The sequence below is a fragment of the Flammeovirga aprica JL-4 genome (assembly GCF_012844305.1).
Lineage (GTDB): Bacteria > Bacteroidota > Bacteroidia > Cytophagales > Flammeovirgaceae > Flammeovirga > Flammeovirga aprica.
Genome location: NZ_JABANE010000032.1, coordinates 1 through 57671, shown reverse-complemented (window position 1 = coordinate 57671; position 57671 = coordinate 1). Strand labels below are relative to the sequence as shown.

Annotated in this window: 40 protein-coding genes (1 of these 40 running past the window's edge); 26 read left to right on the top strand and 14 right to left on the bottom strand. The window is 35.4% G+C overall.

What is annotated here, in order from left to right; translation table 11 throughout:
* The 3 genes from HHU12_RS13390 to HHU12_RS13380 all read right to left on the bottom strand — a co-directional run.
* On the bottom strand, positions 1 to 552 hold the 5' portion of the coding sequence (locus HHU12_RS13390; RefSeq protein WP_169657253.1) for a GGGtGRT protein. 456 nt of this gene lie to the left of the window's left edge; the window shows 552 of its 1008 coding nt (coding positions 1-552); it begins with the start codon at positions 550 to 552; its stop codon lies beyond the left edge, outside the window.
* 43 nt (positions 553 to 595) lie between these two features.
* Complete coding sequence (locus tag HHU12_RS13385; RefSeq protein ID WP_169657252.1) at positions 596 to 1294, bottom strand: iron-sulfur cluster assembly scaffold protein; 699 nt, start codon at positions 1292 to 1294, stop codon at positions 596 to 598.
* A 116-nt stretch (positions 1295 to 1410) separates the two neighbouring features.
* A complete protein-coding gene (locus HHU12_RS13380) occupies positions 1411 to 1788 on the bottom strand; it encodes a VOC family protein (RefSeq protein ID WP_169657251.1) in 378 nt (125 codons plus the stop codon).
* 78 nt (positions 1789 to 1866) lie between these two features.
* Between HHU12_RS13380 and HHU12_RS13375 the strand changes: the two genes are divergently transcribed.
* Entirely contained in the window at positions 1867 to 2106 is a 240-nt protein-coding gene (locus tag HHU12_RS13375; protein ID WP_169657250.1) for a VF530 family protein, read from the top strand.
* 13 nt (positions 2107 to 2119) lie between these two features.
* On the opposite strand, the gene HHU12_RS13370 is transcribed toward HHU12_RS13375, so the two are convergent.
* On the bottom strand, positions 2120 to 3313 hold the full coding sequence (locus HHU12_RS13370; protein WP_169657249.1) for an exo-beta-N-acetylmuramidase NamZ family protein: 1194 nt from the start codon (positions 3311 to 3313) through the stop codon (positions 2120 to 2122).
* Positions 3306 to 5114: a glycoside hydrolase family 3 protein gene (locus tag HHU12_RS13365; protein ID WP_169657248.1), complete on the bottom strand. Its 1809-nt coding sequence runs from the start codon at positions 5112 to 5114 to the stop codon at positions 3306 to 3308. The genes HHU12_RS13370 and HHU12_RS13365 overlap by 8 nt, the downstream gene beginning before the upstream one ends.
* A gap of 132 nt (positions 5115 to 5246) precedes the next feature.
* On the opposite strand from HHU12_RS13365, the gene HHU12_RS13360 reads away from it, so the two are divergent.
* The 3 genes from HHU12_RS13360 to HHU12_RS13350 all read left to right on the top strand — a co-directional run bounded on the left by HHU12_RS13360 (position 5247) and on the right by HHU12_RS13350 (position 9673).
* Positions 5247 to 6188, top strand: a complete 942-nt coding sequence (locus tag HHU12_RS13360; RefSeq protein WP_169657247.1) for a hypothetical protein — start codon at positions 5247 to 5249, stop codon at positions 6186 to 6188.
* 4 nt (positions 6189 to 6192) lie between these two features.
* A complete protein-coding gene (locus HHU12_RS13355) occupies positions 6193 to 8880 on the top strand; it encodes a CHAT domain-containing protein (protein WP_169657246.1) in 2688 nt (895 codons plus the stop codon).
* A gap of 73 nt (positions 8881 to 8953) precedes the next feature.
* Positions 8954 to 9673, top strand: coding sequence for a response regulator transcription factor (locus tag HHU12_RS13350; protein ID WP_169657245.1), 720 nt, complete (start codon positions 8954 to 8956; stop codon positions 9671 to 9673).
* A gap of 103 nt (positions 9674 to 9776) precedes the next feature.
* Here HHU12_RS13350 and HHU12_RS13345 read toward each other — a convergent pair whose 3' ends face one another.
* Together HHU12_RS13345 and HHU12_RS13340 are read right to left on the bottom strand one after the other, a co-directional pair.
* Positions 9777 to 10295 carry an acyl-CoA thioesterase gene (locus HHU12_RS13345; protein ID WP_169657244.1) on the bottom strand — a complete coding sequence of 173 codons (519 nt, stop codon included), beginning with the start codon at positions 10293 to 10295 and terminating at the stop codon, positions 9777 to 9779.
* Positions 10296 to 10308: 13 nt separating this feature from the next.
* The gene (locus HHU12_RS13340) at positions 10309 to 13356 is read right to left on the bottom strand and encodes a putative LPS assembly protein LptD (RefSeq protein ID WP_169657243.1); all 3048 of its coding nucleotides are present in this window, start codon (positions 13354 to 13356) and stop codon (positions 10309 to 10311) included.
* A gap of 220 nt (positions 13357 to 13576) precedes the next feature.
* Here HHU12_RS13340 and HHU12_RS13335 point away from each other — a divergent pair, with 220 nt between their 5' ends.
* The 21 genes from HHU12_RS13335 to HHU12_RS13235 all read left to right on the top strand — a co-directional run bounded on the left by HHU12_RS13335 (position 13577) and on the right by HHU12_RS13235 (position 38912).
* Entirely contained in the window at positions 13577 to 14524 is a 948-nt protein-coding gene (locus HHU12_RS13335; RefSeq protein WP_169657242.1) for an MlaD family protein, read from the top strand.
* Positions 14525 to 14671: 147 nt separating this feature from the next.
* On the top strand, positions 14672 to 15304 hold the full coding sequence (locus HHU12_RS13330; protein ID WP_169657241.1) for a hypothetical protein: 633 nt from the start codon (positions 14672 to 14674) through the stop codon (positions 15302 to 15304).
* 154 nt (positions 15305 to 15458) lie between these two features.
* On the top strand, positions 15459 to 15878 hold the full coding sequence (locus tag HHU12_RS13325; protein WP_169657240.1) for a Fur family transcriptional regulator: 420 nt from the start codon (positions 15459 to 15461) through the stop codon (positions 15876 to 15878).
* A 74-nt stretch (positions 15879 to 15952) separates the two neighbouring features.
* Positions 15953 to 16480, top strand: a complete 528-nt coding sequence (locus tag HHU12_RS13320) for an RNA polymerase sigma factor (protein ID WP_169657239.1) — start codon at positions 15953 to 15955, stop codon at positions 16478 to 16480.
* Positions 16481 to 16492: 12 nt separating this feature from the next.
* On the top strand, positions 16493 to 17278 hold the full coding sequence (locus HHU12_RS13315; protein WP_169657238.1) for a hypothetical protein: 786 nt from the start codon (positions 16493 to 16495) through the stop codon (positions 17276 to 17278).
* Entirely contained in the window at positions 17250 to 18263 is a 1014-nt protein-coding gene (locus HHU12_RS13310; RefSeq protein ID WP_169657237.1) for a DUF4097 family beta strand repeat-containing protein, read from the top strand. The genes HHU12_RS13315 and HHU12_RS13310 overlap by 29 nt, the downstream gene beginning before the upstream one ends.
* Before the next feature lie 316 nt (positions 18264 to 18579).
* On the top strand, positions 18580 to 19560 hold the full coding sequence (locus HHU12_RS13305) for an outer membrane protein assembly factor BamD (protein WP_169657236.1): 981 nt from the start codon (positions 18580 to 18582) through the stop codon (positions 19558 to 19560).
* A 264-nt stretch (positions 19561 to 19824) separates the two neighbouring features.
* Positions 19825 to 22122 (top strand): peptidylprolyl isomerase, encoded by a 2298-nt coding sequence (locus HHU12_RS13300; protein WP_169657235.1) that lies wholly within the window; start codon positions 19825 to 19827, stop codon positions 22120 to 22122.
* 147 nt (positions 22123 to 22269) lie between these two features.
* Entirely contained in the window at positions 22270 to 22959 is a 690-nt protein-coding gene (locus HHU12_RS13295) for a response regulator transcription factor (RefSeq protein WP_169657234.1), read from the top strand.
* Between the two features lie 101 nt (positions 22960 to 23060).
* Entirely contained in the window at positions 23061 to 24128 is a 1068-nt protein-coding gene (locus HHU12_RS13290; RefSeq protein WP_169657233.1) for a sensor histidine kinase, read from the top strand.
* Positions 24109 to 24825 carry an RluA family pseudouridine synthase gene (locus HHU12_RS13285; protein WP_169657232.1) on the top strand — a complete coding sequence of 239 codons (717 nt, stop codon included), beginning with the start codon at positions 24109 to 24111 and terminating at the stop codon, positions 24823 to 24825. The genes HHU12_RS13290 and HHU12_RS13285 overlap by 20 nt, the downstream gene beginning before the upstream one ends.
* Position 24826: 1 nt before the next feature.
* Positions 24827 to 25312, top strand: a complete 486-nt coding sequence (locus tag HHU12_RS13280; protein WP_169657231.1) for a PaaI family thioesterase — start codon at positions 24827 to 24829, stop codon at positions 25310 to 25312.
* Positions 25313 to 25329: 17 nt separating this feature from the next.
* Complete coding sequence (locus HHU12_RS13275; protein WP_169657230.1) at positions 25330 to 25971, top strand: O-methyltransferase; 642 nt, start codon at positions 25330 to 25332, stop codon at positions 25969 to 25971.
* A gap of 246 nt (positions 25972 to 26217) precedes the next feature.
* Positions 26218 to 28209, top strand: a complete 1992-nt coding sequence (locus HHU12_RS13270) for a LysM peptidoglycan-binding domain-containing protein (protein WP_169657229.1) — start codon at positions 26218 to 26220, stop codon at positions 28207 to 28209.
* A gap of 279 nt (positions 28210 to 28488) precedes the next feature.
* Complete coding sequence (locus HHU12_RS13265; protein WP_205959879.1) at positions 28489 to 30453, top strand: hypothetical protein; 1965 nt, start codon at positions 28489 to 28491, stop codon at positions 30451 to 30453.
* A gap of 238 nt (positions 30454 to 30691) precedes the next feature.
* Positions 30692 to 31534, top strand: coding sequence for a hypothetical protein (locus HHU12_RS13260; protein WP_169657227.1), 843 nt, complete (start codon positions 30692 to 30694; stop codon positions 31532 to 31534).
* 240 nt (positions 31535 to 31774) lie between these two features.
* Complete coding sequence (locus tag HHU12_RS13255; RefSeq protein WP_169657226.1) at positions 31775 to 32839, top strand: hypothetical protein; 1065 nt, start codon at positions 31775 to 31777, stop codon at positions 32837 to 32839.
* Between the two features lie 278 nt (positions 32840 to 33117).
* Positions 33118 to 34302 carry a DegT/DnrJ/EryC1/StrS family aminotransferase gene (locus HHU12_RS13250; RefSeq protein WP_169657225.1) on the top strand — a complete coding sequence of 395 codons (1185 nt, stop codon included), beginning with the start codon at positions 33118 to 33120 and terminating at the stop codon, positions 34300 to 34302.
* Between the two features lie 6 nt (positions 34303 to 34308).
* Entirely contained in the window at positions 34309 to 35388 is a 1080-nt protein-coding gene (locus HHU12_RS13245; RefSeq protein ID WP_062618039.1) for an iron-containing alcohol dehydrogenase family protein, read from the top strand.
* A 321-nt stretch (positions 35389 to 35709) separates the two neighbouring features.
* A complete protein-coding gene (locus tag HHU12_RS13240; protein ID WP_169657224.1) occupies positions 35710 to 37746 on the top strand; it encodes a 7TM diverse intracellular signaling domain-containing protein in 2037 nt (678 codons plus the stop codon).
* Between the two features lie 107 nt (positions 37747 to 37853).
* Positions 37854 to 38912, top strand: coding sequence for a DUF3667 domain-containing protein (locus HHU12_RS13235; protein WP_169657223.1), 1059 nt, complete (start codon positions 37854 to 37856; stop codon positions 38910 to 38912).
* Positions 38913 to 38984: 72 nt separating this feature from the next.
* Here the strand turns inward: HHU12_RS13235 and HHU12_RS13230 are convergent, their stop codons facing one another.
* From HHU12_RS13230 to HHU12_RS13205, 6 genes are all read right to left on the bottom strand, one after another.
* Positions 38985 to 40424, bottom strand: a complete 1440-nt coding sequence (locus HHU12_RS13230; RefSeq protein WP_169657222.1) for an RICIN domain-containing protein — start codon at positions 40422 to 40424, stop codon at positions 38985 to 38987.
* 217 nt (positions 40425 to 40641) lie between these two features.
* Entirely contained in the window at positions 40642 to 41466 is an 825-nt protein-coding gene (locus HHU12_RS13225; protein WP_169657221.1) for an alpha/beta hydrolase, read from the bottom strand.
* Between the two features lie 2 nt (positions 41467 to 41468).
* Positions 41469 to 42416, bottom strand: coding sequence for a hypothetical protein (locus tag HHU12_RS13220; protein ID WP_169657220.1), 948 nt, complete (start codon positions 42414 to 42416; stop codon positions 41469 to 41471).
* A 64-nt stretch (positions 42417 to 42480) separates the two neighbouring features.
* Positions 42481 to 46410 carry an Ig-like domain-containing protein gene (locus HHU12_RS13215; protein WP_169657219.1) on the bottom strand — a complete coding sequence of 1310 codons (3930 nt, stop codon included), beginning with the start codon at positions 46408 to 46410 and terminating at the stop codon, positions 42481 to 42483.
* Between the two features lie 252 nt (positions 46411 to 46662).
* Positions 46663 to 50073 carry an NPCBM/NEW2 domain-containing protein gene (locus HHU12_RS13210; RefSeq protein ID WP_169657218.1) on the bottom strand — a complete coding sequence of 1137 codons (3411 nt, stop codon included), beginning with the start codon at positions 50071 to 50073 and terminating at the stop codon, positions 46663 to 46665.
* Between the two features lie 266 nt (positions 50074 to 50339).
* Positions 50340 to 53531, bottom strand: coding sequence for a glycoside hydrolase family 2 TIM barrel-domain containing protein (locus HHU12_RS13205; RefSeq protein WP_169657217.1), 3192 nt, complete (start codon positions 53529 to 53531; stop codon positions 50340 to 50342).
* A gap of 367 nt (positions 53532 to 53898) precedes the next feature.
* Between HHU12_RS13205 and HHU12_RS13200 the strand changes: the two genes are divergently transcribed.
* Entirely contained in the window at positions 53899 to 57063 is a 3165-nt protein-coding gene (locus HHU12_RS13200; protein WP_169657216.1) for a WG repeat-containing protein, read from the top strand.
* A 186-nt stretch (positions 57064 to 57249) separates the two neighbouring features.
* Here the strand turns inward: HHU12_RS13200 and HHU12_RS13195 are convergent, their stop codons facing one another.
* Positions 57250 to 57471 (bottom strand): hypothetical protein, encoded by a 222-nt coding sequence (locus HHU12_RS13195; RefSeq protein WP_169657215.1) that lies wholly within the window; start codon positions 57469 to 57471, stop codon positions 57250 to 57252.
* Positions 57472 to 57671 lie beyond the last annotated feature (200 nt).

Below are 57671 nucleotides of genomic sequence, written 5' to 3'. Positions count from 1 at the left end.
AAGTTCTCCAGTCTGATAATCAAATTGTGTTTTTACATAAGTAAAACCATTGATTCTGGAAATAAGGTAAGCGGCATCTTTTCCGAGTCCATTCAAAATGACTCTCAGAGGATTCTTTCTTACTTTATTAGCTGACAAAGCAATTTTAATGGCTCCTTCTGCCGCTGCAAAAGATTCATGACCGGCTAAAAATGCGAAACAGTTGGTGTTCTCATTTAATAACCTAGCTGCCAAGTTACCATGTCCTAAGCCCACTTTTCTTTGATCTGCTACTGAACCTGGAATACAAAAAGCTTGGATACCTTCACCTAACACGGCGGCAATATCACTAGCCTGCGTTAATCCTTTCTTCAAAGCAATTGCAGCTCCTAGAATATAAGCCCATTTTGCATTTTCAAAGGCAATTGGCTGTGTCTCTGTTACAATTTGATAAACATCAACACCGTGCTCTTCTACATATTTTCTTGCTGCTTCTAAAGATTCAAAATCGTATTCTTTTAAAACTTTCTCGATTTGATTTACTCTTCTTTCGTATCCTTCAAATAAAGCCATGATTGTAATTTTTTAATGTGGTAAAATAATTTTGATAATTGAATTATTGATGACGAGGGTCGATGTATTTCTCAGCTTCATCAAAACGTCCATAATTGCCCTTTGCTTTTTCCATGGCATCATTGGCATCCATCCCTTTCTGAATCATTTCCATCATTTTACCTAAGTGAACGAATTCATAACCGATCACTTCTTCATTTTCATCAATGGCCAAACGAGTAACATATCCTTCTGCTACTTCTAAATATCTTACGCCTTTATCTTTTGTGCCATAGGTTGTACCTACTTGGCTTCTTAATCCTTTTCCTAAATCCTCTAATCCTGCACCAATTGGAAGTCCTCCTTCTGAAAATGCTGATTGAGTTCTGCCATAAACGAACTGTGAGAAGATTTCACGCATCGCTACATTTATTGCATCACAAACTAAATCAGTATTTAATGCTTCTAAGATTGTTTTACCTGGCAAAATTTCTGAAGCCATAGCCGCTGAGTGCGTCATTCCTGAACAACCCACAGTTTCTATTAAAGCCTCTTCAATAATTCCATTTTTTACATTGATTGTTAACTTAGATGCTCCTTGCTGTGGAGCACAAGTCCCTACACCATGAGATAATCCAGAAATGTCATAAACATCTTTTGCATGAACCATTCTACCTTCAACTGGAATTGGTGCATTTTGATGTGCATTTCCCCCCATTTGTGCCAGTGGACACATACCTTGAATTTCTGCTGTGTAATTCATATCGTAGTAAATCTTAATGTTATTTTTTCGTGTACCTTATCTTATACGATGTTAAAATTGACTAAGATTAGATACCACGGTTAATAACTTTTAAGATTTAAAAAATAATTGAATTACTATTCATTTATTTTCCAAGGTGGGTTCAAACGGTTCTCTCCAGCAAAAAATAATATGATCTGATTCCCGTCTAAATCTTTTAATCTAGCTTCTCTCCAAAGCCATCGTTGATCAACAGGCATTTCTTCCATTTGAATTCCCTGAGCAATCAATTCATTGACTTTCTCATCTAAATTTTCGCATTCAAAATATACATAAATACCTCCTCCCTGCGGAAGCTGCTCCACTAAGTGCAAAGAGAACGTTGCACCATTTTCACATTCAAAACGAGCATAGTGATCATCAGAATGAACAATCAATTTCAGTCCAAGCTTTTTATAGAATCGTATTGCTTTTGGGACGTTTAATGTGGGAACTGTAATTTGGTTTAAATTCATTGTTTAGGATTTATTTTTATTATCAAGTAGAAGAGATTAAAGCATAGTTACTCCATTTTTATTGTTTACTTTTGCAAAATGGAAAATACAAAACAAGAACAGCCTAATAACCCTTTGCACGGTGTCAAACTTTCTGATATTGTAGAATATTTAGTGGACTATTATGGATGGGAGCAATTGCATAGTAGAATTCAAATCAATTGTTTTTATAGTAACCCGTCCGTAAAATCAAGTTTAAAGTTTTTAAGAAGAACACCTTGGGCAAGAGAGAAAGTAGAGCAACTTTACCTTGAAAAGATGAAAAAGCAATCCAAGTAGTGCTCTACATCCATTAATCATTATAGAGTAAATACTTCTTTCTCATCAACTTGTATTTATCTAGATCTTCTTTCCAAGCGTTTTTTATTTCTGCTTCTGTTTTTCCTTTATCTAAAGCTAAACGGACCTGATCAGTACCACAAAGAAGATCCATCCATTTGTTTTTTGAGATGATAGATTTACTTTCTTCAGCATTGAATTTTTTATTCCATTCAATGATATAAGAAAGTTGCAACCCACCTCTTTTTTCATTCCTTAAATCTTCACCGAAGCACAATTGATCTTTGAGTACAGGATTTGTTGCTGCTCCAGGCGTAGATTTTGGTGTAAATTCAAAGTCACCCAATTTTTGATTAGGATAACCGATCACTTGAAAAGGAAAACTCGTCCCTCTTCCTATACTAACAGGAGTTGCCTCAAAGAAACAGAGTGAAGGATAAAGTAAAATTGACTGATCATTCGGTAAATTGGGAGATGGTTTTACCGGCAATCTGAAAGGCATTTGATGATCATAATTTTTCACTGGAATCACGGTCAGATCACACTTGTTTTTATTTCTCAGCCACTGTTCTCCGTTAATCATCTGTGCCAACTCACCCACTGTCAAGCCATGCAGAATAGGAATTTGGTGCATACCCACAAAAGACTTGAATTTCAAATCTAAAACAGGTCCATCAATATACATCCCATTAGGATTAGGACGATCCAATACCAGCATTTGCTTTCCTGCTTCCGCACAAGCTTCCATCATATAGTGCATGGAACTGATATAAGTATAAAAACGGCAACCCACATCCTGTATGTCAAAAATGACTAGATCAACTTGTTCCAATAATTCAGGTGAAGGCCTTTTATTTTTACCATAGATAGAGTAAATCTTAATACCCGTTGAAGGGTCAATAGCATCATCAACATGCGCCCCTGCATCTTCTTTTCCTCTGAAACCATGTTCGGGAGCAAAAATCATCTGAATATCCACTCCCAATGCTACCAATGAATCCACCAAATGTACATCGCCAATAGTAGAAGTTTGATTTACCAACACGCCCACTTTCTTTCCTTCTAAGAGTGGCAAGTAGCTTTGAGTTTGTGCTGCACCTACAATTATTTCTGGAGTTGCCTCTTCTTGTTCTTTAATTGTTTTTGTTTCAGCAGTGCATGCCAAGTTGACTAAAATCAAGAAAGGGAAAAGTAGTAGTCTAAACATCTGATTTATTTAATTTAGGAATGGATAATGTAGAAATACTTACTCTTTCTACCTTTTTTGTATTAGGATTTTCTAGTGACTTATAGGAAGTCCCTTCTTTATATCTTCTATCAATTGTTACAGGAAGTGATCCTTTAGGTGGAATCTCCCCTATCATTATTTTTCCTACTGCGTTTCTGAGTGCTTTTGAATTTTGATAAGCGAGAAGTATTCCATTTTGTTTTTCAATGCCTTGAAATGAACGTAATACATAAGCATTACCTAATACCACTGTAAAATGATGAGGCAATTGATTTGCTTGCTCCATATACTTTATCTGTGCATAGGTGATTTTATATGGGTATTTTAATGTAGGGGATGCTTTTCCGTTTTCTAATTCAACAGCAATATCTTTCGCACCTTGGGTCATATAAAACCCTGAAAGTTGGCTGATGACAGTATCAAAGTTTTTTAATTTTTTGATTAATGCCGTTACTTCTTGTTGAGAAGCTCTTTTTGATAAGAAAAAGGATGTCACCTCCATTCCCTTACTTTGCATCATGGAAGTTAATTCACTGTAGTTTTTGGAGCCAATATTCACAACGGCAATTCTTCCACTTCCTTTTGACAAAGGCAATCCACCTTCATATTGCAATAAAGTCACTGCCTCATCTGCAATATTCTGGATCAAATGCTTCGCTTTTAAAGGGTGAAGGTCTTCATATAAATTATCTGCTGATGGAGAAACCGGACGGTCAAGACCAGCCCATTTTTTCATTAAAAGCATTCTCCAGCCTTTTTGATCAATATCTTCCCAAGTTATATTACCATTATCAATCTCTTCTTTCACGGCGTCAATAGCATCTCCAATATGATTTGTAAATTCCACAACATCATTTCCAGCTACTAGTGCTTTAGCATCTGCCTTTCCATACATTTGAAATCTTTTTGTGATAGCATCCATCAAAATTCCATCCGTAAAAATCAATCCATTAAAGGCTAATGAATCTCTAAGCACTTCTGTAATAATCTTTGGAGATAAAGAGGAAGGCTGTTCGTCCCAGACGGGTACACTTAGATGAGCCGTCATCACACCTCCCACTCCTGCTTCAATTATTTTTTTGAAAGGGTACAACTCCATTGAATCCAACCTTGGAATATCATGAGGTATAACAGGAAGGTCTTTATGAGAATCTACACTTGTATCTCCATGTCCAGGGAAATGTTTGCCTACTGCCAGTACTTTTTGAGATTGAAGTCCGTGAACATATTGAATTGCCTTGGCAGCTACTTTTTCTTTATTTTCACCAAAGGACCTATAATTAATCACCGGATTCAGAGGATTGTTATTTAAATCCACTACTGGACCATAGCTTACGCTTACCCCCACTCTTTTGAGCTGTTCTGCCATTTGTACTCCCATTTCAAATATCAGGTGATCATCTTCAATCGCCCCGAGAGTCATGGCATAAGGATAAGAGATCCCATCTTTAGGCAAGCGCATTCCCAAACCCCATTCAGCATCTAAAGTATATACTAGAGGAGTCTTGGCTACTTTATTTAATTTATTGATGGCATTGACTTGAGTTGCAGCTCTTCCTTTAAAGAAAATCACTCCCCCAACATTGTACTTTTTCACTAGGTCTTCCACCTCGCTATAACTATTTGAGGTATAATGAGGTACAATAAACAATTGTGCAATTTTCTCTTCTTCATCAAGTGAATTCCAGACCGAATCCACCCAATGCAGATCTTCCACAGAAGCGTTGAAAAAAGAAGGATAATGCTTTTCTTGGGCAAAAGTGATTGTACTAATGACCATAAAGACCTTTAAAAAAAGTATTGATTTCAAGAAATTAGGCATATATTACGGAATAAGTGTTTTTCTGTTAGCTCAAAGCACTAAATTAATAACTCTCTTATCAAAAAACATTGTTTATTTACTTTCTTTTCAGTGATGTATTTTTTTGCAATTGTTTTCGCTCTTTTTTTAGTCCATCAAAACATAGTTTACGCTCAAGGTTGTAGTGATGCAGGGATCTGTACTACAGGAGCACTTAACCCTGAAAATGATGGCGAAAACTTATCGTACTTTGAAAATCAATTTACGGTAGATTATTTACTCTATTATCAAATCTATCAAGATAATCATACCGACAGAGGCATTGGCGTGGCTATTAATTACCACCTCAATAGAAGAAACAGCTTTCAAATTAAAACGGCATACGCATTTAAAGAAAGCCCTCTGACAACTACAAGTGGTATAGGTGATATTACCTTGGCTTATAGTTACGCCCTTCTTCAAACCGAAAAATGGCAAGTAGCTACAGTGATAGGTGGTAAAATCCCTACATCAGATGCAGATGCTTCACTCAATGGCCTTCCACTGCCTATGTATTTCAATACTTCTTTGGGAACATATGACGCACTGATTGGTATTGCAGTATCTTCAAAAGCATGGCACCTCTCTTTCGGTTATCAGCACCCACTTACCACTGCTTCAAAGCATGAATATGATCCTGATTATTGGTCGGAACAACCTAATTACAAATGGATGCAGAACTGGTACCCCGCCACTCGTCACCTCGATAGAAAAGCGGATGTTTCAGGCAGGTTAAAATATACTTTAAGGACTTCCAAATGGGCTTTATCACCTTCAGTACTGGCCATATACAAACTTGAGAATGCTTTTGTTGAAAGTCTTAATAATGGCAATTATGTCTTTGAAAAATCTGATGGACTTGCAGTCAATTTACTTCTGGAAGGAAGCTACAATTTCTCTCCTTATTTCAGTGTAGGTGCAATCGCCGCTTACGCCTCTTTACAGCGTCCTTTCAACCCCGATGGTTTAGCTAGAGATTACGTTTTCAACCTACTATTAAAACATCAATTCTAAGAAAATGAGCAAGAATTTATTTTTTTATACTCTCTTTGCACTACTGCTGCCTTTCTCATTATTCGGTCAGAATGTATGGCTCGATAGTGCTATTACTTACTATGAATATGGCAACTTCGACAAATCCATAGCGCTTCTACAAAAGGTCCCTAGCAGTGCTACAAAAACAGTTTTAAATAGAAAGAAAGCTTGGCTTGGTAAAAACTACGGACAATTAGGGCTTTATACCAAGGCATTCCAACTACTCGATAATGATATAGTAAAAAATTCACCGGCATATATAGAAATTCTGAATGCTAAAGGTTTCTTATATCAAAATCAAGGCTACCCAAATGAAGCAATAAAAGTACTAGAAGAAGGGGCATTTTTATTCAAGAGTTTTAAAGAAAGTGAATTTCTGAATACACTTAAAATCGAAAATTTCTCTCTTACTGGAATCGCATACTGGCAACTAGGAGCAATTGATGAAGCCACAGATTATCTAAAACAAGCTTTAGTACTGAATGAAAATATCAATGATAAAATCGGAGCCGCTAACATCAACCTTAATTTAGGTCTCGTTTATAGTTCTTCAGACACTTACAAGGCCCAATATCATTATGAGGAAGCTTTGAAGGTATATAAGGAGGTTTATCCAGAAGAAAACCATCCGAGTATGGCTTCTATTTACATTAATATTGGAATCATTTTCCAGAAAAATTTCTTACTCGACAAAGCCATTGCTTCCTTCGAGAAAGCGGCAGGTATATGGGAGAAAACATATGGAAGCAACCACCCCAATGTTGCTTTTGCATATGTCAATATGGCGGACGCTTATCTTAAAAGTAATCAAGCTGAATTAGCGATTGAATTCTACGACCTCGCATTATCACAATACCAATCTATTTTCGGTGCAAAGCACCCAGAAATTGCCAATATTTTCCTGAAGAAAGGAGAAATTAATTTTGAGGCAGGTAATACAAAAGAGGCTTTACGATTGTATCAAGAGGCTTTAATTGCAAATAACACCAACTTCAATGATCCTAATATCAACTCACAACCCACTGGAGAAGACTTCATAAGCCCTTTTATTAATATCGTCGTATTACAAAAAAAGGCAGAAGCACTTGAAAAATTGCATTACACAAAAACACTCAAAAGAAATGATCTGCTTGTTGGTATTCAAGGGCTGAAACTTGCACATCAAACGATACAGAATATTAGGAACACGCAAAGAAGCAAAGCGGATAAGATACGTCTGAGTGCTATCACCAACGATATTTATTCTAGCGGTATCACACTTTGCCTGGCACTTTCTAAGGCTTCAATTAATTCAGAAAAATGGATCAAAGAAGCATTTCATTTTGTGGAATGGAGCAAAGCGGCGACACTTTTAGAATCGATTCAGGAAACCAATGCCAAGTCATTTTCAGGTATTCCTTCCTCTTTACTTGAAAAGGAAAATCTTTTGCTTGAAAAGGTAAACTCATTAGAGCAACAGATCTTGAAATGCAATCCATCAGAAATCCAAAGGTTAGAAGAAGCTCTTTTCAATACACAAAATGAATTGAAATCACATGTTAGTGCATTGGAAAAAGAATATCCAAAATATTTTGAACTGAAATACAAGCAGGAAAATATCACTTATAAAGAGATTCAAGAAAACATCAAAGACAACGAAGCTTTGATCAGTTATTTCATTGCTGAAAAAGAAGAGCTGCTTTATATTTTTGTGATCACAAAAGGTAAGATTAAGATATTTACGGAAGTTTTTGATGATAATGTGAAAGATGAAATTATCAGTCTGGAAACAGGTTTAAAATTTAATTTTGATGAAATCATCATCATGTCCACTAATTATTTGTCACCGATTCTCTTCCCTTTTACTTTTTCTGATAAAATCACTCAGATCACCTTTCTTTTAGATGGGCAAATTAATAATATCCCTATGGACTTGCTTCTTACGGATGAAGTGAGTGACAAAAACCTGCCATTTAATAAATATCCTTTCCTAGTCAACCGATTTGCTGTTAATTATAACTTCTCTGCCACATTAGCATTTTCAAATATGGAAGAAGAAGACATCACTCCTAGTTTTGCAAGCTGGGCACCTATCAACTTCACGGACAGTGCTGGTCAGGAAGTACTCAACAGTTTATATGGCTCTCTTTCAGAAGTGAATGAAATTGGTGCATTATTCAGAACAAAAGGCTGGACGGCAAAGAACTATACTTATACAAATGCTCGTAAAAGTATCTTGAAAAGTGACAGTGTAAACACTTACAATTATCTGCATTTTGCCACTCACGGTTTTGTAGATTCAGAACATCCTAATCAATCTTATATTTATTTACTAGATGAACAAGGACATGAAGGACTTCTGTATGCTTCAGACATTTACAACCTCAATTTGGATGTCAATCTAGTGACCCTTTCCGCATGTGAAACCGGTATGGGAAAACTCACAAAGGGAGAAGGATTGATTGGATTATCAAGAGCTTTAAAATATGCCGGGGCAAAAAATGCTGTTGTTTCTCTTTGGAATATCAATGATTATTCTACGGCTTTACTGATGAAACATTTTTACAGTGGTATCACTGCAGGTGAGACAATTTCTGCCTCATTACAGAAAGCCAAAATTAAACTTATTCAAGATGGTCTTTACTTCAGCCCATATTATTGGGCTCCATTCACATTAATTGGTCATCATTAGGAACTTCTGAATATTGTGCATTGTTGTTGAGGTTGACTATATATGTTTTTTTCCCGAAAACTGCACTCACTCTATGAATAACAATGATACTACAGTATTAGTAATTGATGATGAAAAAAATCTGTTGGATAGTATTATCGACTTGCTTGAGATTAATGATTTTAAAGTATTAGCAGCACAAAGTGGACATGAAGCACTTGAGATTATTGAAGAAAAAATACCTGATATCATCTTATGCGATGTAATGATGCCAAAAATGAATGGCTATATATTTCTGACGGAGCTAAGAAAAAACCCTTTAGCTGTGGGTATTCCTTTTATATTTCTATCAGCAAAAAGTGATAAGCAAGATATCAGAAGAGGAATGGACCTGATGGCTGATGATTACCTTACAAAACCTTTTACTCATGAGGAACTTATCAACAGTATTAATGCTAGAGTAAACCGTATTGGTGTTTTGAAAAGAGAAATCATGATGTTTATGCAAAACATCAACAATAGCTTAGAAGTAGTCAACAGAAGCAGTAAAGAAATTGAAGTAAGCACAGAACTAGAAACTGTAAAGGCTATGCTGAGAAGTCAGAATGAGGCCATAGAAAAGTACTGTCATATCAATTCACATAAAGTAAGAGGTCCTCTGTGTAGAATCATGGGCTTATTGGAACTGTTTAATGAGCAGGACACGAATTACAATAAAGAAATTCTCACTCACCTTAAAACAAGTGCCTCCGACCTTGACAAAATCACCAAGGAGATTTCCTATGCTATTTCAACGACAAGACCGGCGGTTTAAATATATCTTCAGCAAGATTAAAAACTAAGTACCAATACAAAAGCATTATTTAAAAAATAAGGCCTTCGTAAAACTATCATTACTGTTTTACGAAGGCCTCTTACTAACCTACTATTTTATTCTTCAGTTGTGTGATTCTTTCCTCAAAGGTTACTTTCGAAATATCTACATCCTTATTTCTGATAGTATCCAAATATTCAAAAACTTCCTCCTGATGATCCGTACTTTTTCCGGTATTAGCCTCAATATATCTCATTTTAGACCACAATACTGTTTTAAGCTGTGTCTTTGCATCATCCATCATATAGTATTCAACAATAATTGAATTGTGATCTACATGAATAATACTTGATTTCACTCTTACCCACTCTCCTACAGCAGCCGGCCTTAGATATGAAATTTGATGATTGAATATCACCCAACCTGTTCCAAATTCCTTATAAATATCTGCAGTGTTATAACCATACAATTGCGGTACCCTGTCCTCTCTGGCATTAAAGAAATAATCAAAATACTTAGAGTTATTCAGGTGTCTGAATGGGTCGCAATCCTGAAAACGAATGATCACTCTTGATTCTGTTTCCTTAGGATAACTTTTCTGTAAGTCGTGATAAAAAGGCATATTTTTAGGTTTATTATTGGAATCTATCGTTACGGTCAATCCATGAGTTACGCTTCTCCCACTTCAAATCCTGTAGCATTGCTGCTTTCACTGCAATTGTAATATTATAAGATTGTCGTGGACCAAATGGAATCCAGTTGGCTGTTAATTGCCAACAGTGCAGATCTCTTGTCAAATCTAGAGATGTATATGAGAATGCGTTTTCTTTAAAGTCAAAACCTGATCTGAAGGCAAACTTCCACTTTGGTGTCAAAGAGACATCACCTGAGAAAGTAAAGGTTTGCGTGATCGTTGGTTCTGCCTCACCTGTTTTATTATAATTCAAGTTGTAGTTCAATGACAATGACCAAGGGATATCAAAATCCAGATACAAATCAGGGTTTCTTCTCATCTGCTCTAGCATCTGACGCTCCATTTCGTTTCTTGGCTGCATTTGATCCAGTTTCTCTTCTTGCTTTTTCTTTGCTCCTTTAGGTGCTAATCTTGTTCCTAAAGAAACGGTTAAACTGGTCAGATCTGCAATTTTCCCATCCGTATCCCAAAGTAAGTCTTTAGATTTATACTGACTCGTCACTACTTCCTTCTTCAAATCTTCGTCATAAGCTGTAGAAACAATCTCATACTTATAAGGGTTCCAGCGAGACTGAACGGACACATCTACCTTTTTAAAGAGAGTTGTTCTAAACCCGGCATTAATATCAGACCAGTTCAATGAATCCCTTTCAAAATCATATCCTGATGAAACTTGAAGGTTATTCAAGAGCATTGTCTTTTTAGCCTTTCCGGTTTCTTCATCTTTCTTCCCGGATTTGAGCTCCAGAATGTTGTTGATGGAGAAGTTCAAACTATTACTTCGCCCAGCGGAAGGTTTACCTACTAAGCCACCTTCTGATCTAAACATTTCACGACCTTTAGTATCAGTATTTGACGTTTGTACATATTGATAGTAATCATAAGTTGGATCACCAAAGTCAGGTCTAAAACTCATTGATACGTTTGGCTGAATAGTATGACGGATGACAGAACCACCTTTCATATTATAGAACATGAACATGTTGGTGTTAAAACCTACTGAAGTACTGTATTCTTGATATCTCGTCAATTCATTTGTTGTATCAACTAAAACCGCATTTTCTTCTTCAATAAATGTATAATCATAACGGAAAGGATGCCAGTATTCTTTGTAACTCACACTTGGAGAAAGTGTAAAATACTTAAAGATTTTCATCTGAGTGGAAACAGGAAGTTCATGCGTAATACCCCACTGGAAATCTTCTGAATAATCTCCAAAGTTTAATAATAAATCAGGGTACCTGCCTGTATCATCCAACCCGTCTGAAGGATCGTTATCAGCACCAACTACGTCAAAGGGAAGTCTTCCCTGCCCAGGTTTGTTGGTTACTGAACCTGATGCTCTCATATTATAAGTAAAGCCTATTTCTGAGATTGCATTTGATTTTTTAAATAAAGATTTGAAAGGTCTTGTACGAGCAACGTTGAAAGAGCCTTCCGGGCTTAAAGTTGCTTCACCTGTCGTTACGTTTTGTTGGTAACGTGTTTGTGCCGTCATGGACATGTTTACATTACCCACCGCAAAGTTGTTGCTATAACTTACAGAAGAGTTCATAGAAGACTGAAGGAAGTCATTCGCGTTCTGTGAGTTATTTCTGTTATAATCAGAGTTGGCAATATTAATATTGGCCGAGAATCTTGAATTCTTCTTGCTCTCCTGAGAGTGTGACCACTGTATCTGATAATCTTGTCTTACGGTAAGAGAACCATCGTTTTCCTGAAAGAGGTTATTTACGATGGAGAACCTTGTGTTACCACTGAATGAATATCTTTTACGGTATTGAGAGGAAACATTCAAGCCCCATCCACCCAAAGTATAAGCAGTACCAAGTACAGTCAAGTTAAAATAATCTGTCAGTGCAAGGAATACACCACCATCTCTTAAGTAAAAACCTCTGTCTGTTGATTCACCGTAAGTAGGCATTACAAAACCAGAGGTATTATCTGTCGTTGCAGGGAAAAGTCCAAAGAAAAATCCCAAAGGAAGAGGGGATTCATTTAATTCAACCAAAAATGGTCCTGACACTACGTTTTTTTCTGGAACTACTTTTAATTTTTTCGTTCGGAAACCAAAGTGAGGGTGTTCAAGTCTACATGTTGTATAAACATTGTCGCCCATATACATTTCTGGGCCAGCCGTCTTTTTTACAATCTGAGAGGTAATAATACCATCACTTTCCTCGGTTACAATACCTTTGATCAGACCTTTTTGAGTTTCATAATTGTAGATCATCTCATTAGCATTAAATGTCTTTTCCCCATCTTTAAAAATGGGTTTCTCTACAATTTGTCCCGTCGTATCTGGAATACCCTGTGCTTTTACAATGTGAGTCACAAAGTTCATCTGTATATCTCCTGCATTCAGTTTCTGTTCACCAAATTCCACTTCGGCATTTCCGACCATGTACATGGTTTGGGTTCTCATCACAAAGTTGGAGGAATCTGAGGTGTATTCTACTGGAAAATCAAAGGCATCTTCAGTAGCGGCAATGCCTTCATCCCCTTCCCTTTTCCAAGTATCCAATGTTTCAATCATGTCCTCGGAAGGAAGCTCATGATCACTAAAATTAAATATTACTTCATCCAATTCTTCAAAAATCCCGGAGTTTTTGGCTTCTTCCCATTCATTGGGGTCCGTAGATTTCAAGGCGGCATCCAACTGATTCATCCGTTCTACAATGTCAGGCTCAGCCATGTCTTCACGTACTTGTTGCAATTCTCTATCGCCTCTGAATAACACAGAGTCGGCAAAAGCCTTCATCGCAATGGCATAATTGGATATAAGCTCATTCTTAGCACCAGCGTTTAGCAAATTCAATGTTTTTGCTAACTCCCTAGCTGCCTGCCTACTTTTGGCAGTGTCATTATAAATTCTAAAATATGTCTCTTCCTCTTCTGGTTCTAAGACATATTTGCTAGCTTCTGCTTTTGATGGAGTAAACATCATAAAAAATAAAGCCACCGCTAGACCAAACAATAGGTTATGCAAAAAATTAAGTATATCTATTTTTTTGAACAAAGTACGGATCATGTATCAGATGACATTTTGAAAGTCATATTTTACAAATTTAAGGTATTATTTCGAGTCTTCATTATCAAAAATGGAAAGAAATATAGAATAAATGATATTCTTTGATAAATTTGAGATGTCATAATTAAGCTGCAAGCTACATTAGAACAAATAAGATTTCAAATCAAATATTATAATTGTGTCCACAATCAAAGTTGAATTTTCACACGAAGTTAAAGTAGGCATTTTCGCAACTATCTCGGCCTTCGTGCTTTACTTCGGTTATAACTTCTTAAAAGGGATTGACATTTTTTCAAATCAAAATACTTTTTATGTCGAATACCCAAGCGCCGCAGACCTACAGGTCTCTAATAATGTCACCATAAACGGTTACATAGTTGGAAGAGTATCTAGTATGGAGCTATTACAAAATCAAAATAATATGGTAAAAGTGACTTTAGATATCAATGAAGATATTAAAGTTTACAAAAATACTGTTGCTATAATTGCAGACAAAGGAATGCTCGGTGACAAACAAATTATCTTAAGAACTGAAGGTGAAGGAGAGCTTGCTCCACCGGAAACTACCCTTGCTGGAGGTGTAGAAAACGGCATGGTTGCAGCAATCGTTGATAAATTAGATCCGCTTTTTGCAAGTCTAGAGGCTACTCTTGATACTGCAAAAGGAATGATGTCTCAATTTAGAGTGGCTGGCGCTACTGCTGACTCTACTCTAATGTCGGCAAAGTCCATCATGAGAAAAGTTGACAATGGAGGTTTAGACAAAACTTTATACAATTTACAAGTGATGTCGAGTGAATTTTCTGCTGCTTCTAAAAAGTTAGAACCTATCTTAGCAAAAATGGATCATTTAGCAGATTCATTAAATGACGCTCCTTTGGCACAGACAGTAAAAGAAGCACAGCAATTACTGGCTTCTGCAAATACTACTCTGCAAAACGTCAACGATCCGAACGGCACAGTAGGTGCATTACTGACAGAAAGAGAACTTCATGATCAGATGGTGAGAACAATGGCTGATTTAGATTCATTGTTTATTGATTTCCAAGAACACCCAAAGCGTTATATCCACTTCTCTGTTTTTGGAAAGAAAGACAAAGCACCGAAGGAGAAGAAAAAGAAATAGGCTGAAAACTTAAGTATCAATGAATAATAAGCTTTTATTATTTCTTCTTATTATTCTTTGATTACAATCATTAAAAATTATGAGGAACTTATAGTAAGTTAATTTTGCTTTAGTACTTATATTTAGAAAAAATTAAACAATAAATAAATGATTACAGGTAGTGAGTTAATTACGCTCGTAAGAGACGCGGACTTTTTTAGTGAAATGCAAGCCCTTAAGAAGGATTTCTTGAAAGTGGACCCTGCATTTATGGACCTAAGTGATGATGACTTTATTTCTATCATTTTAATCACTCCATCCATCGGTATTGCATTAGCCAACGGCAGTGTAAGTCATTATGAAGAAATTACTTTAAGAAGAAAAGCACGCAAGCTTTCAAGAAGAAGTTTCTTCCAGAAAAATGACCCCCTTGCTCCTGCATTAAAATACCTTTCATACAACTTCTCTGAGTGGGAAAATCGTTTTTATAAATTGATTAAAATAACGATGCACTCTTCTTTAAAAGAGAACAATGTTGTTTTGGAAACATTGAAAAACCCTGACTCTTTAACAGGTGATTTAAAAAGAGATATCTTAAATGCTCCTTTCATCTTTGTTAAATTCATTTCTTTCTTATTTATGGAAGAGGATGACGATTTACTTAATGAAAGAGCAATTACAGAAGTGGAATTAGAGAAGATTAAAGAAATTGGTCTTGCATTAGAATTGGACAATGTGCCGATCTTTAATGCCTTCTGCCAGTCTTTTGTCGTTAGATCTGGTTCGCTGATTGAAGAATAAAGAGAAGTTTCAGTACTCAAATGCTGATTCACTCAGAAAGCCTTACACCTCTATCTCATTGGTTGTAAGGCTTTTTATGTTATTAAAGCTCATTATATTGAAATTTTTCAAAAAGAGAATATGTATTTATGACGCTTTCAAGTAATTTTGCAGTATGAGTACAGAAGCCATTGAAATATTAAACGACTACAAATTACGTAGAACTACAGGAAGAATCAGCATTATCAATATTTTCAGAGATAGTAATATCGCCTTGAGTGAAAACATTATCGAAGAAAAACTGATAGGTTTATGTGACCGTGCTACTATTTACCGTACTCTCAAAACATTTATAGAGGTAGGTATTTTACATAGAGTGATTGATGAAAACTCAATTGTGAAATATGCTATGTGCAATACAGAGCATTGCTCGCACTCACACCACAGTCATGATCATGTGCACTTCAAATGCCAAGTATGCGGCAATACTGAATGCATGGATGATTTGCAAATTACTCCTGTAAAACTTCCTGAAGGATATACTTCTAAGGAAACCAACTACTTAATCATTGGCACTTGTAAAAATTGCAACTAGCAGACTATTTTTTTTATTCCTTATGCAACCCTGAGTATCTTAAGCTGTCTTTAAAGTAAACAAAGCAAAAACTTATGACAGCGATAATAGAAAGATGCAAAGAGGGCGATAGAAAAGCTCAATTTGAACTCTATCAGCAATATTCAAAAGCAATGTATAATATATGTGTCCGCATCATCAACAACCTTGAAGAAGCGGAAGACATACTGCAGGAAGCCTTTCTAAGTGCTTTTAGAAATCTAGACCAGTTTAAAGGGACTTCTTCTTTTGGTTCATGGCTCAAAAGAATTGTTGTGAACCACTCCATCAACCATGTAAAAAAGAGACGTCTTGAACTTGTGGAAATGGAAGAAGGACGAATTCCTGACCATTTGGACAATGAGGGCGAACAAGACATTGATTTGATATTGAATATTGACAGAATCCGAGAAGCTATTCAACTATTGCCTGACGGTTATCGCATTGTTTTTTCTTTGTATTTATTGGAAGGATATGACCACAAGGAAATATCCCAAATTTTGAACATCAGTGAATCAGCTTCTAAGTCACAGTACAGCAGAGCGAAAAAGAAACTGAAAGATATTTTAAAAGTATCACTCTAAATTCTCTTTACTATGGATAAAATTGAAAAATTCATCCTTGAAAATAGAGGAAAGTTAGATGCCTTAACACCCTCTGATGGATGTAATCAAAGATTTGAAGAAATATTAAACGACAACCTTGAAAAAGAGGTGGTCCGTTTGAGATCTGACATAAAAAACTATCATCAACCTTCAGACAAAATCTGGTCAAGGATTGAAAAAGAACTCCGCAATGAGCCACTTCAGGAACAGCAGATTGACGAAGTGATTCAAAATTCTTCTCTTAATAAATTTGATGCCCCAAAAGGTCTTTGGGATAAAATTGAAAACGCGTTAGATGAAGAAGAAAAAGAAAATACACCCCAACAGGAGACCAAAGAAGTAAAATTACTTTTCAGCAAACAGTGGTTATCTGTAGCGGCAGTATTAATTATTGGCGTAGGTATTGGGTGGTTTGGCAATAGTAATTTTAATACTGTTGATGAATCTACCCCCGTTGCTTCTCAAAATTCAGAATGGGAACAGGCAGAAGATTATTACATGACGCTTATTTCTAATAAAAAAATGCAGATCAATGCATTAGACTTTGAAGACATTAAGCTACTTGACGATTTCAGTGTTCAATTAAAACACCTTCAACGAAACTACAAGGCGTTGAAAAAAGAGGCATCAACAAGTGCTGAACCAGAGATTGTAAGAAAACAAATGGTGATCAATCTTGAGCTTCAAATTGAGCTCCTAAACAAACAAATGGAAATTATTATCAACTCTACTAAACCAAAGAGGAATCATGAAGAAAAACAACAATATAGTATATAATACAGCGATTCTTTTCTTGCTGTCCGTGACATTAGCGTTTGGGCAACAGCCAAATTTGAAGGAAAAAAAGATAAATGAAACTTTTAGTAAAATAGATGAAACATCACTTATTACCATTGAAAATAAGTTTGGTGATGTAATTCTTGAAACCTCAAAGGATCAAAAAAATGTTGAAGTTGAAGTCGTTATACAAGCTTGGCACTCTTCGGAGAAAAAAGCGTTAGCACTGTTAGAAGAAATCAGAGTGGTCAATCAATCTTCAGGACGCAATGTTCATTTTGAAACTATTGTTCCAAGCAGTACAAATATCAATAACAAAAAAGGGTTTAAAATCATTTATAACATTTCTGCTCCTCAAGACATCAATATCGATTTTCATAATAAATACGGGTCAATTACCACTGAAAGCATTAATGGCTCTTCAGTACTGGACGTTGCTTATGGCTCATTAAAAACTAAAGACCTTAATGGATCATCGAATGAAATTAAAATCAGTTACGGAAGCGGTGATATTGATTTTATTGAGAAAGGAGAAGTTAGATCACGTTACCTTGGCAAATTGAACATAGGTCAAGCCAACAAGCTAGAAATAGATGATAAATACGGAAACATAAGTATTGGTACTGCTGGCTCAATTGAAGGTGAAAGTGCTTACTCTAATTTTGAGATCAATACCTTAAGAAATTCTCTTAATTACGAAGCCGATTATGGCAGTATCAAAGTGGAAGAAGTGGCAAGCTCTTTTGTGGAAATCAATGCTGAGACCGCATACGGCTCTATCAAGATTGGTTTTGAAGAAAACACACCTTTCCAATTTAGTGCAGCAACAAGGTACGGTAGTTTTAAGAATAATGCTGACGGTGTAGAAATCAACAAATCAATTGAGCACAATACTTCAGCTGAATATGCCGGTTATAGGATAAAGAAAGATTCTGATAAGAAAATTTATGTCAAATCCGCTTACGGAAGTATAAAATTCAACTAAAACTGAATTGATTATAAAAAAAATAGAAATCAGAGACCTCCTTTTGCACAAAAAGGGGGTCTTTGTTTTAGCAAATACCTAATTGATATATTTATGGCAGAAAGAAGCTGATTTCACTTTGCATCACTTTTTTCATGCACTTTTTTTTGACTAGGTACTTATTCTGTTATTTTTACGCTAAATTTTTACTGGATACAAAAAAATATGAATTGTACCGAAATTTTAATAGTCCCTAAATCAATAGATTACAAACTTTTTGGAGACAAAGCCACTTATTCCTTTTTATTTAAGGGTACACAAATCTAGTTTTGCAGTTATGTTAAGAAAGAAGATCATACTAGCTTGTGCAATTTTAGGTACATTTTCCTTCTCTTGTTCTAAGTTTTCGAAAATATCAAAGAGTAGAGACATCAACGAAAAATACGATGCCGCTCTAAATTATTATGACAATAAAGACTTCTATAAAGCATCTGTTTTATTTGAAGACATTATGGGTGCATTTGTTGGTGCGGCCGAATATGAGAAAATCCAATTTTATTATGCTTACAGTCAATACGAGCAAAAGCAGTATTTAATTGCTTCTCATCACTTCAAGAGTTTTTACGAAACGTATAACCGAAGCCCGTTTGCAGAGGAGGCCCTTTTTATGAATGGTTATTCTTTGTATAAAGATACACCTGATTACAACCTGGATCAGTCGGGTACTGAAACAGCGATTGAAGAACTTCAGAACTTCATCAACAGATATCCTACAAGCCAATATGCTAAGCAATGTAACGACTTAATTGATGAATTGAGAGCAAGATTGGAATTAAAAGCTTTTGAAATTTCAAAGCAGTATTCTCACTTGCGTTATTATAAAGCGGCGGCAATTGCTTATGACAACTTTATGAAGGATTACCCTGACTCAGATTTCAAACCTGAAGTAATGTATAAGAAAATGGAAGCTGAATATGAGTTAGCTAAAATTTCTGTTTTCGACAAACAACAGGAAAGATATGAGGAGTCTTTAAAAACGTATAAAAAGTTCGGAGAAAGATACTCTAGCACTAGCCCATATGCTGATGCTCAAAAGCTGAAAACAACTGTAGACAAAGACTTGAAAAAGCACTTGCAGAAGAAAGCGGCATGGGAGAAAGAGAAAGCCAAAATTGAAGCGGAAGCAGCTGCTGGTAAAATCACAAAGGCAGAAGCAGAAAAGCTGGAAGAGCAAGGACCTAAGGAGTCTAAAAGAGATAAAAGAAAGAGAGCAAAGAATTTAGAACAAACGCAGGAAGCGGAAAGAGGAGACAAATAATTTGCTGTCAATCATCAAAAGAAGCCATCTAATTTAATTAGGTGGCTTTTTTATTGTAAATAGTACTCTTTTTCGTTTGAATTATTCAGAGAAATAAGACATATTTAATGCCTGAGTATTAAAGAGCATGTTTTGACCTGTTTTTTTAGAGGAGAAACATGTGCTGAACAAACTTTCTCAAGTAGTACTTTAAAGTACAAAACTGACAAATTTCGTCGTTCTTCACATTCCTACTACTTTTGTTGGAATTTTTTAAATCAAGTTATGCTAAAGTATACGTTATATTTTTTCTTATTAATTACAACTTCTCAATTATTTTATGGATGTGCGAATTCACCTTTTGGGAAGAAATCAGACTTAACCAAGGAAGAAAAAATCATCAGTATTGATGGAAACAACATCTCCAAAGAAAATTTTATTTATCTCTATGAGAAAAACTACGTGAATGATAGTGCGTTTTATTCTCAAAACAGCATAGACAACTATCTGGAGTTATTTATCAATTTCAAATTGAAAGTAGCTGAGGCTGTTGACTTAGGATACGACACGCTCCCTGATTTCAAATCAGAGTACAAAATGTATCTGCATCAGTTAGAGGAACCTTACCTTACTGAGTCTGTTTTCAATGACAGTCTGGTAAAGCAAGCATATGAAAGACAAAAAATTGAGGTCAATGCCTCTCACCTCTTGATCAAAGTAGAAGAAAATGCTTCTCCTGAAGATACTTTAACTGCTTACAACAAGGTTCTGTCGATCAAAAAAGAACTTCAAGAAGGTAAAGATTTTGAAGAATTAGCTTTCAAATATTCTGAAGATCCTTCGGCCAAGAGAAATAAAGGAAACTTAGGGTACTTCACATCGCTTCAGATGGTTTACCCGTTTGAAGAAGCCGCATTCAACACTCCTATTGATAGCGTATCTGATGTGGTTAAAACACGTTTTGGTTATCACCTGCTAAAGGTAAACGACAAAAGAGAACGTTTCGGGAATCTTCAGGTACAGCATATCATGATCAACAGTGGTCCTAGAGATACGGAAGAGAAAAAGAAAGAAGCAAAAGAAAAAGTATTCAGCATTTATGACAGTCTTCAAAATGGCGGTGACTGGAATACGTTGTGTGCTAATTTCTCTGATGACAAACGTTCTTCTAGTCAGGAAGGTGTTTTACCTCCGGTTAGCGAAGTGCGCTTCCCACCTCAGTTCTTAGAAGGTGTAAGTTCTTTAGAAAAAATTGGAGACACTTCTGTTCCTGTTCAAACTGATTTCGGGTGGCACATTATCCGTTTGTATAAAAAAGAGCCAGTTGCTCCTTATGAAACATTGTACCCTACTCTAGTCAGTAAAGTGAAAAAAGACAGTAGATCTCAGACAAGTAGAAAGGATTTCATCAAGAAATTAAAGAGAGATAACAATTATACTGTTGTTGATGAGAATAAATCATTAGCTTATTCTTTAGTAGATAGTTCTTATTTGAAGAATGAATGGAAGAAATCGGAGGAAATCAGCATCAAAGTGCTTAAGAAAAATGTATTTACGCTAAAAGGTAAAAATATCACTGTCAATGACTTCTTGGATTACTTGGTAGAACATGAAAAAGTATCTAAGAATGATGATTTGAAAGAGGTATTAGACAGTCATTTCAATAAATATTCAGAAATCGTTTTACTGGAAGTGGAGAAAAAGAACCTTCCTGAAAAATACCCTGAATACAAACACCTTGCACAAGAATACGAAGACGGCTTGTTGCTATTTAGAGTAATGGAAGATTGTGTTTGGAACAAAGCAAGCCAAGATACTAAAGGTTTAGAAGCTTATTATGAGGCCAACAAAAACAGTTATATGTGGGACACTAGAGCGGTAATGTCCATTTATAACACAGGAAGCAAGCAATTGATGAATGAAACAATTGAAATGCTGGATTCTAATTATTACCAAGTATATCCATCGGAAGTATCAGCTATCACTTTCAAGAAAAACAGTTCTTACCTCTATAAAAGTAGAATCAGCGACATCAAGAAGAGTGCTGAGGTACTGAAACAAGATAAATCTCTTTTTGTACTGTTGAATGTTGAAGTGAATAAAGGAGAGTATAAATCAATGAAGACGAAAAGACTTCAGAAAATCATTAACCAATATACTGCTAATGGCATTCCTGAAAATAGAATTAAATCTAATTTTGAAGAAGGAGCTGTAGGCGTTGTGGATGTAAAATACTACTCTACGAACACTGCAAATTTTGTAAAAGAGAAAAACAACAATAATAACTTATCAGTATCTTTTAAAGAGGGCACTTTCTCCAAAGATGAAATTCCTCATATGGATCATCTGAAAATGGAAAAAGGAAGATATACTTTTGAGGAGAACGACCGATTCTTTATTGTTGAAATCAAGGATATTTTAGCTCCAACCACAAAATCATTGGACGAATGTAAAGGCAGTGTGATTGCTGATTATCAAGAATACCTTGAGAAAAACTGGATCGAAGAGTTACATCAGAAGCATAATGTAGTGATTGATTCCGTTCAGTTGAATTCACTTTACAAACAAGAACAAAGCATATAATACTCATTCTTTGAATTTAATGTTAACAAACAGTAAATAGATTGCAAGTATATCTATACAGGCAAGCTGATTTCTTTGAAGAATGAACTTTGCACTCTAAATTAGAGCTAAATTCAGATTATAAATTAACATCAATTTCAAATTAAAATGGCAGCAGATATCGAGAGAAAAATTCTTGTGGTGGACGATGAGCCGGATATTGTAGAGATTTTAAGTTACAATTTACAGAAAGAGGGATATAACGTAAAGACCGCTAATGATGGAAAACAAGCGGTTGGCGTTGCTAAGGAGTTTCACCCTGAACTGATCATTTTAGATATTATGATGCCAGTGATGGATGGTGTTGAGGCGTGCAGACAAATCAAGGAGAATCCTGAATTGACTGATGCTCACGTAATCTTCTTGACAGCCCGTGCAGAAGAATATTCAGAAGTAGCCGCATTTGATGTGGGTGCTGATGATTATATTGTGAAGCCTGTAAAACCTAGAGCTTTGATGAAGAGAATTGAGTCGATTTTCAAAAGAAAGAACAAGTCTTCTTCTAAGAAAAAAGATGTCATCAATATTGATAAATTCTCAATTGACAAATCAAGCTATACATTATACATCGACGGTGAAGCGAAGACACTTCCTAAAAAAGAGTTTGAATTGCTTTACTTCTTAGCCGAAAGCCCTAATAAAGTATTCAACAGAGATGATCTTTTGAGAAACATTTGGGGTACTGATGTGTATGTTTTAGCAAGAACTGTTGATGTTCATATCAGAAGAGTAAGAGAAAAAATTGGAGAGGGATATATCAAAACTGTAAAAGGTGTTGGTTATAAATTCGAGATCTAAGAGGATGCTTCCTGTTAAATCTGACTCCAAATCAAACTTATAAATCAATAAACCTCATTTCCTATTATAGGTTATGAGGTTTTATTTTCAAGAATCATTTTATGTTTTTCAACGCCAGATCAGTTTCATTATTACTAGCCCTTTGTATTGGCGGTATTACAGGCGCCTTTCTTTCCATAACAACGGGCATTGAGCACACCGGCATTCTGGTGGGAATGCTTATTTCCTTTTCATCATCATTCCTCCTCACCTACTTTGTTTTAGAATTTATCTTTTTCAAAGAAGTTGGAAATATACACCGTCAGATTCACGAACTAAGAAACAAACAGATTTCATCTCCAGACACTTTCAACTTAATGCAAAAAGAGAAAAACCCTATCTCTGGCATTAAGTCGCAGATTAAAAATTACGCGGAGATGAAAGAAGAGGAAATTGCACAGCTGAAACAGATGGAGCAATACAGAAAAGAGTTTCTGGCCAATATTTCACACGAACTGAAAACACCCATTTTCGCTACTCAAGGCTTTATACTCACCCTGCTGGATGGCGCTATTGACGACAAGAAAGTAAGAGACCGTTTTCTTAAAAAAGCCGCTAAATCCCTGAACTCATTAAATATCCTTGTGGAAGACCTTTTGACCGTTTCTAAGATTGAAGCTGGTGAAATTTCTATGGAATTTGAGGAGTTTGATTTGCAGGTAATGATCGTTGATGTATTAGAACAAGTAGAGCAAAAAGCAGAAAAGAAAAATATTCTTGTTACTTTAGAGGTGCCAAATGATGACCCTATCTATGTTGACGCAGATTACAACCGCCTAAAACAGGTGGTAATCAACTTAGTTGTTAACGGAATTAAGTATAATAACAAAAATGGTTTTGTTAAAGTAATTTTGCAAGTCAATGAAGATACAGTAAGTGTTCATGTTAAAGACAATGGCATTGGCATTCCATTAGAAGATCAAAACAGACTCTTTGAAAGGTTCTACAGAGTTGAGAAAAGTAGAACGAAAAAACAAGGGGGATCTGGATTGGGATTGGCCATTTGTAAGCATATTCTGGAAAGACATGACACCGTCATCACATTGGAAAGTGAAGAAGAAAAAGGTTCAACTTTTTCTTTCGATTTAAAGTTATCCAAAGAAGTAGACAATGAAGATTCCGAATTTTAAGAAGTGGATCATTTTTGAAAATGACAATTATATTTTAGTCAATAAACCTCCTTATATATCATCACTAGAAGATAGAGATAAAACACTACCTACTGTTTACCAAGAAGCCAAAAAATATGGGGGAGACACTCAATTGTGCCACCGTTTGGACAAAGAAACTTCAGGTGTAATGGCCATTGCTAAAAATCCTGAAGCGTATAGAAACCTTGCCATTCAGTTTGAAAAAAGAGAGGTAGAAAAAATCTATCATGCCGTTGTTGATGGAGTAGAGAACTTTGAAGGAAACTTGATCGATAGAAATATTCTTGTTTCTGGAAGAGGAAATGTTAGAATTGATATAGAAGGCAAGCCTTCTCAGACTGTTGTCAAAACAGAAGAAATTTATAAGTTCCATTCCTTAGTGGCCTGTAAACCTCTTACGGGAAGAATGCACCAAATCCGTATTCACTTAGCGTATATCGGTTCTCCTATTATTTCTGACGAGGTCTATGGCGGTGAAAAGCCCTATTTATCTGTCATTAAAGGAAGAAAATTCAACTTGAAAAACAACACAGAAGAGCAGCCTTTGATGTCCCGTGTAGCACTTCATGCCAGGTCTTTGAAATTTAAAGATGTGGACGGAAGTGAAATTGCTATTGAAGCGGAATATCCTAAAGATATGAGGGCTGTTATTACTCAACTCAGAAAATATAAATAATATGATTTCTCCTTATTTTCAAGATCACATGGAGGGCAATGTCTGCTTTGGATGTGGTAAGAAAAACGACGATGGTTTACATATCAAAAGTTACTGGGAAGGAGATGAAGCACACTGTATCTGGAATGCTGAAGAGAAATACCACGGCTGGGCGAACCTCTTAAGTGGTGGTATTTTATCTACAATCATAGACTGTCACTGTATGGGAACTGCTATGGCCTATGCTTATAAGGCTGAAGGCAGAGCATTGGATTCAAAACCTTGGTACAGATTCGCAACAGGTACTTTGAATGTAAAATTCCTAAAGCCCACTCCTATTGCCGTTCCTATTAAACTTGTTGCAAAAGTAACAGAACATAAAGGCAAAAAGATAGTAATGACTTGTGAATCTTGGTCTGGAGATACGCTGACAGCTGTAGCTGATGTAGTGGCTATTCGTGTGTTTAACAGTGATGAAGCACAAGGCGAAAACCCTTTTATTGATTAATCTAGAAAACAATTTCAATGTTTAATATTACTCACCCTGAAATTGATAAATATATTGAGGAGGTTTCTACGGATGAAAATCCGATTCTTAAAGAATTAGACAGAGCCACTCACCTTCAAGAAAATATGCCTCACATGGTATCAGGACATCCTCAAGGGTTGTTCCTGACCATGTTAGCCAAAAGCATGAACGCCAAAAGTGTTCTTGAAATTGGTACTTTCACAGGATATGCCGCTATTGCTTTAGCTCAAGGCATGCCTGACAATGCAAAACTGCATACGATTGAAGTGGATGATGAAAAAGAAAGCATTATCCGTGAATACATCGGCAAAGCAAAGCTAGATCACATCATCGATCTTCATATCGGTAAAGCACTAGAAATCATCCCTGCATTAAATACTACTTTTGACATTGTATTTATTGATGCTGATAAGATGAACAATGACGCCTACTATGAACTTTGTCTTCCTTTGATTAGAGAAGGCGGTTTCCTGTTGATTGACAATGTGTTATGGAAAGGGAAAGTTGTTGATGCATCTGCAAATGATAAAATGACAAAGGCAATTAAAGAATTTAATGAAAAGGTAGCCTCTGATAATAGAGTACAAAGTTTCATTTTACCCCTTCGCGATGGTATTTTAATGGCTCAAAAATTGTAGATTTGTAAGAATATACTTATTTTTTAGCAAGAGTAATACAAAAAAATTATTTTTGCTCTAACGATTAAGTACTAAGACAGTCATAATTGGGAATTTTCAGATTATGATTTTGATACTGTTCCTATTGAATTCTAAACGCGTGATCTAAGTTTGCTTGTAAGATTCCAATAACAGAAAAAATCTCAATCGCCGATCAATACCCAATTCGTTTTATCTTATAACTCAAGGTGTAATAAATACCTCATTATGAAGAAAATATATACAGTTGGTTTCCTTTTGAGCGTGGGTGCAATGTTTAGCTCGTTTAATGGAATAACCTCTGAAATTAACACTAACAGTAACCCACAAGAAGCCATTTATCAATCCCCTCTTCAGGAAGATAATCCTTACCCTATCATTACGAATGTTCATTCTAAAATAGTTAACGGAGAGGAAATTACTCTTGTAGACGCCAATGGCATCTCTGCTTTTATTGCAGGCAAAAATCAGAACTTGCTTTTAATTGCTACATCATTAAATATTGATGTAAAAAAAATATACAAATATAACGACATGGATGCGTATGATGATCTGATGGAAGGTCATGTATACTATCTTAAAGCGAAAAAAGGAAAAGCTACCACAGCTACACATACTACTATTGATGAGAAAAACTTATGGGAAGTTTCTCAGAAATACGGTATCAAATTAAAAAAGCTAGCTAAGAAAAACAGAATGAAACCTGATGAGCCATTGGCAAGAGGCCGCGTTTTATTCTTACAGAAAACAAGACCAAAATCTGTACCTCCAAAGGTGATTGACATTCCTGAGGAAGTAAAAGAAGAGGTACAACCTGATTCTTCTTTAGTAGAAACAAAAACTGATGCTGCTACAGTCATTTCAATTGTGGCAACAGACAGCGTTCCTACACTTAATCCAAATTCCAAAACCCACACTGTACAGGATGGTGAAAGCGTATTTACCATTTCAAGAATGTACAATGTCACTATGCTGGACCTTAAAAACTGGAACAACATCGGTGACGACCTTTCTCTGGAAGAAGGACAAGTCTTAATTGTAGGAAAAGAAGAAGAGGAAAAGCCTGCGGAAGTAGTTGCGAAAGCTGACACGAATATTGCCGGTGATCAACCTGCCATTGAGGAAAAGTCATTCGACATCATCCCTCCTGCTGATACAGCCACTCCACAGCAACAAGCAGCAGCAAATATGCCGATCACTGTAGGTGGAGCGATTACCGTAGGTGCTACGAATAATGGAGCTACCACAGTAACGCCTGAACAACCTGCTGTTGATCCTTCATTAAACCAGCCTGCACTTGAGCAACCTGCAGCAGAACAACCTGCGGGCCCTCAAACTTATATCGTTCAAAAGGGAGAATTCTATTATGGAATCGCCAGAAAATTTGGTGTTACACCTAAAGAACTTCAAACTTGGAATGATAATAAAGATTTAAAACCGGGTGATGAGATTTTCGTTTCTAGTCCATCTTCTGGTCCTTCAGCAGCTGGAGTATATGCCGTAAGAGGAAATGCTTCAATTGATGCATCAGGGCCATATACTGGAGAGATTATTACTCACCCTACTCAAAGAGGTGAAACAGTAAAATCTATCGCCGCTACTTATGGTTTAACTGAAAACGATATTTATTTACAAAATAATAGCAGATTAAAGCCTGGTGATGAACCTAAGAACGGTATGCTTCTGCAAATTCCAATCGATAAAGCAAAAGGAGCTCAGAGTTATAATCAAGTTGCTCAAGCACAGCCACAAGCCAACACTTACAACAATGTGGCAGCTGAAAAACCATTGAACGCAGCCAACGAAACAGTAGTAAACACTACAGTTATTGCACCTGCTACAGCATCAGCTCCTGCCTCTGCATCTGTTAATACAAACGCATCTATGCACACTGTACAGAAAGGTGAAACACTTTTTGCCATTTCAAGAAAATACAGTGTTTATCATAAAGATTTGATCAAATGGAATAATTTACCTGCAAGTGGTGCCATTAACGAAGGTCAAACACTTCGACTTACTGCTCCTGAAGGCAACTTTAATACTGCTTCTGTATCAGAATCATCAGGTACGCAAGAAATTGCAGAATACCATGTAGTTGAAAAAGGAGATACTTTATTCTCTGTCTCAAGAAAGTACGGTGTTACAGTTAGTGCTATCAAAAATTTGAATGGCATGACTTCAAATGAAATTAAAATCGGACAACGATTACAAGTAAAATAAGGTCTCAAAACCTTTATGAAAAAAGCCTTGGTAATTTTTTATCAAGGCTTTTTTTTATGGATTTAAATTTAGAATTACATTCTAAAACACTTTTACAAAGTCTAACTTTTCCCATTTATTAGAGCATGTTTGATACATATCTCATTCATTGATTTGACGATAATATGTAAACTCTTAATTTTTTCGTGCAACTCTTTTCATTCAAATTCCAAGAACTTTGTAGGGTAATCAGATACTTATATTTCATTTATTTCAATCTTAAACTAAGAGAAATTCGTTATGATCACCCTATCCAAAAAACTTAGAAATCTATTTTTATTGCCTATAGTAAATATGCTCATGATTGGTTGTGAACAACCCATGGACCCTGTTATTGAAGATGTTCAGAATACTAAATCAATTCTCAATGAACACCAATGGTATCTCAATAACTTTGAATTAGTGACCAAAAGTGATGATATCGCCCCTCCTATTTTGTGGGGTGCACAATCAGATTTATTAAAACAAGGACATTATGATTTAGACGATATGGTCTATGACGTAGATGACATGCAAAATACAATTCATGAATTTACCGTTGATAGAGATATTACTACAACTAATGCTGAACTCGATTTTCTGACGGATAGTATTGGAAGATATTTTATTATTAATTCGAATAAAATCAGAATTACCAATGCTACGATCGATTTGAATTATGATTATCAATACAATGAAGAATTAAAGCACTTTACTTTACATGTCAATGAAGAAACTGCTTCTTCTGTCATTCAAGGTGCAAATGATAAATTACTGAAATACGCAGCAAATGGAACTCCTGAAAAGATTGCAGGGTTAATCACAACTTTATTGTATCATAATGAAACCATTCAGAAAGTAATTAATGATGCTCTTGTAGGATGGCTTGCCGGTAAAGGTAAATTTATTGAACATTTACCTCCAGAAGAAACCGCTGATAAAATCGCAGAGGAATTATTCAATTATCTTGAGTCATTAGGCTTAGAAGAAAAGCTTTCAGACGTTATCAAGCAAGAACTAGATAAAATCACTGATATTGATTCTGAAGAGGTTACTAAGAAAATCAGTACTGAAATTGTAAAATTAATCCATGATAGTTTAAGCAAAGACAATATCTACAACCTTATTTATCCAGAAATAGACAAAATAGTGGCTTCGCCAGAAGAAAGCGCTCAAGTTATTACAAATACAATTATGACACTCTTGGGTAAAATCTTATCAGAGGAGAATATCGATGCAATTGCTTCTAAAATATGGACTGAATTTACAACTTTAGATGAAGAAACAATTAATGGTGTTTCGGATCAAATTACAGTATTAATCGAAGATAAATGGATTAATGAGGACAATTTCTACAATCTTTTATTTCCAATTATTGAGAAGATCGAAGATACATCCATCTTAAAAATGGGAGAACTTGCACAAGAAGCCACTTTAAAAATTGAGGCAATAGTTAATCTTATTAATGCTACTTTTGATGGCATTGAATTAACGCCTGATTATGAATCAATGGAATCTACTTTAAAAACTGCTTTTATCGCTGCCAAACCTGTAATTTCTTTGAACGGCGGTGCTGAAAAAACTTCTCAAGAAATCAGCGCTTTAATCAAAAATCAATTCCTGAGTCATGACTTTATACAAAATACAATTGCAGGAGGAATTATGAAGCTTCAAGAAATTGATCATGCACAAGCGGTTCCAGTTATTCACTCACTGATAGATGCAATAGCAGAAATAGCCTCACCTGCAGTTTATGATTTCATTTCTTCAAAATTACTGATCATCATTGAAGATACAGATGCAGCCTATCTATCTTTCAAAATAGCCAATGCTGTCAATGAAGCGATAACAGGAATTATCAACGATGAAAGTGTATATCAATTCTTATATCCTGTTGTGGATGGTTTTGCAAATCTGAATACTAAATTAATATCGGATAAAATTGCCAATATGGTATTTGAATTAGACATTATCAAAGACAATATCAACCATGAAAATGTTAGTGGTTTGATTCAAAGCATTTTGATTGACATTCAAGAAACTGGTGTTGAAAATATCATACAGTCATTAGTGACTGCCATTGCTCAAGGAGATTTATTTAAAGAAGTGATTACAGAAGATAGAGTTTCACTAATCATCTCGCTCTACCTTTATAATTCGGCATATCAAGACATGAAAGTGGCCAATAACTTTACTTCAGCAACAATCACATTAGAACATAAATAAGCATTTAAGTACTAGGTCTCAATCGTCAATTTATTTTGTTCTGGTACTAGGTAGTCTCGATGTAATTCATCGGGGCTTTATTTGTGTAAATACAATGTTTGAAGTTGATCAAAATATGTAAATGAATAAAGATTTCCTGCAACTCTTTCCCTTTTCTAAAGCGGATATTTGTAACATAATCAATCACTCAAACATCCTGATTGATTCAACCTAAACATTTCAAATGTTGCTAAAGAAAATGAAAAATTTCAAAGTTAATTTTAAATCAAAAAAAACATCAAAAGTAAAATCTATTCTAGCTGTCGCTTTGGTTGCCCTTTTTGGATCTTCATCAGTTTTTGCTCAAGACAAAAATGCAGATGAAGAAATTGCCAAAAAATTAGCCAACCCTGTAGCCAGCCTAATTAGTGCTCCATTTCAAAATAATATGGACTTTGGTATTGGCGAACATGATGGTGCCAGACATACAATGAATGTTCAGCCTGTAGTTCCAATTAAACTAAGCAAGGACATCAACCTTATCACACGTATGGTATTACCAGTTGTACATCAGGATAATGTGACCGGATATGGTAATTCTGAATCTGGACTTGGTGATATGGTACTTAGTGGATTCTTTAGCCCTGCCAAAACAAAAAATGGTTTGATTTGGGGTATTGGTCCAGCATTTTTAGTACCATCAGCTACCAATAAAATGCTTGGAACAGGTAAGTTTGGTTTAGGACCAACATTCGTTGCATTGAAACAGCAGAATGCATTTACTTATGGTTTCCTAGTCAATCAAATCTGGAGTGTGGCAGGTGATGTTGCAAGAGCAGATGTCAACGAGTTTTACTTCCAGCCGTTTGCCACTTATAACTGGAAATCTGGTGCAGGTGCTTCAGCAATGATGGAATTAACACAAAATTGGATGGACAATTCTACTACAATCTGGATTACACCAAGTATTAGTGGAGTAGCTTCATTAGGTAAACAAAAAGTACAGTTATCAGCAGGTCCAAGGTTTAATGTTGCCGCTCCTGCCGCTCAAAAAGCGAAATACGGTTTTAGAGCATCGATTACGTTTATCTTCCCAGAATAGTAAATAAATTAACAGCAAAGTTGCATTATACACACACAACAAGTACCCTCCTAACACGAGGGTACTTTTTTATTTTATCCCTAATTTTCATAGTTTGATTTTGACCAAAATGTATAAATCATCAATCATTTCATGTAACTCTTTCACTTGTATAAGTAAGATATTTGTAATGTGATCAATGGGAATAAAATCCTAATTGATTTAATCCAAACATTATTCAATCATCTCTGCTACAAAAACATGGAAAAGAAAATTTTACAATTTGGTCTACTTGTTTTCTCATTATTTATCCTTTCAAATAATTCATACGGTCAAGGTGCTGTATCCAATATTGCTATTGACGATATATACCAACATTACACTGATAGTTTGAAACAAACTGAATATCCTTGGCATTATCCGATTATGGGATCAAAGCTTAGAAAAATGGGCTTTGACTTGCCTTTCCCAAATGGTTTAATGATCAATTATGCCTATTCAAAACAAGACCTTATGGTAAGCAACCTCAATGTAGGTTTAAAAGCCAACAATCTTTTAAATGTTGATGGTTTTGCCAGGTTTAATAATGTGACACCTCACGTTCAAGCGGTGTCAGCAAGGTATGATTTCTGGTTACTGCCTTTCCTAGACCTTTATGCTATTGGCGGTTATATTAAATCTGATACTGAAGTTGGATTAGGATTACCTTTCAATGCCAATTTCACAGCAAAAAGTGAAGGCCCTTCAGTAGGTTGGGGTACAGTGGTTGCTGGTGGTTTTGGTCCAATTGTACTTTCTGCCGATTTCACTCAAGTGTATACTTGGACTGGAAGTACTGATAAAGCGACTAAAACCAATGTTATCAATGCCAGAGTCGGGCACATGTTCCGTTGGAGGAAAAAGCCTTATAGAAATATTGTAGCCATGGTAGGTGTTCAATATTTAGGATTAAATAAATCAAGTGGAGGCTCAGTAAACATTGAAAAACTGGTGGGTATTACTCCTGAAGGAAAGCAAAGAGTAAGTCAGAATTTAGATACTTGGTATGGTCAATTAAACCCTACAGAACAACAAATCTTAGAACCTATTTACCAAGGTGCAAGTAATCTATTAAACAGTCCTGATCCCATGACCTTATATTATGAGTTTGACAAGGCTTTATATTACCCATGGAGTATGTCATTAGGTATTAACTACCAACACAATAAGAGATATCAGTTTACTGCTTTATATTCTTTCTTAGGAAGTAGAAACCAGATTGTGTTTGGCTTGAATTATAGATTCGGCTTTAAAGGTAAAAATGTAATGAAAGGGGTTACATTCTAATAATTTTGCTCTAGTTCTTATTTCAAGCAGACTATCATAAAGAAAATTACAACCAAAAGAGATGTCTTAACAGATGTCTCTTTTTTATTTTCTCACCTCAAAATCAAAGCACTAATAATTAAATAACTTTCATTTTTGTCAAGATGGCATTTTGAAGTGTTTTATCTCTGTGAAAGACTAAAAATTTAAGTAGTGTTAAATGTAACCCTACATAAAATTTTGTACCTTTGCCGGACTATAGAAATTGAAAAAATTTAGTAAAATAATATTATATAATTATGCCAGGAACGGAATATTTTGGTGCAGAAGAAAGAAAAGAAGTAAATGACGTATTAGAGTCAGGAATGCTTTTCAGATACAATCACGATGACCAACGTAACGGTCATTGGAAAGCTCGTGAATTTGAGCAATTATTTGAAGAATATACTGGTGCTAATCACGCTCACGCTGTATCAAGTGGTTCTGCCGCTGTAGCTTGTATGATGGCTGCTGCTGGAATCGGTCACGGTGATGAAGTGATCTGTACTCCTTTTACTTTTATTGCTCCTATTGAAGCAGTATTATTTGCTGGTGGTATTCCTGTATTTGCAGAAGTAGATGAAACGCTTAACTTAAGTGCTGCATCAATCGAAGCTGCAATTACACCAAGAACTAAAGCTGTTTTACTAATCCACATGTGTGGTGCTGCAGCAGATATGGATGGTATCCTTGCTGTTTGTAAAAAGCATAATATCAAACTTTTAGAAGATGCTGGACAAGCTTTAGGTGCTTTCTATAAAGGAAAACACGTAGGTTTATTCGGTGAGGCAGGTGCTGTTTCTTTTGACTTCTTCAAAATCACTACTGCAGGTGAAGGCGGTGTTTGTTTTACAAACGACAAAGCTAAATACGAAGTGATGGCACAGTTCTCTGATCACGGTCACTCGCATATTGGTGATAACAGAGGTATGGAAACTCACCCAGTATTAGGTTTCAACTACCGTTTAGGTGAATTGAACGCAGCAGTTGCAGTTGCGCAGATGCGTAAGTTGGAGATGATCCGTGCCAACAACAAAAAGAACAAAGCAATCTTGAAGGAAAGATTAAAGAATGAAGTTCCTTTCATTACTTTCCGTTGCCTACCTGACGAAGAAGGTGATTCAGCTACTTTCTTAAACTTCTTTATGGGAACTCCTGAGTTAGCAGCGAAAGCGGCGAAAGAAGTTCAAGGTGTAGCGTACTGGTACACGAACATGTATCACTTCATCAATCAGTGGGATCACTTAAAAGCCTTGAAATCTCCATACAAATTGGCGATTCATGACTATGAGCACCGTCAAGATTGGGAAAACCTTGAGCTTCCAAAATCACAAAATATCATTGGTAGATTATTGTCTATCGGTATCCGTGCTACTTGGACTGAAGAGGAAATCAATGCGTTTGCAGATCAACTAATTGCTCAATTGAAAAAGGTAGTAGAATAAGAAATCATGCATAAGAATTTTAAAAACATAGATAAAATCGTTTACGGCAAAGGTGCATTCAATCAAATTGATGACATTCTTGCTGCTAAGCGTGATGAGAACGATAAATTCATGGTTTTCATCGTAGATAAATATTTCGAAGGTAAAGAGCTTGCTGATCGTATTCCTGCACATGATGAGGATATGGTTTTCTTTGAAGACATTGATCAATACGAGCCTACTACAGATCAAGTAGACAACCTTCGTGATAAAATTCTTGCTGAGAAAGGTGTTCCTGCAGGTATCATCGGTATCGGTGGTGGTTCTATTATGGATATTGCTAAGGCGTTATCCCTAATGGTAACAAACGAAGGTTCTTCTCAATTGTACCAAGGATTAAACTTGGTAAAGAAGGCTGGTGTTTACCACATGGGTGTTCCTACAGTAGCAGGTACTGGTGCTGAATGTTCTATGACAGCAGTATTGACTGGTCCTGTGAAAAAATTAGGTTTGAAGTGTGACTGGACGGTATTCAACCAAGCTGTTCTTGACCCTGAGTTATTGAGCACTGTTGATACTAACCAATGGTTCTATACAGGTATGGATTGCTACATCCACTGTATAGAAGCAGAAAGCGGTCTTTACTTCAACGCTTACTCAAAAGCATATGGTGACCAAGCATTAGCACTTTGCCGTGAGGTTTACTTAGGCGATAACGCTGGTCAAAACTTAGAAAATGATGAAAAACTAATGATCGCTTCATTATTCGGCGGTCTTAGCTTAACATACTCTGAGGTGGGTGCATGTCACGCTTTATCTTATGGTTTATCTAAAATCTTAGGTACAAGACATGGTTATGCAAACTGTTTAGCCTTCTATCACTTAGAAGAATTCTATGGTGATGCTGTAAACGAATTCAAGTCAATGATTGAGAAGCACAATGTTGATCTTCCTCAAGGTCTTTCTAAAGAATGGTCTGAAGAAACAATTGATGCTATGGCTGAAGTTGCTTACAACCTTCCTCACATGTGGAACCACGCTATCGGTCTTGATTGGAAAGAGAAGTGGACAAAAGAGGATATCAAGAAATTATATAGAAGATTATAATCATCCATAATCTTTCAAGTTTGGGTAAGTCCGTATTTTTTTATGGGCTTACCTTTTTTATTATTTGTAAGCCACACACTAAACAAACGTTAACAATTGTATTAATCAACTATCAATCAATTACTTAAATCAATAAATTGTATTATTTAAATTTACAATTGCATTATTCAATCAACATCTAGTTCATATTAATATTATTTCTGCCTTTGATTTAATATCTTACCAATGTTTTTATGAGAATGCACACTTCCTAAGATGTGACCTTTTTAGATTTTTTATCGGACAATATACTTGTACATTACTATTCATCTATCGAAAACAATGATTGGATATAGACTTTTTTTATTTGTTACATTACTCATTCAATTACCAAGTGCATGGGCTTCTACTCCCTTTAATATTAGTGATCAAACAGAGGTTTTTATTGATGAAAAGCATGAATTTGACATTAATACTATTCAAAATAAATCTTTTAAAAAGTTTGAGGAAAAGGTTTTAAATTTTGGTAACAACAAGGCCATAATTTGGATCCGATTCAAACTTCCAAGTGATCTCCATGATCCAATTCTACATTTGAAAACAGCCTTAATTGAAGAGGTAAACCTTTACACTCCAATTGATGAAGCTGTGTATCTATTACAAGAAGATGGATACACTAAAAACTTCTTCAAAAAAGATTATAAAATCCCTAATACCTATTTTAACCTCAATAATGATTTCAATCCTGACAGGTATTTCTATTTAAAAATAAACGCCAATTACCTTCAGTTCTGGCTATATTATGGGTCATCAAAATCTTATATTCAATACATTTATGATACAAGTATCACAGATGGTATTTATTATGGATTTATACTGATCATGTTGATATACAACCTGTTTGTGTATTTCACAGCAAAAGACACCACTTATCTTTACTATGTAATTTATGTGTTAGCCATTGGTATGATGGTCGCTCACTTTCAAGGGCACGATGCACATATATGGGGCAGTTTCGGTTTTATTGCTGAAAGAGGACCTATGTGGCCTGCTGTTGCTGGACTCGCCTCGGTTTTATTTGGATATAAATTCTTAAAGATAAATGAGTCACTCCCTAAGTTAAAACTCTTTTACTTTATAGGTATTGGAGCATTTAGTGTGGCTATTATTGCGGTTATTTTTGGATTTAATATGATCTGTTCATTGATCAATCAGGTCAGTGGTTTCTTTGGAGCAGTAATCATGTTGTATTCTTCTATTGTACTGATCAAAAAAGGAAATAGAGAAGCACGCCTATTTTTAGTTGCCTTTAATTTTTATATCTGTGCTGCGCTAATCTTTGTTCTAGCTGGTGCTGATATTATTCCCTATAACAAATTTACGGATTATGCTTGGCAGATTGGATCAACTTTAGAGATGTTTTTCTTAGCCTTAGCTATTGGTCAAAAAATCAATCAGCTAGAACTGGAAAAGAATAATCTAATTCTGAATCAAAATAAAATACTTGAAGAAAAAGTAACTGAAAGAACTGAGGAACTCAATGCTACCAATGAAGAATTGAACGTTCTTGTAGAACAGGTTTTCCAACAAAATGAGATGATTAATAAGAAAAATAATGACTTGGAATCATCTATTAATTACGCTCATAGAATTCAAGACTCTATTCTTCCTACAAAAGATGAATTGAGTAATAATATTAGTTCTTATTTTATTTATTATAAGCCAAAAGATGTAGTAAGTGGTGATATTTATTGGTATAAAAAAATGAATAATTTCCATTATCTCGCCGCAGTAGATTGTACAGGACATGGCGTTCCTGGTGCATTTGTTTCTATGATGGCAGGAAACTCACTTAGGGAAATTATCACAGTATCAAAATCAACCTCACCTGATGAAATCTTAGATCAATTGGATGATCATGTGAAGAAAAATTTCAATCAAAGAAATAATAATAATAAAGAGGGAATGGACATTGCCCTTTGTATTTGGGATGATAAAAAAGAAAACCTTTATTATTCTGGAGCCAAAAATCCACTTGTTATATTGAAAAAAGACAAAAGCATTGAAATCATTAAAGGGGATAAAAAGTCAGTTGGCGGTAATATCCACCCGCATTATGATGCTATGAGATTTACTGCTCATCATATCCCAATAACAGATGAAATCGAAGGCTTTTATATTTTCTCCGATGGAATCCAAGATCAGTTTGGAGGTGAAAAAGGGAAAAAATTAATGAGACAAGGACTACTCAATATCATACAAGAAGGCAGAACTCTCTCTATGGAAGATCAGGGAGTTCAACTTGAAGAGGCAATTGAACGATGGAAAGGTGAACAAAAGCAAATTGACGATATGCTGTTAATTGGATTTTTACCATAAAAGTATTTATTTAAAGCGTGTTTCGAGTATCGTATTATGTTTTGCTTAAAACACGCTTTTTAAACTAAATACAAGTAAATTTCCAATTCAATAATCTAACTTTTTAAATGCAAAGTCTTAAAAAAAACTGTACTAACTGTGATCATGAATTTGAATCTGATGAGCACTTCTGTCCGTCATGTGGTCAAAGTAGAGCAAATTACAACACTAATTTTCTTAGAATCATAAAAGATTATATTAATGAAGCTTTTGGTATTGATTCTAAGCTTAAACATACTTTCCTACCCTTTTTTACAAAACCACAGTTTCTTACCGAAGAATATTTAAGTGGAAGAAGACAGAGTTATGTCCATCCTGTCCGACTGTATCTAATTTCCAGTTTATTTTTCCTTTTCATTTTTAATAATGTCATCATAGACAAACACTCGTTCAGTCTCGATTTAGAAAAACACCTTCCGAAAGAAAGAGACACTCCATTAGTACAGATTAATGCTGAAGAAGAAGAAGAAGCACAAAAAGTGGAAGTTCTAGTCGATTCTATAAAGAGTGAATATCAGGTAAATGATGACCTAGGAGAAGTAGAAGACGAAGAGGATGACGACGATGGCAGCCTTCTTTCTAAAGCAGATGACAAGAGAATAAAAGATATCATTTGGTTCATTAGAGAAACAGAAACCGTAGATGATCAAACGATTGAGGATTCTTTGGGGATCACTTCTTGGTATCAGGTAAAGATGATCAAACAGGCTCAATATTTTTATAAAGAAAAAGGAGTAACATTTTTCCAGACGGTCATTGAAAATATTCCAATTGCCATTATGCTCCTGGTACCTCTTTTTGGTCTGTATCTTAAATTACTATACATTCGTAACCGAGAAAATTTATACATTCAACATCTCCTGTTTTCAGTACATTTACACGCCTTCACCTTATTTATGTTTGGTAGTATGATTTTGATAAATCTTATTCCTTGGGGTATAAAAAGTTGGATGCTTTTTGTTTTCTATTTCTATTGGACAGCAGTTGTATTGATCATGTTTAAAAAATTCTATAAACAAGGGTGGGCAAAAACGATTATCAAACTATTCTTGGCTTCCTCTATTCACAGTATCATGATTTTCTGGGTCATCTTATTTGAGATTGTCATCAGTTTATTGATCTTTTAATGTTTCGATATAAAATAAGAGAAAGCCTGCTCGAACCAATAGAGATTCTAGCAGGCTTTTCTTTTTCACAAATTAATTGGCCTTAATCAGGCTCCATTGTGACCAATCACCTGTCCAAGTGTCAGGTACTTGGTTGATTTTAATCAAGTCAACATCATTGGTGGTTGAAATATCATCGTAACTTCTCGCTTTCAACCTTTTTCCACTTCCTCTGTTTTCTATAAAAACATGAGTTCCATCTACATCAATAAACCTCCATTGTGTATGTAAAGCGAGACCTGTAAAGTTTATTTTTGCTATAATATTGGCATAATCATCATTTGTTTCCGGTCTCATATACACCCCACTTCCTCTGTTTCTCAACCTAAACCACTCTCCTTCTACAGGGATCAATTCCCATTGAGAGTTCTCTCCGCTCCATGAATTGGGTACTTCTACAATTAATGAATTATCTATCCCATTCTCATAAGGCTTAATTCGATCCGTGGTTTCTTTATTCTGAATCAGGTAATATTGGGTAATCCAATTTTTATAATCTTGACCCGAATTCATATCTACTCCTTCTGCAGTTAAAGTGGATGCATTTGATTTGAAGTTTATCCCCTTGAAAGAGTCATAAATAACTATCCCATCCACACCATTTTTGATAGCGGCATCAATTCTTACATCCAAATTGCTGAATTTTTTATTCTGATTGGTTTCAGAATCCCATACCGTTAAATTTCCTGCAGCTGCAATAAAAGTAGGCCAAAGGCTATGCTGAAAACCTAGGTTATGAGTGGTAGCAATAGAAATATAATCTTTAATATTGGTGTTATTTAAAACCAAAATCCCTGCTTCAATACCCCATGTACAAGGTCCTATCAGTGTTGCACCATTTAAATCAGCGGCATGAAGTTCAGAGAAGATATTATCCATCTGATTGGCATACCAAAAAGCACCAGGTCTCCCATCTTCATTAAAAGGGCAAACCCAATCTACTTGATATTGTTGAGTGAAGGCTTTGATTCTTGATACCAATGCATTTTTGGCCGCTGTTTTACCTAGAACAGAAGGGCCTGCACCGCCTTCTTCGTCATCCAAAATACCGTTGGCAATTCTTTTACCTCCTTCCCATTTTGCTGGATTGGCAAAAATTTTAAACCCGGCTGCTTTCGCTTGTGTATAGAGGTAATCATAAATGACGGGATTGGGGTTCACATTATCTGCAAAAATAGCGATTCGAATACCGCCTACTCCCATTTCTTTAAATCCACCTAAAATTGCATCTACTTCTTGAGTTGTCTTAATACCATTATGGATTTGACCTTGTTTTACATCTCCCAATACAATGTCAAGTTCCTCTACATAATGATGCATAGAAAGGCTAGACACTCTTTGGTTTGACAGTTGATTTTCAGTTGTTGTTTCAACAGTAGTGCTGATCTCAGTTACCCTGTCATTACAAGAGAAAATAAGTAATAATAGATGAAGAGCCACAGTAAACTGAAGCCATAAGTTGCGTTGTTTCATTTCAATACTTTTTACTGGTTGCAAAGGCATGATTTTCACACCTTTTGTTGTCTAATTAGAACTTACACGTGTAGGTTATTAGTTTTTGATTACCGTAAATGTATTGAAAGGTAACAGTTTCTAGAGGGGAAAAATTGGTTTAAAACGGCCCTTAAATCGTTAAATCATCATCATTCTGATAAAACTTCTTTCCCCTCTAGGCTTCTAAACTGTTAACTCAATTTGCTTTATTGAAATAGCCCAATGACTCTAAAAAATCATCAGTATCTTTCATTGTACTTGTATAATACTCCTTATTTTTCTCTTTGTAATTGAAGAAACCGTGCTTCCCTCCCTCATAGATTTTCAACACACATTTACTTTTCACTTTCTTCATTACATGCTGATAATATTGTGCTGTCGTAACCGGAATCAGATGGTCTTTTGTGCCTAATAAAATAAGTGTGGGCGGTGCACCTGCTACAATATTATGCAACGGAGAAAAACTTTTGTATTCCATGCCTATTCTTTCAAATCCATAACCCCCTGGACCGTTATCTATCACGGGATTAAAAAGAACAAGAGCATTTGGTTTACAACTGTAAGTTAGATCATCAGAAGCATCATTATAACCTTCCACAATTGCAGTTGCAACAGCTAAATGTCCTCCAGCGGACCCTCCTGAAGCGATAATTCTTGATGGATCAATTTGTAATGACTCCGCATTTTTTCTTAGAAACCGAATGGCTGATTTAGCATCATTCAAGGCCTGAAATGGCGTGGTGTTATTTCTCTTAAATACTCTGTAGTCTGCAAGGAAACAGATAATTCCTTTTGCAGCGTAATGCTTTGCATGTCTCTCGAACTGACTTCTCGTTCCTGTATTCCATCCTCCTCCAAAATAAAAAATCATGGCAGGATATCGTTTCCCTTCCACCATTTTGGCAGGCTTATGCACTTCAAGGTACAGCTCTACAGAATCGATACTCTTATATAAAATCTCTTCTTGTGCGTAGGTGACAGTGAAAGAAAAAAAGCACAAAACTAATGCTAGGATTTTCATTTTTAAATTTTAGAAACACTGGTGTCTTGCTTCAAATACTTCTCCACCCATTGCTCTCCAACGGCATTTAAATTACCTGTTGTAAGATCAATTCCTGTCCAAGAATCATAAAGAACAAGACCGTTGACCCCTGCCTTCATTGCAGCATCGATTCTAATGTCTTTTTCCTCATATTTTTTATTCATATTGGTTTCAGAATCCCAAACTTTCAAGCCTTTAGCCGACTTCAAGAACTTTGACCACTTGTTATGTTCAAACCCAAGGTTATGTGTTGTTGCTACAGAAATGTAATCTTTGATATTTGTTTTGTTTAAGATTTTCGTTCCTGAGCCCACGCCCCAAGTACATGGACCTATTAATTCAGCTTTTATATTATTTTCAGCCAATCTTTGATAGGTTTCGCTGATTTGGGTTGCCGTCCAATATTGTCCTGGCTTTCCATCTTCATTAAAAGGGCAAATCCAATCTACAGGATATTCTTTGGAAAACTTCAAAATACGTTCCACCAATATATCAGTGGCTTGACTATCTCCCAGTACCTTCTGTCCTGTATTCTTACCCTTGTTGATTCTATTGACAATTCTTCGGGCACCTTCCCAGAGTGCAGGGTTGGCGAATATCTTAAAGTCTCTTCTTCTAGCTTCGTGATATAAATAGTCAAACATCTTTGGATTTGGGTTCACTTCCTCTCCAAAAATAGTAATACGAACACCATCTACATGCATTTTCTCAAAACCATCTAATAGATGATTGATTTGTGTGGTATCTTTCAGTTTATTGTGAATCTGAGCTTGTTTTACATCTGCAATAACGATCTCTAGATTTCCTTTGTATTTATCATTTTGTGAAACATGATCACTTGTATTCTGTTGTTGTTGTTTAGTATTCACACAACCTGCCAACATCACAGCAGTCACTATAATTGTTGTTATTTTCTTTAATCTTAACATCTTAATTTTGGAAGTAAATAGGTTGCCTGAAATTAGACAACCTATTGGTTTACACTACTTATTATTACTTAAACACAACCTTTTTCAAAAGGAAGTCATTACCTACACCTACTTTTAATAGATATAATTTATTAATGTCAAATGAATAAGGAACCGTCACTGTGCTATTAGGTTGTACCTGTTGCTTTTGATTGAAAATCATTTGACCATTTAGATTGTAAAGCAGGAGTTCAACGGCTTGATTTCTCTGTGATTTATCCTTGATCACAATACCGTTTGTAGTCATAGTCACATTCAATACTTTTTCTAATTTATTTTCTATGCTTGTTACTTGCCCATCATTGACTACAGTGATTGTAACCGTAGCAATATTACTTTCAGTTTCTCCATCATTGGCTACATAAGTAAACGTCACTACACCTTCAAAACCTGACTCTGGATAGTACTCTACACTATTTCCGAAGTGATCTAAACGACCTACTTCCACATCTTTCACAATATGATAAGTCAATGCATCATTATCTTCATCCGTAGCTTTTAGTTCAATAAATGCAGACGTTGAATTTTTCACTTCTAGTACTATGTCCTCTGCTACCGGAGCTGTGTTATCTGAAGGCGTTTCACCATTACTTCTTACAAGGAAAGTAATGGTTGCTACTTCGCTGTCTTCAAAACCATCATTGATTACAAAAGTCATCTGATCCTCACCGCTGAAATCAGCATTTGGAGTGTACGTCAGTTTAGGAATTTCTCCATTAATAGTACCATTGGATGGCTGAGTCAAAATACTGAACGTAATAGGATCATTATCCGCATCATTTCCAGTTAAAGTAAACGATGTAGACTCCCCTTGATTCATCAATAATTGTTGACTATCCGCAACTGGTTTACTATTCATAAAAGGAGTGACATTGATAGTCACTGTAGCTGTATTACTGTAATCTTCTCCATCAAATGCTCTAAAAGTGAAGACCTCTTCTCCCGTAAACCCATCATTTGAACGATATACTACATTGGGTAAGTCTCCCGTTAAAGTACCATTTGTAGGCTGATCTACTAACTCATAAGTCAATGCATCTCCATCTTCGTCTGTCGCTTCTAAAGTAATGGACAAAGGTTTGGTTGACATGACTTCCAACGTTTGATCATTGGCCACAGGTACAGAATTTGGAACTGTTTTGACTGTGATGCTCACTGTTGCCGTATTACTGTAGTCTTCTCCATCAAATGCTCTGAAAGTAAAACTGTCATCACCTTCGAAATCTGTATCCGATGTATAAATTAAGTTAGGAAGATCTCCTGTTAAAGTACCATTTGTGGGTTGATCAACTAATTCATAAGTAAGATCATCCCCATCATCATCCGTTGCTTCAAGCGTAATATTTAAGGCTTGATTTGTAATTACTTCCAATGTTTGAGGCTTGGCAACTGGAACTGAGTTTGGTATAGGTTTCACTTCAATATTTACTATGGCTACGTTACTGTATTCACTGCCATCAAATGCTTTAAATGTGAAGCTGTCATTGCCTTCAAAACCATCATTCGATACGTATGTCAAATTAGGTAGATCTCCTGTCAAAGTACCATTTGAAGGTTGATCAACGATCTCAAAAGTTAAGACATCATCTTCTTGATCTGTTGCTTCAAGCGTGATGCTCAATTCCTCTTTTGCTATTACGTCGAGGTCTTGATCTTTAGCAATAGGCGCTGTGTTTGGCAAGTTCGTTACTGTTATAGAAACGGTTGCTACATTACTGTACTCTTTACCATCATAAGCTCTGAAAGTGAAACTGTCATCACCTACATAACCATTGTCAGATACATATTGTAAATTTGGAAGATCACCTGATAAAGTACCATTCGCTGGCTGTGTCACCAATTCATAAGTCAGTGCATCATCATTTTCATCTGTAGCTTTCAATGTGATGTCTACTGTCTCTGAGGTCATCACTTTAACAACTTGGTCTTCTGCTTTTGGTGGTACATTTGGAGCAGGGTTTACCGTTATCGCTACGGTTGCAATTTCACTATACGCAATTCCATCAAAAGCTTTAAAAGTAAAACTATCATCACCTTCAAATCCATTATCTGAAACATATTTCAGATTTGGCAAATCTCCTGTTAAAGTACCATTGGTAGGCTGATCAACAACCTCATAACTCAATACATCTCCATCTACATCAGTTCCCTCTAACGTAATTGACAACTCAATGCCAGAGATTACCTCTAAAGTTTGTGGATTGGCTACTGGTGCGTTGTTATTTTCATTTTGAACAGTTACTGTAATAATACCTTCATTACTATCAACTCTTCCATCATTGGCAACATAAGTGAATGTCTCCTGTCCTTGGAAGTTTTGATTTGGAGTATATTGATAAGCACCATCCACCATAGAAATCACACCATTTTGAGGTTGTGTTTTGATACTTAACTTAATAATATCATTATCTGCATCAGTGCCCTCTAATGTAAATTGAACCGCAACACCTTTAGCAGTGCTAAGTGTCTTATTCTCTACAATTGGAGCAACATTACTACGGCTGTTTGTATTATTTCTAAAGTGTTCATTTAGTGCCTCAACCTCCGTTTTCTTTGCCGTTAATTCACCAGCTGTTTTCGATTCATCAAAAGCAAAATCTACAGCAGATTGTAAAGCTTCTTTATAACGGTTAACGATTTCCTGCAAATACTCGGCATCACCACTTCCAATGACAGCATTGACATATAAATCCTGACCTGTTAGAATTTCAGCATATAAATCATATGCATCAGCTGGAACTACTGTACCACGAATACTTACATTATCAAACGTAAAATATTCTCTAAGTTGAGTGTTATCAGTCTTGCCTGTTCTGTTCAAACCAATCAAAAAGGAATAGCTGTCTTCAAATACCAAATTGTCATTAAAGAAAGCACTCATGTAATCCATGTCTTTGATGCCGTCACCATATTTTTCTACACCAGCCACTACATCTGCTTGATAATAATCAACCCTTGTTCCTGAACCATCTCTTGCTTTATCATGATAAATAGAAGCTCTATAGGTTCTTGACTTTCCATATTCCCCTGAGCCTGCAAATTTCAATTCATAATTATTGATCATTGCTTTATACCCACTAGCAACATTCATATCGTAAATAAAACCAACATTCTTGAAACCTAGGTTATTGCTGTTGCTTGCCAGTCGGATTGAAAAAGTTCTGTCCTGCTTCCATTGTGATTCTCCATTTTGTCTACTGATCTCTGTAGCAGATACTTTTTCTGAAGATGAAACCACACTCATATCTTTATTATTTAGAGCATAATCCACCTCAAAAGTAGGAATCGATAAACCTTCAACGTACTCTCCTTCAATGATCACTTGGTCAACATACCAGTTGAAAATATCATCTTCATAAATTCCACCACCTTGTTCATCTGGAATCACATTTCCTCCTACTCTCTCTCCTCTACCTGTCAAATAAACGGAAACGTACTCTCCGTTTTTCACCATACTGTATTTATCATTCGGAATATATTCTGTTTCTTCCAATTGATCTGAAAACAGTAAGTTATCAGAAGATTGCTCAGGATCACTGTTAGAGATTGTGTTTCCATTGACTTGTGTTCCTACTCTAAACATATAAGTATTTCCAGTTCCTCCTTCGGCTATTGCTGAAGGGTCTCCCGCATGATCCGATTTTTGAATCACTCTTACTTTGTTGATCTTAAACTTTGCTCCCTTATTGGTATGAATATCAAAACGGAAGAAAGTATTATTATAATTTGTAGCGTTGTTGTTGGTGATTTGGGTTACAGCCATATTATCTGTTATACCCTGATTTACAAGCCTTGAACCTCCTACTATTGCTCTTTGCGGATACAAAACATCATCACTGATTGTAGAGGTAGAAGCCTTAAAACCATTTTGAAAGTTATAAGTAATAGTTACTGCTTCTTGAGCATAAGTTGTCCAAGAGAATAGTAACAGAAAGCTAATAATTATTCTTTTCATTGTCATTCTGATTATGTAGTGTTTATGCTGATTTGCAACCTCCCTGTGATAAGTACTAGGTAAAATGTGATGAAACTTTTTTAAGGTAAGAGGTAAGAATGAAGAGGGAAGAAAAATGGTTCGTGTTATGGTACATAAAATGGTTTTTAAAACACAACACGGACCACCTTCCCTCATCCCTCTTACCTCTTCCCTTTAATCAAAGAACCCTTTTCTCCTGTCTTGGTACTTAAAGAGATTGCAGATTTCTATTTAGTTCGATTTCAATAATTTGCCTACAAATACTTCCTCAGCATTACTGATGCTGATAATGTAAAGCCCTTTATTTAATTGAGAAAGGTTTAAATCAAAAGCGATTTTATTTTGAAGTGATTGCTGTAGGATCATTCGGCCCATACTATCATGGATCGTCATTGTTCCGTTGATCACTTTTGGTAAAGTGATATGAACATTTGTTTGGAAAGGATTTGGAGCAATTTTTAATGATGTTCTGTCAACGACAACGCTTGTAACGTCATCATCGTAATTTTCATTTTTGTATAAACGTGCCTCACTGATTCCTAAATGAATACCCAAACCTTGGCTCGGAGTAGTTGCAATTCTTAACTTCTCCACTCCTCTTACATCAACATCAATTTTCTGAATTGGTGTATTGGCACTTACCGGATCTGATTCAAACAATAACTCATCATCACCAAATACTTTCAATACTAAGCTTCCTCCTAAGAAGTTATCTTCCAATCCGATTTCAGCTTCAAACGTATCAAAGTAATTTTTTACATCATATTCTACTTCTGTAAAGTAACCCAACGTAAGTGCATTATCTTGTTTTGAACCATTGATTATCAATACTGAATCTTCCGCAAAACCTTGATTGATTTTTAGGTCTCCGAAATTGACTTGAGGTTGAATTTCTGTCAAGTAAGTAAACTCTTCTTTGTCCAAAGTTGTCCATTGATAGATGGCTACCGTGTATGGTTCTACTTCATCAAAAGTAAAAGTGGTAGGATTGTCTATCACAAAAGGTCCTTCAATACGTACATTCGTAGGGTTATCTGATGTATTATCCACATTAATGTTATCAGCCAATGCCACCCATTTTTTCAACACAACCTTATCATTCATTTCAAAAGGAAGAGAAGTAAAATCGAAAGCAGTATTGAGTTGTTTCCCATCAGATGTATTAGGGATTACAATTGTTGCTACCGTTTTGTCCTCATTGATAGAAGCCGTAGGATATGAGTTCCATAATTGTACATTTTTGTGGGTATACTTTTCTCCTTCAAAATCTGCCTTTACAAATTGATCTTGGTGAAGGTGAGTGAAAATATGGTGTGCATATCCTTTGGCCATCAAGAAACCTCCATGTCTTGTTTCCACCATTGTGGTACCATCATTTTTGAAGAAAGAGTGCGTTTGGATTCCCAAAAGATCATCCTTGTAATTGTTCATCATTTGATGCCATAAAACAATAGCATGCGGAATGGCTGAGAAATTTCTTGGTGTGCCGTATTCCGATAAGAACTGTTTCACTTCAATACCTTCAAGACTAGGGTTGTCATATTTTGAAAGGTAATTTTTAAACTCTTCGGCTCTATTATTATATTTTGCTATTTGAGATAACTCAAAGATATATTCTTGACCTGAATTCGCTTCACCTCCTGGGTAATAGTGTTTTGCTACTGCATCATAAGGTAAATTTTCATCTGCCATCAACTTAAAGAATTCTTCATGCTCATAACTAGATACTACTGTAATGCTTGGATCAACCGCTTTCATTGCATCATAATAAGCACTAAAACCTGCGTGAGGTCCAGTAGTATAATCTACAATCACATCACCCAAACTTTCTGGAATAGCTCCATTCACACCGTCACCAAAAACAAACGTTCCTTCTTTTGAATCTGTGATCACAAAATGTTTATCAGTGGCTGTTGAATTGTCAAAGTTTAATACTTCAGTCCACTCCTCTCCATCAATGCTTACTGTAAAATCATGGCTCAAATTGATTGGAGGAAACTTCACTTTAAACTCTTGGTCTGGCGTTCCATCCAACGTACACTCGTCCACTACCCAAGTGGTTTGTTTTACAGCTCTTTGGCTGGTAAACGTCTCTGAACCTCCATAAACATAGAAATGAGCATTTCCACTTCTAATACTTTCTCCACCACGAGTATCATCACCACTCAATGGATAGTTCATCACATTCAATTCCCAATCACCATAAAGCTCATTGCCAATTTCCCATACATTGATATTGTAAGGCTCGTAATGTCCATTCTTAGCTCTTTCCAAAGCCCAGTCTTTACCGCCGTTTGGATTGGCTCCGACTTCAGCATTCATATATTCTACAAAATCTCCGGCATCTTGTGGTGTTCCATACGCAAACGGCACTACAATCGAACCTTTATTCATATAGGTCGTTTCCAACAATTTACCGAATTCATCAGGACCAAAACTGTTATCAAAGGCTTTTCCATCATTGTGTGCATCGAGGTTATCAATTCTTTCACTATTAGGGCCGATTGCTCTTTTCCAATTGTAAAGATTGGCCATAGTACCGCCTGGAAATCTGAAAAATGCAGAACCCGTATAGTTCGCTAAGTCAATGACTCTTGGCATAAAATCTTCAGAAGTGGGGTCCCATAAACCTTGTCCGTTGGCATTGTAAGTAGAGTTGGCACCAAACCACTCCGCTTTTCTTTCCATCAGCATTGAGCTCCAATCTACTGTCACTTTCACATCCGTTGGAATCACAATGATTTGAGATTTAAAATGTGCCAATGCTTCATCCATCACTGTTGCCTGAGCATCTAATTCTTCTTGAGAAAGACTACAGTCCGCCATTTTTGCTTTTGCTGTAGCAATGTCCGCTTTTAATTGATCAATATCTTCTTGTGAAAACTGCCCAGAACTTTCTTTTAATGCTAAATAGTTTTCTGCTTCAAGAATACTTTTACCAATTAAATCTTTATTCAGCTGAGGACCTTCCACTGTTTTAAAGTAGTCGAAAAATGTGATTACACCATTGTTTTTGGAACCTTGAGAATACATTTTAATCGTAGTAATTGGTGAATCTCTTACTACTTCTGGCAATGCTAAATTTTCATATTTCAAAACACCATTTAGGTAAAGTGATACTTGATGATCAGCTTTAAAAACCATTCTTACATCATACCATGTGTTCACAGCGTAATCACTGTCCAGTAAAGAGTTTTCTTCTGGAAAATTACTTCCGCCTGGGACATTACCATTTTCTAAAATATCCCATCTTAAATCTCTTTTACCATAGTCAGGGTATTTTAAAGCAATCCAACATTTATTATTGGCGTCTAAAAAGTCCATTTTAAAAGTATACCCTGAAGCGTTGTTCGACATTACGCTAAATGAAATTTCAAATTCATTTTGAGTAAAGTTTCCGAAATTAATGTTTGCTTTGGCATGACCTCCACCAGCAGGTGTTTCCATATGCAACATACCTTCTTGGAAATAAATGTCGCCTCCGTTAACATTGCCTGATGTGTTGACGCTGATATAAGAGGGAAGGTTTTCCATATCTGTATCTACCCCAAAATCATCATCAATCAATGTATTACATTCTTGTGCGTTTACTGTTGTAATAGCAAGCAGAAAGAATAGAAAATAAAAAGTAATGTTTTTCATTTGTAGTTGTCTATTTTAATAAATTCATTTCATTGAACAGCGATGTATGTGAGAGCAATATTAATCTTTAATGTCGCAAGTGTTAAGCCGAAAGGTGTCACTTGTGATTCATTTTTGGCGAAGTCTCCCGACTTCGAAAGAAATGGTTATTATTCTTTTTGTATTTCGAAGTCATGAGACTTCGCCAATTATGTGTTCCAAGTGACGCCTATCGGCTTAACACTTGAAACCTGGTCTCTAAATAAACATCGCTGTCCTTTTTATAATTAAAGCTGAGATTTTTCTTCTTTCGATTTTGGTGTGATGTAAAAGTGGAAGTAATACGGTTTAGATGGAACTCTGTATTCTACCGAAGGTCGTCCTACTTCGTTCCAAGAATTATTACCGCCTACACCCATTTGCAGATGATCAATGTTCACTGTTAGGTGATTCATCTTTTTCAATTCATAAGTGTGTTTTGCCTTTTCAATGTTTTGATCTGTATAAGGATATACACTGAATTCAAAAGGTTGATCACTAGAGAATTTCACACCTTGATTTTCTTTATCTGTCAATACAAAATTTCTTGTCGCCGTTCTATTCGCATACGCTTGAGGCATAGCATAAGGCAATGCAAATTCATCTACATTCATGGCATAAGTCCCCATCATAGCACCCACATTTCTATCGATATAATTCTCTTCTGGACCTTTACCGTACCATTCAATATTCGATAACTCATAAGGCACCTGCATTTGCATTCCCACTTTGATCAAATTAGTAAGTGGAGCATGTGGAATAAATGAAGCCTCAACATGTACTGCACCTTCTTTGTTTAATGTATAAGTTGTCGTCCAAGAAGCTTTATCTTCTGGTAATTGATATTCTACATTAATACATAATCCTTCTCCTACTTCTTCCACGTGCATTGCAGAAATTTTCAATGTTTCCGTCGCCTTTTTCCAGTACTGCTTTTTCTTGAACACATTTGTTGTTCTCACATCGTTATCCGTCGCTGGTCTCCAGAAATTTGGAACAGGCATCTTTGAAATCAGTTCTTCATTTTGATAAACAATCTTCTCAATCGCTTGTCCTTTAGCATCTAAAACAACCTCAAAATCATTGTAAACTACTTTGTTACCTTCCTTTTTCCATTCTCCTGAGTTAGAAGCAAAAGCAGGTGCATACAAACCACCTTGAGGCATTAAGTATTGATCCTGAGCAACAATATGTCCTTTAGATGCATATTTACGGTCTTCTTTTAAAGACGCTTTTACCGTAATGAAGTATTCATTTGAAAGCTCAAACTTAGTCATTTTAACCGGAAGTTTTACCTTCTGAGAAGTACCTGCTTCGATTTCAGGACAATCAAACACTCCCTTTTCCACTACCTGACCATTCGCTAAAATTTCATATTCGAAATCATAAATAGATGTATTTTCAAAGAAATGACGGTTGGTAATTTTTGTTTTGAATGAATTGAAATCCACTACTTCAAAATGAATCGGTTGGAAGGCATGCTTGATTTCATACATGGCCGCTTTCGGTTTTCCATCAGAAGTAATCACACCATTCAAGCAGAAGTTCTTTGTATGAATTTCCTCTCCGAAATCACCACCATAAGCAAAATACTTTTCACCATTCTCTGCCGTCACTTCAATTCCTTGATCTCTCCAATCCCAAATATATCCACCTACTAATCGATCTACTCTACGAATCAAAGTCCAATAATCTTCAAAGTTACCCGTACTGTTCCCCATAGAATGAGCATATTCTGTCAAGATAATCGGGCGGTTAGAAGGGTCTTTTTGACCTAATTCTTCCAAACTTTCCAGCAATGGATAAAAACGACCTAACATATCTAAGTAACCAGGGTCAGTACCATTGGAAGCGATTTTATTGTTTTCTAATTTCTCTTTGAATGCTTTAGAAGTATAATCCAAATACTCTGGATGCGTAGGATCTCCCTGCCCTCCTTCATAATGAATCAGACGTGTAGGGTCAAAACCTTTCGTCCAGCTCGCCATTGCCGCATGATTGAAACCTGTTCCAGATTCGTTACCCAATGACCAGAAAATAATAGACGGATGGTTTTTATCTCTTTCCACCATTCTCACCATTCTATCCAAAAAGGCGCCTGACCACAAACTATTATTCGTCAAATCACCTGTAATACCGTGTGTTTCTAAATTTGCCTCATCCATCACATATATACCATACTCATCACACAAGTCATAAAACTTAGGATCGTTCGGATAATGTGAAGTTCTTACCGAGTTAAAGTTAAATTGCTTCAGTAATTCAATCTCATGACGCATATCCGCTTCAGAAACTACCTTACCTGTAAGGTGATGATGATCGTGACGGTTCACACCATAAATCAATACTTCTTGACCATTTACCAAGAATCTTCCTTTCTCATCAGATTCAATTGTTCTGAAACCTACTTTTGAAGTACGCACTTCTACCACTTCATTTTTAGGGTTCACCAATTCGATATATAAATCATAAAGATGCGGTCTCTCTGCCGACCAAGTTTTCACATTTTCAATGCTATTTCTGATATGGGCAAAAGGCAAATCATCTCTCTGTGGTCTTTTCTTGATCACTCTCTTCACATTCACCTCCGCAGAAGCCACTTCTGTTTCCTGATCTTTCAGCGTCGTTCTGATCTTATAATCTTTCCACTCTTGCTGTGCATAATGATTGCTTACTTCAAAATGTACCTGCAAATCACCCTTCGTATAATTGTCCGTTAAACCCGCTCTCACATGAAAATCATTGATTCTCATTTTATTCTCCTTGATCAACTTCACTTCTCTATGAATACCCGACAATCTCCAGTGATCTTGATCCTCTAAATAGGCTCCATCAGAATATCTATACACTTTAAGTGCTACTGTATTTTTCCCTTTTTGAATATAAGGCGTAATATCAAATTCTGACGGCAAGCGGTCATCTTGACTATAGCCCACCATTGTACCATTGACATTCACCTCAAAAGCAGAAGTTACCCCACCAAAATAAAGGATCACTTTCTCTTTCGTCCAGTCATTTTTCAAAGTAAACTCTTTCTGATATACCCCCACTTCTTGTTTATTGTGAGGAATAAAAGGAGGATTCACTTCTCCCCAAGGATATTTTGTATTAGTATAAATACGTCTGCCGTACTCCAGCATTTCCCAGTTCGACGGCACCTCTATTTTGTCCCAACCTTTTACATTAAGATTGGAAATATCCACTTCCTCCGTGAATGAACCGATGTATTTAAAATTCCATTTTCCATTTAAAGAAAGAACGTTAGATTGCTGATCGTTTGTTGCTTCTTGAATGCTGTTGTAAGGAATAGAAGTCGCTCTCCCTTGTAATTTATTGAATTGATAAAAGGTAGGGTCTTCCCATTTAAGATGTTGTGCTGATAAGTTTGTAGTCAGTATCACACATAAAGCTATCAGTATATTTTTCAAAGTCTTCTTCATTGCTAAAAGTTAAATTCTCTCTTCATACTTTTGACATTACAATTTTAGCTGTAAACGGAAGAAATAAGAGTTGAAAAAATATGATAAAGGGGGGTATTATTTCGTAAATGCTTGTTTTTGGGGGATTAGAGGGGGTTTGGAATGATTTTTTGGTTGGGATATGGAAATATAAGTTCTATTTAATTTAGCCGATCAATTCTAAGACAATCAACAACAAAACCACACAAATAAAAAAATACAAACTTACCTATTTGATAATATTCGTTTTATTTCATTATTTCAACCTTTGAAAATAAAGCAAGCAAACTAACGCAAACTCTTTTTGCTTTGTGAGAACTAAAAACATTTCTATTTTAAAATTTCAACAATGAAAACAAAGAAAAGCAAAACTATTCTGGGGGTAATAATTATTGTATTATTATCTGGGATCTATTTATATCTTAAAACTCCTCCAAGTGTCATCAAAATTGACAATCCTGTCTACCAAGTAAATCAAACAGCTAACATTGTACAGGGAAAAAGACCTAGAAATATTTACACAGAAGAGGAATTACAGGAGGATTACTTTTCTCAAGATTTATATGATATTTCATTCATGGGAGAAGATGAAAAAGTAGTTCGGCAATACTATAAAGAGTTCTTGCTTGAGGAAAGATCTTTTTTTCAAAAAATGAAAAAACGTGACGATGTCTTCACCTTTTCTAGTGAAAAAAAATTATACCAATTATACAAGCGTAAAAAATTTAAACATAAACATTCTTTCGATTTTGTTGGACTCAATGTGGAAGGTTATCATCTCTATTATAAAGATGATAAATATGGAATGATTAACAGTAAAGGCGAAATCATTATACCTAATATATATGATAACCTAGATGTGCTTTCAGAAGGGTTGATCAGTGCTAAAAAAGGAGATAAATGGGGATATATTAATATCAAAAATGAAGAAGTTGTCCCTTTTATTTTTGACCATGCAACATTGTTCTATGAAGGTTATGCTTCTGTTGTTTATAATCAACATAAAGGAGTGATCAATAAAAAAGGGGAACTCGTTTCAAGAAAAGGGACGGATGATGATTGGTTACAAATTAATATGCCTCTTTCTACTTATAATTTTGCCCTTAATAGATTTACAACGAGGGGTGCATATTATTCTTGGGACCTTAGAAATAAACTTACTGAAGACCTTATTCTTTGTTATTTTAAAGAGGTTAAAAAGCCAGAAAAAATAAGTGACCATAACCCTTCTATACATAGAAACTATATTTTAGTTTTTGGGCAATATGTATTTGATTACAAAGGGCGTTTAGTAAACTATTTCCATAGCCCTCTTGGAGATGAGGTAGAGACTAGCGGTGAATTCAAATTTCATAAAAATTCCTTCTGGGACATAAAGTATTCTTCTTGGCAAGGGATGGCTCATATCTTAAACTATAAACAACCTGAAGTACTTAACGATTCTATCATTACGGTAGAGCGAAATTCCAGAAAATATCTTTACAATTTTAAAAGCAAACAAAAGATCATTAATTCTATCAATCATGTAGGTGCAACTAATGTATTCTTTTATAAAGATATGAAAGAAATAACTGACAATGATGATTCTGATAAGGCAATGTCACTAGAGGAGTCCATTGAAATTGCTCTCTTTTTGAGAAAAAGGCCGATAAGTGAATATGAATTTGACATATACGATTATTCTGGTAAAATGCTCACAAAAGCTAATGGTTTCCATTGGATGCAGGATGATGAATATAAAATAAATTACAATGATAAATACGGATTGATTAATGACAGATTTTACATCGCACCAGTCTTCGATAAGATAGTTCTAGCACATAATTATTACTTAGTAAAACACTTTTTCCATTGGGCTTTATATGATAAAAACTTTGAACCTGTCACTGACTTTATTTATGATTCTTACGAAAAAACAGATGATGATATTAAGTTATTCTCTGGTGACAAGTTCCATTATTTAAGAGCACATGACACTTTCAATGATCAGTTTTTCACCTATGCGGACAATACTTCCTGGTTCTCTTGGAATGACGAACCTACTGATAGTTTATTGATAATCTACGAGAATAAACGCTTCGGTTTTGAAGACAGTAATGGAAAATTGAAAGTAGTACCTCAATTTGAATACCTCAATGAGCTTGACAATGGTTTTTATATTGTAAGGTTTAATGAAAAGTACGGTGTACTTAATGCTCAAGGACGTTATGTAATTGACCCTGTATATGATGATATTGAACAAGCTGGAGCTTCTTATTTTATATTGAAAAATGAGCATAACTATTCTCTAATTGATAGTAATTATGAAGAAATAGAGGAATTTAGTAATGTGGAATTAGAATACACTTATGGTGATATAGTTCTTTTCAAAAATGTAAAAGGTCAGGCTCCCCAAAAAATCTATTTCAATTTAAAAAGTTTTGAAACTACCGTATTAAATGCAGACGTCTTAAATGATGGTGATACTTATTATGTAAATGGTATTTTCGACCAAGATGGTAAATATAAATATACTGCTCATTTCAGTGAAGAAGACACATTAACAGAAAGTCTAAAAAGGCAAAATATTAAAAATTATACGATTACAGACCAAAATAAGTCCAGTATGTACATAAACACAAGCCAATATCTGCAATGGGGTAAATATGGAGATATTGACTTCAGAGGTGTTTCTGATAATGGACGACTATCATTTAGAGTTGATAATAATTACCGTAGAATCACTATTAAAAATAAAGAACAAGAAGAGGTTTATATAGACGGTACAAAAATTATCGGTAATCCACAAAAGGGACTATTTACATGTGAAGCAGAAAATGGAAAAATTGGTCTTTATAATTTCTTTGATGAAAAATGGATCCTTCCTTGTGAGTATAACTTTATTGAAAATTATGAAGGTTCTCATGCCTTTATAATACACAAAAACAATAAATTCCAAATCTGTAAACTAAATGGAGAAATTATTCCATTTGAAATCACTCCTCAAAGAATAAGAGGTTCCATCTCATTGGAAGATGATGGTTATATCATTTGCAATGGAGTACCTGATACTCTCTTTAATTATATCTCTGGCAAAGCAATTAAAAAACCAAAAGAGGTAAGATATTCTCGTCTTCTAACAGTAAACGACGAACATATTTTAAAAAGTGGTGCTGACTTCTATTTCATTGAAAAGGATGATAGCATCTTTTTTGATAAAGAGAACCCAGATTTATATGTAGGGCAAGTAACAGATCAGTTAATATTCTATTATTATTTTGATAAAAGCGATATCAAAGGATTAATTGGTCCTGATCTCGAAGTACTTCATAGTAATATTTATCACAAATTGAGTTATTATAATGAAGACACTTTTTATGGACTAACTTTTCAAGAGATGGATATCAATGAAAATGCAACGCTCTATGAGCTAAAAACAGATGGTAGTAAAAGAAAAATTGAGTTGAGTGACACGAGGTATAACTACTTCAAATATATTGCTGAGCTAAATAAGTTTAGGTACTTCCGTTTTTAAATTCATAAATAGAAAAGTCGGAAACTGAAGAAATACTTAATTTTGTTGTTCTTGTAGTGCTCACAATCTTTGAGAGAGTATTACAAGAACGACAAAAATTTGCTCTGTTCGTGGTGTCAAGCCGAAAGGCGTCACTAAGAACTTGACCTTTGTTTAAGTTTGTAACTTATAACTAGAAACAATTTATCAAGTATTTATTTTTTCAAGTTTCGTAAATATGTCTTCTAACCTGTCATGATACTGTATAAGATTCGGTTCATTATTCTTTAACATCAAGTTTATATGATCAACGATTCTAACCTTAAATTCATCATAATCTTCATTTGCAAAATTATTTATTAGGATCATTGCTTCAAAAATCCACTCAACACCCGTTTTAGAAAAGTTGTAATCAGGATTTTCAATCATGATTTTTATTTCAGAATTATATAAATAGGGAACCTTGGTAAATACTTAATCTACTAACAATGAGTTATTTACTTGTTCTAAAATGTAAAAAAGACCCCGAAAAATGTCGAATTAGGCTTTTTTCGGGGTTTTAACTTGCATAAATTTGAGTTCCAACAAAAAATCTATTACAAGTCTGACTCAAATATAACATGCAATTC

What these genes read in the sequence shown, in the direction of transcription:
- HHU12_RS13385 (WP_169657252.1), bottom strand. Translation starts at nt 1,294, where the DNA reads ATGAATTACACAGCAGAAATTCAAGGTATGTGTCCACTGGCACAAATG.
- HHU12_RS13380 (WP_169657251.1), bottom strand. Translation starts at nt 1,788, where the DNA reads ATGAATTTAAACCAAATTACAGTTCCCACATTAAACGTCCCAAAAGCA.
- HHU12_RS13375 (WP_169657250.1), top strand. Translation starts at nt 1,867, where the DNA reads ATGGAAAATACAAAACAAGAACAGCCTAATAACCCTTTGCACGGTGTC.
- HHU12_RS13370 (WP_169657249.1), bottom strand. Translation starts at nt 3,313, where the DNA reads ATGTTTAGACTACTACTTTTCCCTTTCTTGATTTTAGTCAACTTGGCA.
- HHU12_RS13365 (WP_169657248.1), bottom strand. Translation starts at nt 5,114, where the DNA reads ATGGTCATTAGTACAATCACTTTTGCCCAAGAAAAGCATTATCCTTCT.
- HHU12_RS13355 (WP_169657246.1), top strand. Translation starts at nt 6,193, where the DNA reads ATGAGCAAGAATTTATTTTTTTATACTCTCTTTGCACTACTGCTGCCT.
- HHU12_RS13350 (WP_169657245.1), top strand. Translation starts at nt 8,954, where the DNA reads ATGAATAACAATGATACTACAGTATTAGTAATTGATGATGAAAAAAAT.
- HHU12_RS13345 (WP_169657244.1), bottom strand. Translation starts at nt 10,295, where the DNA reads ATGCCTTTTTATCACGACTTACAGAAAAGTTATCCTAAGGAAACAGAA.
- HHU12_RS13330 (WP_169657241.1), top strand. Translation starts at nt 14,672, where the DNA reads ATGATTACAGGTAGTGAGTTAATTACGCTCGTAAGAGACGCGGACTTT.
- HHU12_RS13325 (WP_169657240.1), top strand. Translation starts at nt 15,459, where the DNA reads ATGAGTACAGAAGCCATTGAAATATTAAACGACTACAAATTACGTAGA.
- HHU12_RS13320 (WP_169657239.1), top strand. Translation starts at nt 15,953, where the DNA reads ATGACAGCGATAATAGAAAGATGCAAAGAGGGCGATAGAAAAGCTCAA.
- HHU12_RS13315 (WP_169657238.1), top strand. Translation starts at nt 16,493, where the DNA reads ATGGATAAAATTGAAAAATTCATCCTTGAAAATAGAGGAAAGTTAGAT.
- HHU12_RS13310 (WP_169657237.1), top strand. Translation starts at nt 17,250, where the DNA reads ATGAAGAAAAACAACAATATAGTATATAATACAGCGATTCTTTTCTTG.
- HHU12_RS13305 (WP_169657236.1), top strand. Translation starts at nt 18,580, where the DNA reads ATGTTAAGAAAGAAGATCATACTAGCTTGTGCAATTTTAGGTACATTT.
- HHU12_RS13300 (WP_169657235.1), top strand. Translation starts at nt 19,825, where the DNA reads ATGCTAAAGTATACGTTATATTTTTTCTTATTAATTACAACTTCTCAA.
- HHU12_RS13295 (WP_169657234.1), top strand. Translation starts at nt 22,270, where the DNA reads ATGGCAGCAGATATCGAGAGAAAAATTCTTGTGGTGGACGATGAGCCG.
- HHU12_RS13290 (WP_169657233.1), top strand. Translation starts at nt 23,061, where the DNA reads ATGTTTTTCAACGCCAGATCAGTTTCATTATTACTAGCCCTTTGTATT.
- HHU12_RS13285 (WP_169657232.1), top strand. Translation starts at nt 24,109, where the DNA reads ATGAAGATTCCGAATTTTAAGAAGTGGATCATTTTTGAAAATGACAAT.
- HHU12_RS13280 (WP_169657231.1), top strand. Translation starts at nt 24,827, where the DNA reads ATGATTTCTCCTTATTTTCAAGATCACATGGAGGGCAATGTCTGCTTT.
- HHU12_RS13275 (WP_169657230.1), top strand. Translation starts at nt 25,330, where the DNA reads ATGTTTAATATTACTCACCCTGAAATTGATAAATATATTGAGGAGGTT.
- HHU12_RS13270 (WP_169657229.1), top strand. Translation starts at nt 26,218, where the DNA reads ATGAAGAAAATATATACAGTTGGTTTCCTTTTGAGCGTGGGTGCAATG.
- HHU12_RS13265 (WP_205959879.1), top strand. Translation starts at nt 28,489, where the DNA reads ATGATCACCCTATCCAAAAAACTTAGAAATCTATTTTTATTGCCTATA.
- HHU12_RS13260 (WP_169657227.1), top strand. Translation starts at nt 30,692, where the DNA reads ATGAAAAATTTCAAAGTTAATTTTAAATCAAAAAAAACATCAAAAGTA.
- HHU12_RS13255 (WP_169657226.1), top strand. Translation starts at nt 31,775, where the DNA reads ATGGAAAAGAAAATTTTACAATTTGGTCTACTTGTTTTCTCATTATTT.
- HHU12_RS13250 (WP_169657225.1), top strand. Translation starts at nt 33,118, where the DNA reads ATGCCAGGAACGGAATATTTTGGTGCAGAAGAAAGAAAAGAAGTAAAT.
- HHU12_RS13245 (WP_062618039.1), top strand. Translation starts at nt 34,309, where the DNA reads ATGCATAAGAATTTTAAAAACATAGATAAAATCGTTTACGGCAAAGGT.
- HHU12_RS13240 (WP_169657224.1), top strand. Translation starts at nt 35,710, where the DNA reads ATGATTGGATATAGACTTTTTTTATTTGTTACATTACTCATTCAATTA.
- HHU12_RS13235 (WP_169657223.1), top strand. Translation starts at nt 37,854, where the DNA reads ATGCAAAGTCTTAAAAAAAACTGTACTAACTGTGATCATGAATTTGAA.
- HHU12_RS13230 (WP_169657222.1), bottom strand. Translation starts at nt 40,424, where the DNA reads ATGAAACAACGCAACTTATGGCTTCAGTTTACTGTGGCTCTTCATCTA.
- HHU12_RS13225 (WP_169657221.1), bottom strand. Translation starts at nt 41,466, where the DNA reads ATGAAAATCCTAGCATTAGTTTTGTGCTTTTTTTCTTTCACTGTCACC.
- HHU12_RS13220 (WP_169657220.1), bottom strand. Translation starts at nt 42,416, where the DNA reads ATGTTAAGATTAAAGAAAATAACAACAATTATAGTGACTGCTGTGATG.
- HHU12_RS13215 (WP_169657219.1), bottom strand. Translation starts at nt 46,410, where the DNA reads ATGAAAAGAATAATTATTAGCTTTCTGTTACTATTCTCTTGGACAACT.
- HHU12_RS13210 (WP_169657218.1), bottom strand. Translation starts at nt 50,073, where the DNA reads ATGAAAAACATTACTTTTTATTTTCTATTCTTTCTGCTTGCTATTACA.
- HHU12_RS13205 (WP_169657217.1), bottom strand. Translation starts at nt 53,531, where the DNA reads ATGAAGAAGACTTTGAAAAATATACTGATAGCTTTATGTGTGATACTG.
- HHU12_RS13200 (WP_169657216.1), top strand. Translation starts at nt 53,899, where the DNA reads ATGAAAACAAAGAAAAGCAAAACTATTCTGGGGGTAATAATTATTGTA.
- HHU12_RS13195 (WP_169657215.1), bottom strand. Translation starts at nt 57,471, where the DNA reads ATGATTGAAAATCCTGATTACAACTTTTCTAAAACGGGTGTTGAGTGG.